The sequence below is a fragment of the Enterococcus sp. AZ011 genome (assembly GCF_050548355.1).
GTDB classification, from domain to species: Bacteria; Bacillota; Bacilli; order Lactobacillales; family Enterococcaceae; genus Enterococcus; species Enterococcus faecalis.
The window spans coordinates 985,344-1,043,014 of sequence record NZ_CP172959.1 but is presented as its reverse complement, the minus strand read 5'-3'; the positions used below and the strand labels follow the sequence as shown (position 1 = coordinate 1,043,014).

The window sequence follows — 57,671 nt, the reverse complement described above, 5'->3', positions numbered from 1 at the left end:
GTCCATCTGCTAAGGTTACTGTTTCTCCTTGGTTTTTCATAACGGTAAAGCCACTGGCCTCCATGACTTCATCATACACCGCAGAAGCACCGCCACCATAATCATGATTTCCCCAAACTGCATATTTTCCAATTGTCGCTTGCAACTGTTTTAATTTTTCAATCATCGGTTCTTTTTGTTGCGGATTTTTGGCATAATTGTCAAATAAATCACCTGTAAAAACGATAATATCTGGTTTTTCACGATTGACTTTTTTTATGACTTTATCTAACCGCTTCGTCTCATAAAATTCTGAAACTTGTATATCCGAAAGTTGCACAACATTCAATGGTTCTCGTTGATTTTTCTTTCCCAAAGTCACCTGATTAATGTGAACTAAATTCGGCTCAATCTTCCACGCATAGATTGGGAGTGCGATAATTAAGAAAAAAAATAAGAGCATTATACTTAAACCAATTTTTTTAACCACATCACTCGCTCCTTTCTTTTCTTTGATTTCCGAAGACTTAGTATAGAGAAAAATCTTCTTAACCACAATCTAAAACAAAGGAAATTAAGGCTTTGTTAAACAACCTAAAGAATTTACACAATCTCTTATCCTTTTCTTAGCTTTTTTATAAAAAAAGCTAGATAATTTCATCTGTCGATGAAATTATCTAGCTAGAACATTCTTCTCTTAATGATGATGTTTTCGAAACGTTTGATAACCAATTAAGCAAAATAAAATCCCCAATAAAATCATTCCAGTTACTGAAAATAAGCCTGCTAACATCTTTCGCATCCTCTCTGTTGCTAAACTTCCTTATTTGTAGTTACTATTTCTTGTTGTAAAATTGGTTGAAATAGACGACGTTCTGCTAATTTTCTTGCTAAAATTGCTTCACTTTTTTTCGTAAAGATACCTAAGTTATGGCGCTTGCCTTTCAAAGAGATATAAGCCAGCCATTTCCCAGAAGCGGTCTGGCTCACTCCTTTGTGTCCGCTGCTATTATTTTTGGGGCGTTTACTTTGCAACTTCCCTGGAATTACACCAGCAACTCTTTGTCGGTAATCCTTCTTTTTACGATGACCGCAACTTTTGGTATGGCCATTCAACAAATTTTCACAGCGAACCCAGCAAGATTGTCCGCACGAACACAGACAATACGCTTTCATTGTCTGTTGAATACTTTCGATCCGTACCACGACTAATTCATGATAGTTTTTTTTCAACATTGTTTGATAGCGATGGTGCGCACATTTGGTTCGATACCCACGAATTAGTTGTCTTCTTGAAGCTTCTGTATAGCTCCCACAAGAACAGCGACAGGCCCAAACAATTAGCCCTTCTTTTCTTTTTGCCGTTGGTGCTACTACTGTCAACTCACCAAACTTTTGACCAGTTAAATCTTTATAGTTAACTGCTTGTCTCAATTGACTATCCTTCGTATTCTTGTTCTCGCCACATCTCGATTGGGTCTCTCCCATAGTGCTCATTTTTCTGAGTCTCTCCCTTTCTTAGTTCTCTGACTACCTCAGCAAATACTTGCCAATCTTTTGTTTCCGGCAAATGACGCCATGTCAATTGACGACACCGTACTTTCGAACTATAAAAATCGGACAAATACAAATCGGTTTCTAAGGTTAATTTGTGATCAATCATGACATCCATATAATTGAAAGAAGCAATAATTTTTGCAATAAAGCGGTTATAATCCTCCCCACCAGAAAAATCAACAAATACATGAATCGTTTTTTCAATTGCGCAAAAAGACCGATCATTTAACAAACAAAACATAAAATCATAATATAGATGCACGCGTTCATACATTAAAAATCGTTTTTGATGCAGCGACTCTGTCTTTTGTATAAAACCATCTAAGGCGCGATGAATTTGAGGAAACCGCTCTTCAAAGAAACTGCTCTGCTTGGCGGGAATAAATGCAGCCACCGAAAAGTATAGGCGGTCCCAGCGATAACAAATCAACTTTAATTTTTCTTTTGTTTCCACCGTAATTCGCTTTTCAAAGAAAGGAATAACACTATTCATATGATCAATAAATTCGTCTAACATGGTTAACTTATCTGGAAAAACAATCGGACTATCAATGTATTCATTTAAACTTAAAAAAAGAAAAATATATGAAGTCTCTTTGCCAAAATCCTCTTTAAAAAGAGGTGTTTCGCTTGTATAGATTTTTTCAAACGCATGCTGTAAACAGCTAGGCACATGAACTTCCGTAAAAGAGTCCACTACATGATCAGAAAATACACGAAAACGTTGGATCGTTAAAAGAATAAATAGTTGTGCGCTTTGATTAAGACTAAACGTTCTTTGATACATCAGTTGTAAATCGTTTATAAATCGTTTAATGCCAGGACTATTTTCCAGCAAAATGTTAGGCAGCCTTTCTTGATTACTTCCATAAAAATAATACAAGCATTGAAAACAAAAACTTCGGATATTTTTCTCTTCTCCAACCAAGCCTGTTGACTTTAATTTAATACGCCAATTAGCTAAAATCAGATTTAGTTTATACGAGAAGGCATAAATTTTGCTTTTGCTCATAAAATGAATTTGAGAAAATTCTTGAATCGTATGCTTTTGATAGAGGCCCACATCAAGAAGTAACTTGGCCATTAGTGATTGATCAAAATAATATTTTCTTAAGGCTTGATAATCAATTTGCGATAATTTTTGCGCACTAATCAGTCCTTTAGCTGGAAAAAGAATTTGACTCCTTGAAGAAATCTGTGTACATTCATAATTTATTTGACGGCACAACGATTCTAACTTTTGAGTGGATAAATCAAAATATCCATAAAATTCTTCTTTTAATAATGGACCTTCACTATTCATAAAAGTTTGATAAATAAGTAATTTATCTCGGAATTCTTGGTCTAATAATTCATCTAACAAAGTAGTCACATTTTCAACTCCAAACTATCACGCCTTAAGTATCTATTTTTTTAACAAGACGTGAGTGTCAATCTTGCTTATTTTTTCCACAAATTTAAAAATGATTCTTTCAATATTTAGGAATCTTCATAGAAAAGTATTATTTTAACCAAAAAAAGCCCCCTTGCGTCACCAAGGAGGCTTTTTTGTTATTTTTTACTTTAAATTTAAAGAAAAGCTGATTTGTTTGACTAATTTTCTGTTTCTTTTCTAGCCTATTCGTCAAAAATGATTGAAACTTTTGGTTCGTCTTCTATACTATCTTCCTATAAAGTTCTTACTCTTTTAAGTATCAGCTTCTGTCAATAAAAGTCCTCATTTGGCATTGCTAATCTGAATACAGTATGACTACTTGTTGCCGCTATTTTTTGCTGTTATTTTACTCTTTAATTGAAGCGCTAGAAACGCTGTCAACTGTTGGCTTTTCGGTCGCTGACTCTTCTTCATGGACTGATGCACTTGAGACACTATCTGCCTTTTCTGGCGCTTCTTTTTTGGAGGCACCACTGACTGCATCGACGTTTTTTCCACCGACTAATTCTTGCCCAGTTTGTTTTAAATACCAATCAACAATTGGTTTAAAGTCTAAAATATACTCATTAATTCCCGCGTAATTTCCATTATCATCATACATCGCTTGATAGTTATGCACTACATAGGTATCTGGTCCGTGCATTGGAACATGAACGCGAATAGCATCTGTTTTTCCTGACCGTAATTGTTGAATCACCCATTCTACATTTTTCAATGCTTTTGGTGGATGGCAATTCGCTAATGGATTACCAACTTGTCCTGGTTGCCGTTTAGCAAACATTTCTTCAGCAGCCATTTTTTTATTGTAATATAAAAATTGATTGTTACTGTCTGCGTAAGTCAATTCCATTGGCATTGATTTTAAGAAATAATTTAGCTGATCAACGGTTAAAATGCCTCGATCTAATTTTACGTATGTGTCGCCTTCCACAGCCTGAACCGCTTCTGCTGCTTGTTCTACCCAATCATCTGCTGCCATATCAACCCCTTCGATCGTTGTTTCAATGGTTCCTTTTGCATGTAAATCTTCAGGTAAGTCTTTTGGCTTAGCCCCTTCTAATTTTGAAATCACATCAATGAATTCCACGAATTTTTGTAATGTGCTTTCTAAAAATTGACGTGTTCCCTCCGCAATTAAGTTACCGTTTTCATCAAATGCTTCTTTAGCTTTTCCTAATAAAAACTCGTTTCCAGGCATCACGATTGCATTGACACCAGGTGCATCAAGAATTTGACGAAGATGTAATTGCGCACGTGAGGTTCCTTGATCATAATAAGAGCAACCAACAATCATTACTGGTTTATTTTCCAGCGGATGAATTTTGAAAGATAACCATTCTAACACACTTTTCAAACCGGCAGGAATGGTATGGTTATGTTCGGGCGTCGCAATAATTACGCCGTCTGCTTGTAAAATTTTGCGATTCATATTCTGAATCAAGACACTGTTCGTTTGATCCTTACTTTGATTAAACATTGGAATATCTTTAATTTCTAAAATTTCCAAGTCGAACATTTTATAAAACTCTTTGCCAATATATTGCAGTAGTAACCGATTATAAGAAGAATCAGCGTTTGATCCGACGATCCCAATTAATTTCATTTTATTCACTCCATTTCGTTAAATCGTTTCCCATGAGAAATTTTCTGCTTCTTTTTTATTTTGCGCATGCGCATGTTTCAGCTGTTCTGTAATTTCAATAAATACACAAAAATCTGCAAACAAACCAGCTAGTTTATCTATTTGTTCTGAATCTTTTAACGCATTGTTTTCATCAAAAGCTTGTAAGGAATGCGCTAATAGAAATTCAGAGCTTGGCATAATTCGTGCTTTCAATTCAGGAGCATCTAAAATTTGACGTAGATGCGCTTGTGCTCTAGAGGAACCTAACGTGCCATAGGATGCACCAGTAATCATAACTGGTTTATCAACAAACGGAAAAATCCCGTAAGATAACCAACTTAGGGCATTCATCAAAGAAGCCGGCACCGCATGGTCATATTCAGGCGTACTGATAATGACGCCATCTGCTGCTTCAATTTTTTCAGCAACCGTTTTAACTATTTCTGGCAAAGCTTTGTCTTCTGGCTTGTTAAACATAGGAAAGTCAACAATTTCAACTAGTTCAATGTCGGCCTCCTGCGCAAAATAGTGTTGCATAAATTGCAAAAGTTGACGATTGGTTGATTGCTCTGAGTTCGTTCCTACTAAGCCGATAATTTTTTTCATAATGAGCTGTCCTTTCTTTTTCGGTTCTATGAATGGATAATGTGAAGAGTATCTGCTAACCCGCTGCTATATAAAATTTGCTGGTCTTGTGTAATGATGACTCCTTCAATTCCATCTAGTTGATTGAGGATTTCAAGCGCTGCTGGAATTGGATAACCAAATAAACGCGTTGTCCAAATCTCACCATCCACTGAAGCATCCGAGATAATTGTGAGGCTGGCCATTTCAGTTTCCAATGGGTAACCGGTTGTCGGATCCAACAGATGGTGATAGACTCGCCCAGCTTCGGTTAAACTTCTTTCATAAATGCCCGACGTCACAACCGATTGATTAGCCACTTCGACAAGTAAGCTGATTGTTTCTCTGGATTCTTGCGGATTGCGAATACCAATTCGCCATTTTTTGTTTTGATGCGTAGAGGGCCCCAACGTCACAATATTGCCGCCCAGATTAATCAAAGCAGACGTCACATGGACTTCTTTCAAATAGGCAATTAGTAAATCAGCGATATAGCCTTTTGCTAAAGCCCCCAGATCTAATTTCATTCCTTCTTCTTCCAAAAAAACCGTTTGTTTTAATGGATTTAAGTGAATCTTTTCTGGATTAATTTTTTTCAAACAGGCTTTAATTTCCTCTTCTGACGGGACACGGGCGTCTTTAAAACCGATTCGCCATGTTTGAACTAACGGGCCAATGGTAACATTCAAATGACTAGCTGGATCACAACTATGTTTTTTCCCTAATGCAATTAATTGATACAACTCTGGATGAACGCTGACTGGTTTTTGCCCAGCTTGTTGATTGACAGCCATCAGTTCCGAAGTTGAATCATTTGCACTAAAGCGTTGCTCATAAGTGATCAATCGTTGATGCACTTCTTCTAGAATTTTTTCAGGTTCTTCATGGTCTACAAATACATCTATTACTGTGCCCATCAAATAAATAGTTTGACTTTGTTGCACCTCAAGACTTCCTCTCCACGAAAGATTGTGTTTTATTTCACATTTATTCACAAATGAATCATACGCCTTTATTTGATGCCAGTCAAGTCGTTTATATATTTTTTTATATAAAATAACGACCTTAAAATTTTCATTTAAGGTCGTAACGTGTCTTGAACTCTTTTAAAAAACGCTTTTTTTATTATATTTTAAAAATAAATATATAATTTTCTATATAAACTAATTATTCTTAGATAAAATTGTTTCTTTCAATGTTTGAATTGCTTCCAACAAGATGCGATTTTTATTGATTTTTGCATACGCGCGGGCATCTTGTAGTAGTTCTAAAATTTGCTCTTGCGGCTTTTCTTCAGCTAAGGCATTTTTCGCAAGCTGGAAAGCTGCTCTTGCCAAGTAATACGTGACGTGATTATCAGAACAGATGGAAATCGCATACTCTAACAAAGCATCACTTGTTTCTAAATCGCCTTTTTCTGCATAAAAAACACCACAGTGAAAGACAACATTTAATACTCGCCAAGTATCTTCCATTGATTGAATAGTATAGAGATAAATTTCCTTGAAGACCTTATTGAAATAAAATTCGGCTTTCTCAATTTCGCCTTCTTTGGCATAGGCCATGCCAATTCCAGTAAAAGCTAACAAACGATAAATATCGCTCGTGTATTTTTGCTCTTCAAACAGAAGTTTTTCAAAGGTAAATAAGCAATCCATCAACGAAGCATTTTGAAAAATCATGACAAAGCCTTGTAAATAATAATATTCTAATAACAGTTGGGAATCTTTGATTTCATCAAAAGGAATATTTTTTAAAATTATTTGCAATTGGTCATGTTCGCTGGTAATCAAGAAGAATTCTGCTTCTTCCATTTTTTCAAGAATTTCAGGTTGTTTAATCCCTACGCGCGGGAAGAGTTCCCCCAAAGGTAGCTCTAAACGATTGCATAGTTGGATCAATATTTTTAAAGTTGGGACTTGACCATTCTTTTCAAAGCGACTAACCGTAACTTGCGTACAAATCCCTTTAGCTAATTCACTTTGCGACAAACCACGTGCTTTGCGTTTTTCTATAAACCGTTGTATATTCATTGCTTTTCCTCTCATTCTCATCTTCTCAAACTTACTATAATACAACTTACCTTAAAAATATATATAGAAAAAGAAAAATGTTTATAACAAAAAAGAACACAGACAACTCTTTCATTAAAAGTTTGTCTGCGCTCTATTAGAATCTGAATCACTAAACGTCAATTCAGCGTTATTTAATCAATCCGATACGTCACACTTGCTTTGTTTAGAGAGCAGCTCTTTTTTTAGCTTCTTTCACAAACGTATTCATGGCCTGATATAATTTTTCCTTGATTTCTTTGAGATTAGCTTGTTGTAATTCTTTATTGGCAACTAACTGTTGACCGTTCACCCAAACAGCTTCAACATTGCTAGCATTTGCTGAATAAACCAACGCTGAATAGGCATCAAAAATCGGAAACATATTAACTGATTGCGTTTCAATTAATGTTATATCCGCTTTTTTGCCCACTTCCAATGAGCCGACTTGCTCCGCCAAGCCTAACGTTTTAGCGCCCCCCATCGTTGCCAGATAAACAATTTCTTTCGCAGGAAACAAAGAGCGATCTTGGTGTGCTGTCTTATGAAAATTCGCAACCATACGCATTTGGGTGAATAAATCTAATGTATTCCCACTACTAGGTCCATCCGTGCCTAAACCGACAATAATCCCTTGATCAAGCATTTGCTTAATCGGCGCTACGCCTTTGGCTGATTTAGTATTCGCACCGATACAATGAGCGACACGCGCTTTTCCATTAGTAGCAGCTAAACTCGCAAGATCTTCATCTGTTGCCAAAATACAATGCGCTAAAATAAACGGCTCGCTCAAATAACCCAGTTCTTCTAAGAAAGCAATTGGTGTTTTTTGATAGGCTTTTTCAAACTCAGCCATTTCATAAGTCATTTCAGCAACGTGCATGGTCACAGGAACTTGGTATTGCCGACTAAGTTCAATAATTTTCGCCAACACTTCTGGTGAATTGGTATTCGGTGCATGCGGCGCAAGCATAGGCGTAATCAACGGATGACCTTGCCACTTGCGAATAAAGGTTTCCGCGTAAAAAAGACCGCCTGAAGGTTCTGGACTATCACAAGTGGGCATATCAATGATCGTCTCTCCGAGCAAAGCACGAACACTCATTTTTTCACAACTTTTAGCAATTTCATCTTCAAAATAATACATATCACAAAAGCTCGTAATACCACTCAGTAACATTTCAGCAATTGCATAATCACTACTGCATCCTACTAATTCTTTTGTCATGAATTGTTCTAATGGAAAAAGAAAACGCCGGAGTCGATCTGGCACATCGTCTCCTAACGAACGAAACGGAATCATGCCTACATGGGTATGGGTGTTAATCATCCCAGGTATTAAAATTCCATTTTGACCATCGATTACTTGATTTGCAGCCATTTGCTTTTCATCAAGTGTGGTCATTGGTGCTAATTCCACAATTGTGTCTTCTTCAATCACTAAATAGCCGGCTTTGATTTCTGAAAATTGCTCATCCATTGTTAGTATATGCACATTTTTAATGAGTGTTTTCATGCAAAAGAACTCCATCCTCTGGAAAAACTAATGGATAGAAACGTTGTGACTTCGTATCCATCATCCCAAAATCTGTCACTTTAATGGCTGGCGAGACAGGCAATGATAGTGTGGAAAAGGACATGATTTCATTCATATTTTGATAGCCTAACGCTTGCATAGCTTGTCGAACTTTTTGTAAAGAAGCGCCTAATTGTTCAATCGGTGCTTGCGATAAAATCCCACCAATTGGTAAAGGACAAGTTGCCATCACTTGCTGATCCGAAGCAACCAAATAGCCGCCTTGCATCGCTAATAATTCATTCTGCGCTAACAGAATATCCTCAATCGTATTACCCATCACCATTAAATTATGATGATCATGGGCCCAGGTTGTCGCAATGGCTCCTTTCTCGGAAAGGGGTTGATCCATTAAAGAAAAAGAAATATTACCATTTTTTCCGTAACGTTCCATCACAATTAATAAGGCACAGTTGGCTTTTTGCCATTGCAACAATCCATTTTCAACAGGAATTTCTTTTGTAATTCGCTCTGTAAATGTGCCAATTTCTTGTTTTTGAATCACATTACAACGAACTGTTTCTTTTGTTGTAGCCACCTTTAAAAGTAAATCTTCTTCTGTTAACCTTTTACATTGGATGGTTTGTTGATAAGTGGCTGGAAACTCTTCGATTTTTTCTGGATAATGGAAGGGCTCACCTTTTTCAAAAACGACCTTTCCAGATTTATAAACCGTATTAATATCAAAACTTTCTAAGTCATTTAATAACAAAAAGTCAGCTTTTTTACCAGGTGCAATTTCGCCACGATCATGGAGACCCATTCGTTTGGCCGGCGTATAAGTTGCCATATAAATGGCTTTTTCGATAGGCAACCCTGCTTGAACGGCTTTTTTGACATTTTCATTTAGATGACCTTTTAGCAAATCATCAGCCATCACGTCATCCGTGATAATACTTGCATAATTGTAGAAGTTATTGTCTACTATCACCTGAATATTTTCAGGAGTGATTGATTTATTTTGAAATTGCATAAAGACGCCCGCTTCAATCTTTTCTTTTAACGTTTTAGGAAATTGATGGGTATGATCTGAAGTGATACCGCTATATAGAAAATCTGCTAACTCTTGATCTTCGATTTTAGGACAGTGGCCTTCTAAAGGCATGATTGGTCGTTGTTTTTGACACAAATCGATAATTTGACGAATTAAAGAATCTGGCTCATAGGAAATCCCTTTAAAATTCATGGCTTCCCCTAAACAAATCACTTTTGGTTCTTTGAGTAATTCTGCTACTTCTGCTAAGCCGATAATCCCACCAGTTGTTTCTAATTCGGGAGTGGTCGAAGGAACCGAAGAAGGAATTGCGTGAAAGATATCTAGTTCTGTTTCAGCGGCCATAAAAGCTTTTAAGCCTTCTAAGCCAAATACATTAGCCATTTCATGGGCATCGGCAATCACCGTTGTCACACCGTAACGCACTACTGCTTTGGAAAAAATAGTAGGTGTCGTCATGGAACTTTCAATATGCATGTGTGCATCAATTAAGCCGGGAATCATCCATTGATTCTCGGCATTAATTGTTTTTTGGGGCTGCAAATTGACGTTCTCTTCTTCATAAATGTAATAAAATTTATCATTTTTAATCGCAACATTTCGTTGAACGAATGTTTGAGTGACTGTTTGATACAGCCACACATTTTTTAGTAATACATCGACGTTCATTTTGTCCCTCTTTTCTAAAACTATTGATTCATCGTCCGATTCCATTGATCAATCCAATCCGCTAGTTGACTATTAATAAAATTAAAATCGACTGTTTTGGCACGTTCGGCAATGGCACCATATGTTTTATTTTTCGCTTCTTTTTCGCTTAGCGTTACTTGTTGATTAGTAGGTCCTTCATTTAACGAAATCGCTTTGGCCTTTTGTGATTCTTCACTAATCCGTGCGTTAACAAATTTAAAGGCGGTTTCTTTGTTTTGTGCTTTTTTAGGAATATTGACTGTATTATAGTTGGCATACGTGCCGCTTTCTGGGACGACATACGTCACGTTTTCTGCTGCGCCTTGAATAATATCAACTGCAAAATCAGCAACCACAGCTGCTTCAATTTCACCAGATTGGAACATATTAGCTAAGTCTGACGATTTTGAATACGTTTTAACAACGTTTGGTTTTAATTCTTTCATCGCTTCAAAAGCGGCCTTCCCGTTATCTTTTGTAATATCTTGACCAGCATGTTCACTGGCAACGTATAACATTAAAGGACCTGCCGTCGTGGCAACGTCTGGAACAGAAATTTTACCTTTCAAATCAGCTGACCATAAGTCATCCCAGTTCTTAATTTCTTTGCCTAATTTTTCTTTGTTGTAAACAATCCCGATACTGTTTACAGCGATTGGTACGCCAGCACCACTTTCAAAAACCTCTTTTGCTCCCGGCGTTAACTGACTTAAATTAGGTACTTCTTTTTCTGTAATTTTTTCAAATAACCCTTCTTTTCCACCTTGTGCTGCATTTGCTTGTGCTAATTCAATGACATCAATTCCCGCATTGGGATTATTTTTTAATTTCGTAAAGCGGTCTGCACTATTGCCTACTTCTAAGGTAACTTTCGCTTCATTCTCTTTTTCAAATGGAGCGATGATGTCTTTTTTGACAATATCTTCACTTAATCCGAAAGTTGAAACGACTAAAGCATTACTTCCACCTTTGCTCTCGCTTTTCGTAGTTGCTTCGCTGTTTCCACAAGCAGTCATTAATAACGTTGCAGCGACTAATGTCCCTAAAATTACGCGTTTTTTCATTTTTAAATCTTCCTCCAAAATGGTTTTTATTTTTCTAAAATAACTAATTTCTCAGCTGGAAAAGCCAAGTGAATGGTTTCGTTTGTTTCATATAACTGTTCACTTGTTCCATTAACAAGCAATGTACCTAACGCTGTTTCCACTTCATATTGATAGCTTTTCCCTAAAAATGTTCGGACAGCGACAGTACCTGCGACAGTATTAGTAGCAGCTTCTGAAACAATCTCAATGTCCTCTGGACGAATCGTTGCCACCGTCGTTGTAACATTTGGTTCAGGATTAGTCGTTTTCACTATTTGATTTGTTTGTGTCCGATAATGACCGGCTTCCATTTTTTCGACAGAGAAAAAGTTTTCAAAACCGATAAATTCTGCAACAAACTTAGTACGAGGCAAACGATAAATCGTTTCTGGTGAATCATATTGTTCAATCACGCCATTATTCATAATGGCCACTTTATCTGAAATAGAAAAACATTCTTCTTGGTCATGTGTGACAAAAACTGTCGTAATGCCTAATTGTTGTTGAATCCGTTTGATTTCAATCCGCATTGCCACTCGCAATTTTGCATCTAAATTACTCAACGGTTCATCTAGTAGTAATAGTTTAGGTTCGATAATCAGAGCACGTGCTAGCGCAACCCGCTGTCTTTGACCACCAGATAATTGTTTTGGATAACGGTCGCCCAAGCTTTCTAAACCACATACTTTTAGCATTTCTGTGACTTTTTGGTCCATGGTTTGTTTATTTTCTTTGCGTAATTTCAGCCCAAAAGCGACATTTTCTGCAATCGTTAAATGGGGAAATAACGCATAGCTTTGAAAAACCATCCCGAAGTTTCTTTTATGGACAGGAACCTTTGTTAGTTCTTCTTGGTCAACGAAAAACTGTCCGTCGTTTGGCTTAATTAATCCAGCAATCACTCTTAGCGTAGTCGTTTTACCACAACCACTCGGTCCTAATAAAGAAACTAACTCTCCTTTTTCCATTGAAATATTTAAATCTTTTAAAATATCTTGTTTTCCGTCATAGCTGACGCGAATATCTTTTAAATCCACAAAAGTCAAAATTTTCTCCTCTTTCTATCTCGGGCTTCTTCCATGTTTTAGGCAATGGAAGCTAGTCCCAACGTTTTTTCAATTAAAAACATTAAGCCCATTGTTAGTAGCATCAACAATACAGAAATTGCTGAAACAGTTGGATCATAATTGTATTCCATATAACTTAATAAAGAAGTAGGCAGCATCGTCACACCGGGACCTGATAAAAACATCGATACAGGAACATTGTTAAACGAATTGACAAATGCTAACATAAAGGCTGCAAAAATTCCTGAAGACACATTGGGTAAAACAATTTGAATGAAAGCTCGCAATCTTGTACAACCTAATGTCCAAGCTACTTCTTCCATTGAATAATCTAGTTGTTCCATACTTGATCCAACCACTCGAATAATATAAGGCAAACTAATTAAAAAATGCCCCATTAACAATCCTTGAAAGACTGGCAAACCTAATTTAATAACAATATATTGAAATAACGTATACCCGACCACAATTCCTGGAATCACAGTTGGGGATAAGAAAAAGCTTTTAATAAAGTTGCGCCCGCGAACGGAATAACGTGCCAGCGCATAGGAAGCCGGAATCCCTACTATTAATGCTAAAACAGTCGCTAATACCCCAATCAACAAGCTTAACTTAAAACTGTCCATAAACGTTTCCGATTGTAATGCTTTGGCGTACCAATCTAAAGTAAATCCTTTAATCGGAAATTGAATCGCTGCGGCTGTTCCAAAAGAAGTCACCACAATCAAACATAATGGTAAAAATAAAAACAGAAAAACTAGAATTGCAATAACAGATAGTCCTTTTTGCTTACGCATGATTTGCTTCTCTCCGATCTACTTTCTTAGCGACCATGTCTAGGCCTTTCATCACAATTAATGTCGTTAAAATCATAATAAATGCAAGAACACTCGCCGATTGCCAATCACCTAAAGTATTAGCCTTTTGATATAAGAAGGTCGACATCATCATTTTTTGGTTACCACCTAACAGCTGTGGCGTCGTATAAGCCGTTAAAGTTCCTGTAAACACTAATATACTTCCTACAATGGTGCCTGGAATTGATAAAGGTAAAACAATTTTCCGAAAAGCCGTCATTGGATTGGCGCCTAGCGTCTCAGCCGCTTCTAGCATTTCTCCTTCAATGTTTTCCATAACCCCAACTAAGGTCATAATCATTGTTGGTAAAAATAAATACACTGAACCGATAATAATTGCAAATTCTGTATACAATAAATTCAGCGGTTGCTCAATTAAGCCTGTTTTTAATAACAACGTATTCACTACACCGTTTTTTCCTAAAATATTAATCCAAGCAAAACTTCGAATAACTGAATTGGTTAATAATGGAAACAAGGTCATAGCCATTAAAAAGCCACGCCATTTTTTGGAAACTCCAGCAATAAAGTATGCCGTTGGAATGCCCAACACGATTGAAATACCCGTCACAATTAACGAAACTCTTATCGTTCGCCAGAAAATTGAAACATTATAGTCATCTTTAAAAAAAGTAACATACTGATTTAGTGTCAAGCCATGATCAGTAAAAATGGTTGGCAAAATGCTAGTAATTAATGGAATCATTAAGAAAAATAATAATAGTACTAGCCCCGGTGCCACAATTAAATAAGGAACTTTCTTGTTCATTCGTACACTCCTCGTTCGTTTTTTCACTTCATCAGTATACGCAAGGAAAACGTATATTTCAACACATTTTCATCTTTTTGTTCGTTTTTAAACCCGAACGTTCGTATATTTTTTCGAAAAAGGTTATTAAAAAATAAAACACGAACATTAAACAAAAAAACACAAACAAGACTGTTTGTGTTTTTTGTCAACTTTTTTATTTATCACTTAATTTTCTTGGAACGTTTGATCCTTTTCCATCATTTTCACTATAATACCATCTTGATACACCTGATAATATCCGAACAATTCATTCTCTTTTGAGACACTATTCTTTTCAGATCTAATTTGAACAACATAACTTCCTTTATTTGACTGCTTAAACGTATAATGAAACGCCGAGTCATTTGTTGGTATCCCTAAACCATTTTGTAAAAATTCAATCGCTTCCTGTTTAGTATAAGATTCTGCTTCTAATTGCGTTCCTAAATGCGGATTTTTTTGATCAACAAATTGTCTTGCTTTGTCATTATTAGCAGACTTTTCTATAACGACTTCCTGTTGCGAATTCCTACTTCCTGAACAGCCAGTTAATACAAATAAAATCACCAACAACCCGAAACACTTACTCAAAGTTTTCTCCTCCTCTCCCTTTTCATTAGTGATACCTGATGATTTCTTTTATATTTTAGCATGCTTGATATAACGAATGGTGCTCAAAAAAGACAGAATCAACAAGTAAAAATTGTCGACTCACCTTTCTCAACTAATATTAAAAACCATCTGTCTCAATATTTTCGAATTTCCTGTAAATTACTGATAAATAAAAACAGCTCCTTTTGCGTATACTTATATTATCAGCACCTAAAGGAGGAACTTTCTTGAAGCAAAAAAATCTACTCACTTATCAATCACTTGTAGCCTTGTTGCTAGTATTCAGTCTCTTTAGTTTTGACCCATCGGTTTCTTTTGCCACCCGTTCTGGAAAAACGCCTGTTTCAGTTGAACTAGAAATTGGAGGGCTGCCTGGTGATGAATCGGTTGACGATGCCATTGATCCTGATTTAGAAAATCCTAACACTAGTTTTGACTTGCTCTTTATTCCGAAAGAATTTACTTTTGAAACCCAAGCGATTTCTGGTGATTTAACGGCAGTTCCTATACGACCTTCTGAAGGCAATACTCATACAATGAGACACTTCGGGATGGGGGATGTTCGCGGAGCCTTAACTGGTTGGCATGTCACTGCTGAAATCCCACACATGCGAAACGAAGCTCATTCTTTACTAGGCATCATTACGTTTCAATTAACAGGCGGCTATGCTCGCTATGACAAAACGTTAAGGCGTTTCTTTATGACAAATACAATGTATGGACTGGATTTTTCAGAAGATCCTGCTGCACCCGACTTCCCGACCAACCCAATTATTATCGGTAACGGTGCGACTTTAATGAGTAACGCTGGTGATAGAAAAGGACAAGGAATGTGGAGCGGCCGCATGACCGATATTTCTCTTGCAATCCAAACCCCTGTTTCACAATTATTTCCTGGCGCATATACAGGTTCGATTATCTGGAATTTAATCTCTGGACCTGCATAAAATAAAAAAACGCTTAGAAAACTAGCGGAATCACTACTCTTCTAAGCGTTTTTTTATATCATAAGGACTATTTGCTCCTTCTATTTGTCTAAGCATGCTTTACCACTTTTCGTTTAACGAATCACTTGGCCCCAACGGTAATCAAACTGATACTCTTGATTACCATTATTCAGGTTAATTTTGTATAAATAACGCGGGACTTTAATGAATAACGCATCCTCTACTTGAAAAGCTTCAATAGGTACATTTTCTTTAGTTAAAAGCAACGGTGTTTGCCACTCGTATGTTTTTTTCTGCCAATTGTATAAGCCAACTATCGCTTGATTACTTTGTCTTTTCTTGTATGACAGAACATAATAATTTGCTTCATCTTTCTTGCCTAATAAAACTGGTGCTATTAGTTGCTCTTCTAGTTTTCCTTGCACTGTTGTACGCTCTTCCGATGACAGCTCTTGACCAATTTGACTCTCATTTGAATCTACCGTCCATTTAGGCGCTTCTTGTGTTTGAAAGACTTCTTTGAAAGTTGGGTCTTGTTTTAACTGCCAATTTTTCAAATCTAATTGATAATATCGATTGTTTAATCCATAAATATAGAGATAGCGATTATCCATAAAACGATAATCAACGAAATCAGAGCTTAAATAGTCTTTTAATTCAGGGAATTTCTTCACTAAATCTGCTTCAGAAAACTGTTTTTTCCCTGTTTTTGTATCTAGTAAGTAAATGGCCTCGTTACCAGCATTATTCAAAACCACATATTGATCTGTTTGACCAATTAAATAATCACGCCAACCTAAACGTTTACTCCACATTCGTTCGCTCGTCTGACTATTAACAGAAATCACTTGGAACAATGAGTTACTGGTGCTAATGCCATTCGTTCGTCCATTTGGAATAATCATTCGCTCGATTGAAGTTAAGCCTTTTGTTTTTTCAGAATAAAACGTCGCACTTTTCTCTTCAATCGTTACTGAACGAAACATTCCGAAAAAGATTAAACCAGCAAAATGTACCACTGCAAGATAAACCAATAAAATTAACGCATAGGGAACCAGTCTCCTTGTACTCCGCCTTCTTATTAAGGAAATAACCAAAATACCACTAATTACTATAAAAATAATTGCTACAATGATAACAAAAATATCATGATAGAGCCAACCAGACAATTGCCAACTTCTATAAAGTGTGTCCATTACGCCATCCTTTCCAATTGTTATTTGCTTATTATAAAAAGGATACTATTTTTTTTTGAAAAATAACAACAAAAAGCGACGAACAGCAATAAGCCCATTCAAGTTGACCTAGTTAGTCAACTTGAATGGGCGTGGAGAAATGTGCCTTGTTATTCAGTTATTCCGCTTCTTCAATTGCGGACAAAGCTTTTGCAATATCAATTTCTTTATTCCGATAATCAGCATCATGAACTGGAAAATGCTGTCGCAATTCTGCTGTTTCCATCCACGAAACAGTCCCTTGTTTAATGCCAAAATCAAGAATGTGCCCACCAAATTGGTGATCCTCACTGATAAAGTGCAAATGAAACCCTGCGGCAGAGGCACCATGAAATAATTTAGGTGTAAAGAACCCTACAACTGTTCCCTGAATATTCTCCGCTGTAAATTCAGGTTGATTGCGTGCTGCTTCTACAAATGGTGGATACGGTTTTTCTTGTTTAGGTGCCACACGGACATGCATCTTCGCAAAAAGACCGCTAATTTTAATTGCCGCAAAAAAATTAGGACTAATTTTTTCTAAAATTTGTGCTTTAATATTTTCATCGGTTTCCGTTGATACAGGGAATGCGCCATCTTCTTGAAAACGAGTAACTGCGGCATATGGCGTTAATTCTTCGCCTCCTAGAATAGTAATTTCGCCAGTTTGATTTGCATGATACAATGTACCGTCCAATAAAATAATTTCGCCATTTGAGCCTTCTAATGTCCCAATTCCAAAATCACCTTGCGTGAGTAACGTACCAATTTCTGCCGTTCCTGCCATCAAACTTTCCATTAAACCGCCTAGCGTACCATGTTGATAAACATATTGTTCGCTCATTTTTCCATCTCCTAATAAAGTTGATCTGGTAACAATGTTTTACCTAATTCTTGATTATCTGAATAATCCACAGGAACATCAATAATCACTGGGCCTTCTGTTTGCATTCCTTCTTCTAAAGCTGCGGCAAATTCTGCTTGTGAATGAACTCGAACCCCTTTGGCTCCAAAAGCTTCAGCATACTTCACAAAATCAACTGGACCAAAATCTACGCCAGAGGATCGATTATATTTCATTTCTTCTTGGAATTTAACCATATCATAACTACCATCATTCCAAATAATATGCACGATATTTTGCTTTAAACGAACCGCTGTTTCTAATTCTTGCGCCGAAAATAGGAAACCGCCGTCCCCAGAAACAGAGATAATTTGTGTATTTGGACGAACTAGTGCAGCTGAGATTGCCCAAGGCAAAGCGACACCTAATGTTTGCATACCGTTACTAAATAATAAATGACGCGGTTCATAACTTCTAAAGTGGCGAGCCATCCAAATGTAGTGGCTCCCTACATCAACAGTAACTGTCATTTCATTCGTGGTTTTTTCTTGAAGCGTTTGAACAATTTCTAATGGATGTAACCGATTTTCAATTGTACTTGTTTTTACTTCTTTAATCGTTAATTTTTCTTGAAGCGTTTCTAAATAATCTTGCGCATCTTCTGTTAATATTGGTTCACTAAATGCTTCTGATAATTTCAAAATATTTTTAGACATATCACCAATTAGCTCTTCTTCCGGTTGCATATATTGATCAATTTCCATTTGAACTTCATCAATAACAATAACGCGCGCATCTTTTTCTGCATTCCAATTACGTGCCTCATATTCAATTGGGTCATAACCAATCGCAATCACTAAATCACTTCTTTTTAACAAACGATCCCCAGGTTGGTTTCGAAATAAACCAACACGCCCAAAGAAATGTTCTTCTAATTCTTTTGAAATAATTCCTGCTCCTTGGAACGTTTCCACGACTGGCAAACCAGTTATAGCAACCAATTCACGAATGGCTGCGGTAACTTTTCGTGCAGAGGCCCGCATTCCTAAAAGTAAAACAGGTAATTTCGCTTGCTTGATTCGTTCAGCTAAAGCTGCGATTGTTTCTGCTGATGCATGGCCCAGTTTCGGAGCCGACAAAGGCTTAATCGCTTCGCCTGTCACCGGACTATCTGTGACATCTTGTGGGATCGATAAGAATGTTGCGCCTTTTTTCGCTGTTTTGGCGATACGGTAAGCATTGGCAATATTTTCAGATAATGTTTCTGGATCTTGAATTTCTGTACTGAATTTTGTTATTGGACTAAATAATGCAGCATTATTCATGCTTTGGTGAGTTAATTTTGACAAATCGGACCGTTTCACCTGTCCAGCCAATGCTAAAACAGGGTCCCCTTCTGCAGTCGCAGTTACTAACCCAGTTGCTAAATTGCTGGCACCAGGTCCACTAGTTGCAATAACTAAGCCAGGCTCTCCCGTCAAACGACCAATCCCTTGTGCCATAAAGGCAGCGTTTTGTTCATGTCGAGCTAAAATTAATTCTGGGCCTTTATCAACTAATGCATCAAAAACCCCATCAATTTTTGCACCGGGAATCCCAAAAATATAGGGCACTTCGTGATTGATTAAACTTTCTACTATGATATCTGATCCTTTTTTACTCACTGTTATACCTCCGATTAAAATCTGTACTAATTACAAATACAAAAATACCACTAAAATTCTAATTAATCAACAATGAAACACCTTGAAAACGTGTAATATACTAATTCGCATATTTTAATAGAATTGAGATATTTCAAAAGATTAAGCAAAAATAATGCAAAATACCTTAAAGTTTTATAGTCTTTCAACAATTATTATATACTTCTTCACTAAAAATTAGTAAGATTAACCTATAAGAAAAAAATCACAACCTGTGATAAATTATTGGAGGAAAAATATGTCAAAAGGGAAGAAAATTTTTGCCATTATCTTTGGAATTATCTTGGTTCTATTTCTTGCAGTTGTTGGAATGGGAGCAAAACTTTATTGGGATGTTTCTAAATCAATGGATAAAACCTATGAAACAGTAGAACGATCTAAAAAAAGTCAGGTCAATTTAAACAATAAGGAGCCTTTTTCTGTTTTATTATTAGGGATTGATACAGGCGATGATGGGCGTGTCGAGCAAGGTCGTTCGGATACAACAATTGTTGCAACAGTTAATCCTCGTGACAAGCAAACAACCTTAGTCAGTCTTGCTCGCGATACCTATGTTGATATTCCAGGTCAAGGAAAACAAGATAAATTGAATCACGCCTATGCTTTTGGTGGCGCATCTTTAGCAATGGATACAGTTGAAAACTATTTAAATATACCTATTAATCATTATGTTTCAATTAATATGGCTGGTTTAAAAGAATTAGTCAACGCGGTTGGCGGAATCGAAGTGAACAATAATCTGACTTTTTCTCAAGACGGGTATGATTTTACGATTGGTAAAATTTCATTGGATGGTGAACAAGCACTCTCCTATTCAAGAATGCGTTACGAAGATCCTAATGGTGACTACGGCCGCCAAGAACGTCAAAGAAAAGTGATTGAAGGCATCGTCCAAAAAGTCTTAAGTCTTAATAGCGTGAGCAACTATCAAGAAATTTTAACAGCTGTTTCTGATAATATGAAGACAGATTTAAGTTTTGATGACATGAAAAAAATTGCCTTAGATTATCGCAGTGCCTTTGGTAAAGTGAAACAAGACCAACTTCAAGGTACTGGTTTTATGCAAGATGGTGTTTCCTATCAACGTGTGGATGAACAAGAATTAACTCGTGTCCAACAAGAGTTGAAAAATCAATTGAATACAAAATAAAAATAAAACCCACGAGTACTATAAATACTCATGGGTTTTATTTTCTCTTCTATTAACGTTCTTGTTTCACCGCTTCTAAAGCCGCTGTATTAATAATATTCCAAGGTTTGTCAAACGCTGGTTGGAAGAAGAAATCCGCATAGGCTAAGTCTTCAATCGTCATTTTGGCTTGAATCGCTAATGAAATAGCATTAATGTTTGCAGTTAAATCTGCTTTTGACATTAATTGAGCGCCTAAAATTTGTGTTGTTTCAGGATCATACACTAATTTAAACCAAGCTTTTTGTTTGTCTGGATTAAAGTCCATCAAGTAGTCTTCTACTACTGTCACCGCTTTTGTTTCTTTTCCTAATTTTTGAGCCATGACTTCGTTAATCCCTGTTGAAGCAAATTTATAATCAAAGACGGCCAAGCCAGAAGATCCTTGAACACCAGGGAAAGGTTTAACTGGTTCCTCTAGGTTTTTCACAGCAAAGCGACCTTGTTTACGAGCATTCGTTGCTAAGGCAATATTTACTTCTGTGTCTGCAGGATTGTATTTAATTAACGTAGCATCCCCTACTGCAAATACATCCGGCTCACTTGTCCGCATGTATTCATCCGTCTTGATTAGGCCATTCGGATGTAATTCCAAGGTACCTTTTAACCAAGCAGTGTTTGGACGGACACCAACCGCTACAACGACCAAATCAGCATCGTACGCATTTTTATCTGTAACGACTTTTTGCACACGACCGTCGCCTTCGTAACGTTCAACTGTTTCACCAGTTGCAATGGTAATATTATTAGCTTCCATCTCTTCTGTTAAAACATCTGTAAATTCTTTATCTAGATATACCCCTAATGGACGATCTAAAATGTCAATAACAGTAACCTTTTTGCCGGCTTTTGCAAATGCTTCGGCAGCTTCAATCCCAATATAACCACTACCAATCACAACCACATTATTGACTTCTGGATCTACTGTTTTTTGTTTTAATTTAATGGCCCATTGACGACCACGCATCAAGTAAATATTATCCAAATCTTTACCTGGAATATCTAATTCAAATGGGACAGCTCCGGGACTGATGATTAATTTATCATAATTTTCAACACGTTCTTCACCTGACACTAAATCTTTCACTGTCACTTGATGTTCTTTTGGTTGAATCGCTGTAATTTCAGTATTAGAAAAGACATTCACACCACGACTCTCCATTTTTTCGCCAGTCATATAGCGAACAGAATTAACATCTTTCACTTTTCCTTCTAGGTACAACTGCATGCCACAGGACAAGAATGAGATAAAATCACCTTTCTCATACCATTGAATTTCTGCATCAGGATGAAGATTTAGTAATTCCTCTACCGCTTCATAACCTCCATGTGATGATCCTAAAACAATAACTTTCATCGCTCGTTCCTCCCATATAATATTATTTCTTACATAATAAAGAATATCATATATTCTCAAAAAATAACAAATAATATCCTCTTTTCCATTCTCAATTAAGTTCTTTAAATGAGAATAAAAAGGAGTATCCTCTGTATTTCGCCACTTTTCAATTACTTTTTTTATTTACTAAAAAATAAAAAATACTAAATTCTCCGATACGATTGATAGGGACGCCCCACTTTTAAATAGCTATTTTTACTTTCTAAAAGGTTATTCTTTTCTAGAAACAACACATATTTGCGAACAGAAACATGTGAAAGCTGACTTGCTTCTGATAATTCTTGAATCGTAAAATAGTCGGTAAATTCGTCTATTTTTTTTAACAATAATTGTAATGTTGCTTGTGTTAGTCCTTTTTCTAAGGACAGGTTTTGAAGATCTTGTTCATTTTTACGTGCGTTTGTCTGTGAAGAATGAAACAATTGGTCCACTTTTGTTTGCGAAAGCTCCTCCGTTTCCAGCGTGAATTGAGCAGCTTTTTTCTGATAGTTTTCGATACTTTGTTGAAATCGTTCAAAAGAGAAGGGTTTAACTAAATAGTCTAAAACGCCTAAATGTAAGCTTCGTTTAACGTTTTCCAACTCGTTGGCAGCCGTAATCAGGATGACTTCTGTATCAATTTTTTCATCTCTAATTGTTGCCAGATAGGTCAAGCCGTTGCCATCTTTCAAATGAACATCTAATAAAACAAGTGCTGGTTGTTTTTCTTTCGTTAGTTGTAGACCTTCAGCAATTGTTGCCGCCGCAAAAATAGTCGGTTGGTGAATTAATTTTTCAAGATATTTTTGATGTATATATGCAACCATAGGATCGTCTTCAATAATCAATAGGTTCATTTTCCTCTGCTCCTTCGTAATGAACATTTATGCGAATGACAAGCCAATTGTTTTGTTGGTTTTCCCAAGTCAATGTCGCTTCCGCATTCTCTAATAATCTTGCCAAATAAGAAGTGAAAAACTCTTGCTCAAAGCGTTCCAGTTGTTCTTTTGGATAAGCAAACGAATAAGTCGTCGTCAAACTTCCTGGCTGATAATCAATGGTTTCAATGATCTCTTCTGGCAACGGTTGTTCCATCAGGAAACGATGAATATAACGGTAGATAGCAATCAAATTTTGTGTATCTTCATCTCGTTTATTTGGTGGAATTTCTGGATAAATTTCAATAGCTAATTGTGTTTTAATTTCTGCAAACTTGATTCTTTCCCCACTTAAAAAACCTGCTAAAATAGGATTTCTAACCAAAATAGCTAAGCGCTGTGCAAATTCCTTTTCTGGTTTCAATAAATCGGCCAGATAATGTTTTAGCGCCTCATAATCTTCTAAATCGACTAAGCCATAAATAACATGCATCTTATTCATAAATTCGTGTGATTGACTTTGTAATGCCGAAGCATATGTTGTTGTGCTGACAAGCTGTTCTGCGACAATAAACGTTTCCGTCGCATTTTTCAGAAAGATAACATGCCCAATTGTTTTTTTACGGACATTAATCGGGGCGATTGAGACGAAATAATCCTGGCCATTTTGACGATAGAATTGCTCTGTTTTTGAATGTACGATTAATTTTCCAGGAGATAAAACCAATGCTGAAAGTTTCTTTCCTAGTAAATTTTCTTCACTATTTGTTATATTATGATACATTTTAGTTGCTTCAATATTTGCTAATAAAATATTTTGATCGGTATCAATCACAAGGATTGCGTCTTTCGTTTCCTCAAGCATGGCGTTTCGCTCTTCTAATAGACGAGCAATTTCTCTTGGCTCTAAATCGTGAAGTTGTTTTTTTAAATAATAAGAAACCACGATGGCTAATATAAAGCCAAAACCAACACTTAAAAGGACACTCACTGTGTAATCATTTTTTGTTCGTTCAATCAATTGTGAAAGCGAGGTCATTTTAATGCCCATTGCCACAACCCCAATTTGTTTTCCTTGATCATAGACTGGGACAAAACCTCGTAATGATTCTCCTAAACTCCCTTGACTAACAGATAAATGTTCCTCCCCTTTTAATGCTCGCACTTCATCGCCACCTTCAAAATGCTTACCTATTTTTTGGCGATCAGGATGTGTTAAACGAATCCCCTGCATATTCATAATCACGATAAAATCCAACTGATGGATTTCACCTAAACGAACCGTATACGCTTCCAATTCATCTGAATAGTGATCATTCTTTAAGGCTTCAATAACATTCGGTTCAATAGCCAACTGTTCCCCGACGGCTAAAAGTGCTTGCTCTTGGTTTTTACGAACTTCTTTAATTGTTTGGACCGTCGTTACTCCGTAAAAGAAAGTAATCATAATAATTAATGTTGCAATAAAAATCACTGATAAGAAGCACCATAATTTCCCGCCACGCTTCATTCCATCCCTCTTTTCTCTTCAAATAAAGTATAGCATAGGAAGATTTGGTTAAAAAACTTTTCTTTAGTTAAATTAATTAAATAATCTACTCTACAGAAAACGTTTACATTATGATGAATATAGATTAAAGTTATAGGAGGAAATAGCATGGAAAAGAAATTGCACGCAACAGCTGCTAATGAAACAGATTGGCGCAACAAATTAACCAAAACGAGGATTGGTTCGGTTACGTTACCTGTTTATCTTGTAACAGCTAGCATTATTCTTGTTACGGCTCTATTAGAACAACTACCAGTCAATATGTTAGGTGGTTTTGCCGTAATTTTAACAATGGGTTGGTTACTTGGAACAATTGGTGGAAATATTCCTATTTTGAAACATTTTGGCGGTCCCGCAATTTTATCTTTATTAGTACCATCAATTATGGTCTTTTTCAATTTACTCAACCAGAATGTCTTAGACTCAACAGATATTTTAATGAAACAAGCAAACTTTCTCTATTTCTATATTGCTTGTTTAGTTTGTGGAAGTATCCTTGGAATGAACCGCAAAATTTTAGTCCAAGGTTTAATGCGCATGATTGTCCCGATGGCATTAGGAATGATTTTAGCAATGGGCGTTGGGACCCTTGTTGGAACGCTGTTAGGTCTCGGTTGGAAACATAGCCTTTTCTATATTGTCACCCCTGTTTTAGCTGGTGGAATTGGTGAAGGCATTCTTCCTTTATCCCTTGGTTATAGTGCCATTACTGGATTGCCAAGTGAACAATTAGTGGGGCAATTAATTCCCGCAACCATTATTGGTAATTTTTTTGCTATTATGTGTTCAGGTTTACTTAGTCGTTTAGGAGAAAAACGCCCTGAACTTTCTGGACAAGGTCAGTTGATTAAAATTACCAATTCAGATGATTTAAGTGATGCTTTAGAAGAAGACAAAGCACCAATTGATGTAAAATTAATGGGCGCTGGTGTTTTAATTGCGTGTACCTTATTTATTACAGGCGGTTTATTGCAACACTTAACAGGCTTTCCTGGTCCTGTTTTGATGATTGTTGTCGCAGCCTTTTTAAAATACTTAAACGTAGTACCGAAAGAAACCCAACGCGGATCAAAACAGCTTTATAAATTTATCTCTGGCAATTTTACGTTCCCGTTAATGGTCGGCTTAGGTATGTTATATATTCCTTTAAAAGATGTCGTAGGAATGCTTAGCTGGCAATATTTTGTTGTGGTAATTAGTGTCGTTTTCACTGTTATTGCTACAGGATTTTTCGTTTCACGCTTCATGAATATGAATCCCGTTGAGGCTGCCATTGTCTCCGCTTGTCAGAGTGGTATGGGTGGGACTGGCGATGTGGCTATTTTAAGTACAGCCAATCGAATGAACTTAATGCCGTTTGCACAAGTTGCGACACGTTTAGGCGGTGCCATTACAGTAATAACAATGACTGCTATTTTTAGAATGCTTTTTTAACTATAAGTGAATTATTTAGGAGGAAAATGATATGTCAACAAAAGATGTAAAAGAATTAGCGATTGAGCAAGCAAAAAAATTTGGGGGAAAATTAGAAGTCTGTCCTAAAGTTCCGATTGAAACAAAAGCAGATTTAGGAATTGCCTACACACCAGGTGTTGCGGCTGTTTCTTCTGCAATACATGAAAAAAAAGAACGCGCCTACGAATTAACAACAAAGAAAAACACCGTCGCCGTTATCAGTGATGGTTCAGCAGTTTTGGGTTTAGGTAACATTGGTCCTGAAGCAGCGATGCCTGTCATGGAAGGAAAAGCTGCGTTGTTTAAACGCTTTGCTGGTGTGGATTCGATTCCCCTTGTTTTAGATACACAAGATACTGAAGAAATCATCCAAACAGTGAAGTTTTTGGCTCCAACCTTTGGGGGAATTAACTTGGAAGATATCAGCGCTCCTCGTTGTTTTGAAATTGAACAGCGTTTAATCGATGAACTAGATATTCCCGTTTTCCATGATGATCAACACGGGACAGCGATTGTTGTTTTAGCGGCTTTGTACAACAGCTTAAAATTAATCAACAAGAAAATAGAGGACATTCATGTGGTAATCAACGGCGGTGGCTCCGCTGGTCTTTCGATCACAAGAAAATTTTTAGCTGCTGGTGTAAAACATATTATCATTGTTGACCGTGCAGGGATTCTGAGCGAAACAGATACAGCTCTGCCACCACACCACGCAGAAATTGCGAAGTTAACCAATCGGGAACACCGTACCGGTGATTTAGCTACTGCTCTTGAAGGCGCTGATGTCTTTGTTGGTGTTTCAGCACCAGGTGTTTTAAAACCTGAGTGGATTCAACAGATGAATGAGCAGCCAGTTATTTTTGCAATGGCTAACCCAGTTCCTGAAATTTTTCCTGATGAAGCTTTAGCGGCAGGCGCTTATATTGTCGGCACTGGTCGTAGTGACTTTCCGAATCAAATTAATAATGTGTTGGCCTTCCCTGGTATCTTCCGCGGTGCCTTAGATGCTCGGGCGAAAAAGATTACGATTGAAATGCAAATTGCCGCTGCCAAAGGTATTGCAAAATTGATACCCGATAATGAACTCACGCCGACCAATATTATTCCCGATCCATTCCAAGAAGGAGTCGCAAAAGTCGTCGCCGAAAGCGTCCGTAACGCTGTCAAAGAAACAAATTAAAAAGAGAAAAAAGGAACAACTTAACTCAAGAGGAGTTAGGTTGTTCCTTTTTTAAATCTGAAACGCTAATCTATTATTTAAAACTGATATTAAACTCTTGCATATCTTTTTCAATATAAGCAAGTAATTTTTTATTTTCAAAGAAACGTGTAAAGTAGTACGCAATACGATAATCTTCAACAGCATCTAGTCCTAGCATTTGTTTATTAAACGCTTTTTCGTATAATAAGCAATCTAAAGAATAAATAGAACTGTGTGTCCGATTAATTTCGATTCCTTTATCACTTAATTCAATACTCTTTGCATAGTCTTTAATTAATGAATAGAATTTTGCAGTATTATAATAAATACGGCATTGTTCTAATGGATAATCTAATTTGAATTCGCTTAGCAATTGTAAAGATTTATCGTAATAAACTTTTGCTTTTTCAATATCATCTTCTAATTCATATAAAATACCGATCGCATTCATACTCAAAATATTATAAATATTAATATCACGACTAATTTCAGAACCACGATGTAAATAGAACAATGCTTCGCTATTATTTTTCTTACCTAATAAACTCGTAATTCCTTTATAATAGAAAAATTTTGTTTCTAAAATTCTGTTTGAACTTTCGATATCATCTGGATAGTCTTTCAACAAATCATAGGCTTCATCGTGCTTAAAGTAAAAGCATAATTCTTCTACTTTATTTAATAAGCTTTCGAGTTTTTTCTCACTAGAACCTTCGATACATTCTTCCACTTGTAAGTCTAAACGTAGACATACAGATGAGAAAATGTCTAAACTGTCACACACATTTTTGTTTTCAATGTTACTAATTGTTGCTTGTGTACAAATTCCTTTTGCCAATTCAGCTTGCGATAATTTTTTCTTTTTACGCGCTGTTTTGATTTTTTCTCCCGCTACTCTCACAGTCAAAACTCCAATCTTTCTATTTTTTTTGTATTAAACATACCATCATTTTACAGATAATGTTATAATGAAGCTATCATAATAAAGGAGGTGAAATATATGTTTGATTTACTTGCTTTATTAACTGGAATTTCAGTTCGTGGCAATGCACCACACCAATAATTACGTGTTTGTTTAACTGAATTTCTGACGGCTCTACCTATGCCAGTAGGTGGAGCCATTTTTTTATTTAATATTATAAAATTAACAGTATTTCTGAAACCTCACACTTAGTATAACACAAATTATAAATTATGCTAGATAGTCACCAAATTAACGTCATTACAAGGATGTTACGTTTTTACAACATCTTGTAAAACTAGACAATGCTGTCCTTCTTTATCCATCACACTCAATGATAGTGATAGTATCTTATGATAGAAACAACATGTACATTATAACAATTATTATTAAGAAAGCTACTTCTCAATAGGAGAAGTAGCGCTTCTCTCGTTACAGTTTTACTCTTCTTCTTCAGCCATGAATGTATTGAAAACTTCTTCAATCATATCCCATTCAGCGTCTGTTTCGATTTGCTGTAAATCGCCTTCTGTACCTTCTGCGTTTTCCACATATGAGTAAGCTTGCAATTCAACATCTTCATCCTCAGGAATTCCTGCTGGATATAATAAAACATAATTTTTACCGAATTCTTCTTGACCGTCAACAGTTAGTAAGATCTCGTATAATGTTTCATTTCCTTGTTCGTCTACTAAAGTAATGTGTTCATGTCCTTCGTGATCATGATCGTGGTTGTGTTCTGTCATTCTTCTTCTCTCCCTTGATGTATTCAAAGCTCGATAATTATCGGCTATGTGCATCTAAATAATTTTGTAGAATCATTACTGCCGCTAGTTTATCAATGACTTTTTTTCTTTTGGCTCTTGAAGCATCTGCTTGCTCCACCAAGAAACGCTCTGCTTGGACAGTTGTTAATCGTTCATCTTGATAGTCAACAGGTAATTGAAATAATTCTTGAATCTTATCACCATATGCCATGGATGCTTCAGCTCTAGGACCGATGGAATTATTCATGTTTTTCGGTAAACCTACGACAAATTTCGTGACTTCGTATTCTTTCACCAATTCACCTAATCGCTCAAAACCGAAGTTCTCTTCCTCTTCATTGATGCGAATAATTTCGATGCCTTGTGCTGTCCAACCTAATAAATCACTAACAGCCACACCGACTGTCCGTGAACCTACATCTAGCCCCATGATCCTCATTTGATATCGATTCCGTGGTTCGCTAAGTAATATTTGGTTAATTCTTCCATGATTTCATCACGTTCATGACGACGAATTAAGTTTCGAGCATCTTGATAACGAGGAATGTAAGCCGGGTCCCCAGAAAGTAAATACCCTACTATTTGGTTAATAGGATTGTATCCCTTTTCTTCTAATGCCCGATATACGGTTTCTAACGTTTCACTGATTGCTTTTTTTCGATTATCATCAAAATCAAAGCGTACTGTTTCGTCTGTAAAACCCATTTTACTACACCTCACTTCTACTTTTATACAATTTCATTTTACTAGAAAAGAACCGAAACTACAAACAAAATTTCTTCTCCTTCTCTCTTTTTTGTTATTTCTTAGTCTTTTATTAATAAAGGCTTCGTAAAAAAATGACAGCCATCGATAATTTTAAAATTATAAAAACAAATACACAACTTTATAAAACAAGAATAAAGCTCTGCTAAATCGCCAGAATATCACCTTTCCCTCCAATTCATTTTGCGAAAAAATCGACGTTTCTCTTTTGAAAACTTTTAAATATCTATGATTAAATAATATCAGCCTTTTAATGTTACAATTCGCTAACAATCTGTTTACGATGTAAATTTTCGATTGCAGCTGTTATTTATTTCCTCTTTTTGGTTCGTTTGTAGTACACTAGAAGAAAATACATAAAGTGAGGCTTGCTCAATGACTCCTGCTCATTTGGATTTACTTTTAGAAACCTGTTTGTTAGCTGGTAAAATTATGATAGAAAGCGATGCAGAAATGTACCGTGTTGAAGATACAATGAGCCGAATTGCGCTTGCTTCTGGCAACTATCGAATGGTTAGCTATGTGACACAAACCGGGTTATTTGTTGGCATAGATGGAACCTCCACGATTCGTATGGTTCAAGTAATGAAACGTGGCATTGATTTAGAAAAAATCTCTCGTGTGAATCAGCTGTCTCGTGCTTATGTGGCTGGTGATTTTTCTTTAGAGGAATTACTGAATAAACTAAAAGTGATAGATAGTGAACACCGACATTTTCCAATTAGCGCACGCATTGTTAGTGCGGCCGTTGTCAGCGCTACAATTATGATTCTTTTTGGTGGTGTCTGGTCCGATTTGTTCTTGACTTTTCTGATTGGTGGTTGCGGCTATAGTCTTTATTATTTTAGTTTAAAGTTTCTCAAGATTAAATTTTTATCTGAATTTTTAGCTTCGCTGTTCATTGGTGCAGCCGCTATTCTTTCAGTCAAATTGGGACTCGGACAATCACAAGATTTAATCATCATTGGTTGTGTCATGCCTTTAGTGCCTGGTGTGCAAATTACCAATGCTCTTCGCGATTTGCTAGCTGGACACTACTTATCGGGTGTTTCTCGTGGGACTGAAGCATTAATGACTTCAGGAATGATTGGTTTTGGCATTGCTTTTGTCTTTCAACTTTTCTATTAAAAGGAGTGACTTACTTGCTAGGAATCGTTTTGGTACAATTTATCTTTAGTTTTTTAGCTTCTGCGGCGTTTGCGATTATTATTAATGTTCCTCGACGATCACTGGTGGCTTGTGGTCTAACTGGTAGTGTGAGCTGGATGCTTTATTGGGTAATCGTTGAAGTTTTTAGTGGAAATGCAGCATTAGGTTCCCTCATCGGTGCTGTCGGTGTTGCGGCAGTAAGCTACCTATTCTCAAAAATATTGAAAATGCCTGTCACGATTTTTAATATTCCTGGTATTGTTCCATTGGTACCTGGTGGCTTAGCTTATCAAGCTGTTCGGAATATCGTAATTGGCAATTATGAAAAAGGTGCCTATTTTACCGTGCAAGCTGTAATGATTGCTGGGGCAATTGCGTTAGGCTTAGTCGCTTCTGAGGTTTTCAATCAGAATATCCGCAGCTTTCGAGAAAAAAGAGAATCTTTGGGTTTTATTCGTCGTAAACGCAACAAAATTAAAAAATAGATAGCAAAAAAGTTGGTTGCTTCCATTTGATAAGGAAGCAACCAACTTTTTTTAAAAGGAACGATAGACATATTGATTTTTTGGTGCTTGATCTGCTTTGACTTTCTCCACTTGAACAGTTGGTATTTGTCGTTTAAACGGTGGATAATAGGACAACTCAACCGTGCCGGTAATCGTTACCCAATCATTGTTTTGAAATTGGGTATGTTCAGGAAAATGAACCAACAAGCCAAAAACGCCAGAATCAGCGACACAATGAATAATTCCAAAACGGAAGACAAACTGGTCAACACTTTCTTCTCGTTTTGAATTATAGACAAAGCCTTTATAAGAAATCCTTTTCCCTGCAAATTGACTTGGATAATTATAGATTAGTTCCATAATTTCCAAATAGTTTTCATCCGTAATTGAAATCACAGATTGGCCATCATATTGTTTCATGGCTTTTGCCATCTGCTTGTCATAATCCGTCTTATTGAAATACATACTTGTATCAGGTTTCAAATATTGCGTTTGCATATCAGGATCCCCTACTGATTCTTTACTTACTGGAAAGTTAAATCCTTTTGCTTCAACAATTGTTGTGTCTAAACTAACTGTCGGAAATAATAAGCCAACAATCAACGGTAAAGAAAGTAGTAAATAGGCAAGCCCTCTTTGGCTGGGTTTTTCCAAATTATGCTGATGGCCATGATGTTCATGTCCCCCATGTTGGTGCATGTCTTCATGTTTTTTTTGCATTGATGGATCTGCTTGGTTCCACAAAATCAATTGGACAATCGCCATAATAAAAGCTAAAACCATTGATAAAACAGCTAAGTAATTATAATGAATATTGATATATTGGTTCAGTTCACCTGAAATTTGAAGATACATCATCAACCCCATATATCCAATTAAAATAATAAATCGTATCATCGATTGTAGGCCTCCTTTCTAAACTACTGCCGCATAAATAGTTACGACAAGCGCCACTATCAAAACAAATTGTACAATGAATGACATTTTAAAATAACGTTTCATCATCAATAAATTTTTAATATCTACCATTGGACCAAAAACTAAGAAGGCGACAATTGGTCCTGTGCCAAACAAACTCAAAAGAGAAGAACCAATAAATGCATCTGCTTCTGAACAAAGTGATAGAGTGGCAGCAATGACTAGCATGACTAGAATCGCTAAAATCTTTGAGTGGCCCAATTGCATAAGCGCACCAGTTGGAATATAGGTTTGCATGATTGCTGCCAACAAAGAACCAAAAATTAAATAACGACCCGTATCAAAAAATTCATCAATACTATGGGTTAACGCTGACCAGCCGTTTTTCCAAAATGAACGAACTTCATCAACGTGTTCATGCGTATGAGCAACCTGCTCTTCTTTAATCTGCGCCAACTCTTTTTCTGTTAAAATTGATTCTTTTCGAAAATAAGCTAACCAAATGCCGATAACCCACGCGACAATCATACTACCTAAAACTCGCCAAATCACAAATTTTGTTGCGCCACTAAAGGCTACGTATGTTGAGAATAGCACAATTGGATTAATGATTGGTGCCGTTAACATAAAAGCAAAAGCGGTATGTGTTGGTACATCTTTTTTAACAAATTGATGCACAATTGGTACAATCCCACATTCACAAGAAGGGAAGAAAAACCCTAGGAAACTCCCTACACAAATTGATAAAAATTTATTTTTAGGTAACACTTTTTTTACTCGTTCTGGTGTTAAAAAAACATGTAAAGCGCCTGAAATCAAGCAACCTAACATGACAAAAGGCAATGCTTCGATAATAATCGAAAGAAAAATAGTGCTCATCTGTAAAACAGAGTTTGGTAAAAATTGAAACATCATAGACCTCCCACTAGTAAAAATCTAGTTAACTATACTCCTAACACCAGACAAACACAAGTATTTGTCAAAAAATTAACTAAGAGTTTAAAAGTATTATCACCGATGTATCAGTCAAACCAGCTGGATAAAAGAACAAAAAATGAGCATGGGACAAAAATCACTTTGGATTTTTGCTCCACGCTCAAAAACTGATAAACCACCATTATTCTAAATTTGAAATAACTCTGAGGCTGAATCGGGGTCTGTATCATATACCTTAAATGCTTCCCCGACGCCTAAATCCTTTTGCTTCAAAGTAGACTCCATTGCCATTCGCGCATGAAGTTTCGTATTATTTTCTTTGCTAAGATGACCTAAATAAATGCGTTTTGTTTTATCACCTAATACATCCGCCATCACAAGAGCACCATCGTCATTGGATAGATGGCCTTTATCTCCTAAAATCCGTTGTTTAAGACTCCATGGATAAGGTCCTGCTCGCAAAATTTCAATTTCATGATTGCTTTCGACTAAATAAGCATCTGCGTTTTCAATCGTACCACGAATATGATCGCTACAATAACCTGTATCCGTTAGAACAACAAAGGAACGATTATTGCGATGAAAACGATAAAATTGAGGCGCAATCGCATCATGTGAGACACCAAAACTTTCAATGTCCATATCTCCCAAGGTCAAAACTTTGCCCATTTCAAAAATATGTTTTTGAGCGACATCGACTTTGCCAATCATGGGATCCATCGCTTGCCACGTTTTTTCATTAGCATAGACATCTAACTTATATTTTCGCGCTAACACGCCAACGCCGTGAATGTGATCCCGATGTTCATGTGTAACTAAAATCGCATCTAAATCTTCTGGTTTGCGATTGACTTCTGCTAACAGTGAAGTGATTTTTTTGCCACTTAAACCCGCATCTACTAATACTTTCTTTTGGTTGGTTTCAATAAAAAGGGAATTGCCTGTACTGCCACTGGCAAGAACACTGATATTAAAAGCAAACTCTGAATCCATTTAAAACTCTTCCCTTCTACATTACAACATTAACGTGTTTCATTATACAACGGACCTTAATGTTTTTCCACCTTTGGCACAGTATTATTTGTGATGATGGTATTACTTACGGCATTCACCTGTTCAATTTCAACTGAATCTTCACCAGTAGAAATTCCTACAAACCAGACTGGAACGTATACATTTTTCTCACGAATTTTATAAATTCTTGAATAGGCCAATTTAATGAATGTTATTTTGGAATTACTAGGAATCCGGTTATTCATATAGAGCGTGTCTATCGCATCACGATTGGAATATAAATCCGTTTTGTCCCGTAACTCTTCAATATTTTCAATGTGCGTTTGCGAATATTTACTAATTTTCCATAATTCACCTGACGTATCTGCTAAAATACTTAATTTTGCCGTGTCATCTCTAAAGGGAATTCCTTTATACGATTGTGCAGCCACAATTTCTGCCGTTGGCTCTTTTAAATGAGAAAATTCTGGTAAGTATTGATATTCGTCTCCGAATAATAAAGCATTTTTTTCATTTAAAAAGGTACTTAAATCTTTATCAATTTTCTTAGGATCAATAAAATAGTTTTTACTAGGTACACTCGTTAAAGTATTATCCGCAATTTGCAGCCCATTTCTCAAAAAATTTTTATTCTTTTCACGTTGGATTTTTAAAGCAGCAGAAAAATTGGTTTGTTCGCCACTTAAATAATAGCCTTCCAATCGTTCTGAAGAAAGTGTCCCTTTATACGAGATGTTATCTTTTTCCAACCGACTTTCAATCGATTCTGTTTGGCTGGAAGAAGAGACGTTGCTCTCCTCTTGTTGACCTTCCCGATAAATTCCAAATAAAAAGATATTTAATCCTAAAAATGCTAAGAAGAAAATCCACTCAATTCGTTTAAAATCCATTAGCCCACCTCCAAGCTTGGTAATTGTTTTACCAAGTCCGTTGCAGTGTACCAATTGTTGTTATAAAGGACATACCATTCCGGACTTAAATCAACGACTTGTTTGACTTCTTCAATTGTCTGCCACGTATAACCGATAACAGCCGATTGGATTTTTTCCTTTTTAGCACCAGCCGTTTCTAAACGCTTAATCAATTTTTCCGTGCTTTCCAGCGTCACTTCTTCTTCTGAAGGAATCGGTACTTGGATTGTATTCACACTTGTGTTAATGGTTACGCTTGGCGCAGCACCATCGTTGTTCGTGATACGGATATCCACTTGGCCTTTTAAATCATTACTGAACACTGGGAAACCTTCCACAAAAGTCCGATAATTGACACTATCTTTCGTTCGATCAAAGTAACGCAAATTCCCCATATTGGTTCCTAAACGTTTTACATAAGAAAAGCTTTGATTATAGATTGAATCCCGTTTATTCTCTTCTGGCAAGGTCCCTTTAAAATCGATTTTTCCCAGTTTTTCTTCTGCAAACAATCGTTCTTCTTTACTCGTGTAGGTTAAGTCTTGACTGTCTTCATTGGTTTGGATATCTTCCGTTTCATTGAAAAAAGCATTCCTAAAACGAGTAACTGGTTGCGAAGCTAAGATATAACTGTACTTTTTCAACTTCATATCATTGGTTAAATAACATTGCCCTTGTTTGGTTAGCGTATTTTCGGAAACGTCTTGATATTGTAATCCCTCTTTATTGATAATTCCCATTAAGCGCGCCTTATTGACAGTCATGGGCGCTTCATAGACGTTGGCTTGGTCATAATCTAAAAAACGTATCTTATTTTCGTTAAAATCCAATTGAATTTTCGTAAAATACTGGTCCGTCAACTCATTAAAGTTAGTAAAATTAATGGATAGATTATAAATCGAAGCATAGTCCGAGATTAAAAAGGGACCTTGATAAAGAAGTTCAATGCCTTGTTCCATTTGGTTGTAGCGCTTAAGTTGCTCTGCATTTTTTGTCACAACTTGTGTCAATTTACCAAACGTAGCCATTTTAATATCATTTTGAACATTACTAATTAATGTTTCACGATTACTTTGCATCGCTTTTCCATCAGTTATTCGAATCAATTGCAAAGGTAAATAGACATCGCCAATGGCTTTTTCATTGACAGCTGTTGTGACTTGGCTTCCCGACTTCATTTCTGGTATTTTTTTGGCAGAATTCAGCCAGATATTGACTGAAAAATATATACTTAAAATGACCATTAAAATCAAGCCAATTCTTGTAATCCATTCTGATAATTTCATCATTCCCACCAATCCTCTTCATAAGGTTCATATGGTAGTGAAATATAGAAAGTCGATCCTTCACCTTCTGTACTTTCCACCCAAATACTCCCGTTATGGGCCCGAATTACTTCTTTAGAAATTGCTAAACCTAAACCAGTCCCACCTTGTGCTCGCGCACGTGCTTTATCCACACGATAAAAACGCTCGAAGACTTTCCCGAGATCTTTTTTAGGGATGCCCAAACCTTGGTCCGAGATACTAAAGACGACATTATTATGTGTTTCAACTAGTCGGCAGGTAATGACGCCGCCATCTGGCGAATACTTAATCGCATTGTTCAAAATGTTGTCTAAAACCTGAATTACTTTGTCTGTATCTAACTCTACCCATAAATCGCGTTTAGTAAATTCACGGCGAATTTTGTAATTTTTTTGCTCATTTTCAATCATCATATCAAAGCGATCCAAGACAAAATTAATCAATTCGTTAAAATTCACATACTCTAATTGAAGATGTGTATTCCCAGAGTCCATCCGAGATAAATTTAACAAATCATTAATCATACGAATCATTCGGTCGGTTTCTTCTAACGTGACTTTTAAGAAGTTCGGCGCAATCTCAGGGTTTTCCCAAGCTCCTTCACTCAAAGCCTCTATATAACTACGCATACTTGTCAAAGGCGTTCGCAACTCATGAGAAACATTGGAAACAAATTCCCGTCTTTCCCGTTCGTTTTTTTCCTGTTCTGTGACGTCATGAAGTACGCAAACTAAGCCAGTAATAAATCCTGATTCCCGACGAATCATCGTAAAGTCTACCCGGATAATCATTTGGTCTTCTTCACGATCAGACGTTGAGCGATCAATCAGCAGTTCATCTGGCTCTTCTAACAGCTTCCGCAATGTGTAATCTTCTTCAATATCTAACAACTCTAATAACGAGGTCCCAATCACATTTTCATTTTTTACATTTAATAATGAAAGGGCCATTTCATTAATCGTAATCACCTTTCCGCGGCGATCCGTCGCAATGACACCATCTGTCATATGCGTTAAGACACTATCTAACCGATTTCTTTCTGCTTCCATTGTTTCTTGTGCTTCTTCAATCCGTTCTGATAATTGATTAAATGTTTCTGCTAATTGGCCTAATTCATCTTTTCCATGGACTTCTACTTTTCCAGCGTAATCACCACGAGCGATTCGAATGGCTTGCTCGCGCATTTCACCAATCGGTTTCGTGATTGATCGTGCAATCAGTAAAGTCACAATAATCGAGATTGCTGCGGCAATAATAGAAGCAGTGAAAAAGATACTTGCTGTGTTGGTAATTTCTTGGTATTTATTTTCTAAATTACTTTTCACATAAAGGACACCAATCACTGTTTCTCCAGTAGGCGATTGAATCGGCTGGACATTCACATACACGCGTTTATCATTGTCTAAAGCTTGATATTTTTTACTCGTAAAGTCATTTAAATCACGATAATCATTCTTTTTCCCAATAATATTTTGTTGATTTAAATCATTGGTTGCCCGAATAATCCCTTTATCATCGACAATTCTCGCTTCAGAAATGTCTGCATTTGAAAAATCAGATAACGCTTTTTTTAAATTTGCATCAACGTCACTACGTTCGAGATCTTTATTGCTCATCTGCGTGCTTAACGTATTTGACAATTGGACAACTTGGGAATCCATATTTTTTTTAAAATCGGAAATTGTAGTGGCTTCCAGTTCACGAATGAAATAGCCACCAATGATTTGAATCGCAATCAGTAACAGCAGAATAAATGATAAAGCAATCTTAAAATTAACAGATTGAAAAAAGTGAACTTTTTTCTTCATACCTGATTACTCCTGTTCAGGATTTCTTAGATAATAACCAACCCCACGACGAGTAACTAAATACGTTGGATGACTTGGACTATCTTCAATTTTTTCTCTTAAACGACGTACGGTTACGTCCACTGTCCGCACATCCCCAAAATAATCATAACCCCAAACGGTTTGTAATAAATGTTCACGAGTCATCACTTGTCCGATATGTTTTGCTAAGTAATAAAGTAACTCAAATTCACGGTGGGTTAATTCAATTTTTTCACCCCGTTTTGAGACCATGTATGCATCAGGATGAATGGTTAAATCACCAATCGTTAATTCAGATTGTGTTGTCACCTCGGCTTCTTTCGCATTGGTTGCACCTCGCCGTAAATTGGCTTTTACACGAGCGACTAGTTCACGATTTGAAAATGGTTTCGTTACATAGTCATCGGCTCCTAATTCTAATCCTAAAACCTTATCAATTTCAGAATCTTTGGCAGTCACCATAATGATTGGCATATCATGTGTTTTGCGCACTTCTCGCGCGACTTCTAAGCCATCCATTTTAGGGAGCATTAAGTCTAAAATAATTAAGTCTGGTTCCACTTCTTCCACTTTTTCAAGTGCTTCTTCTCCATCGTAAGCAGTAAATACTTCATATCCTTCTTTAACCAAATTATATTTAACGATCTCTGAAATTGGCTTCTCGTCATCAACTACTAAAATTTTCTTCACAAAGAGACACCTCTTTTTCCTTCTAATCTTATTTGATACTTTCCTATTATACCTTATTTTGATGATGTTTTCATCTTTGGTTAAAAATGCGCCTTTAGGTTCTCCTAGTATAACAAAAAAAGAATCTCTGACAACAATTGACGCTTGTTATCAAAGATTCTTCTTTCGCTAATCTATTCTTCCGTATCTAAGACGAATTTTGCTACAAGAGCGGCTAATAATCCACCAATTAATGGCGCAACGATAAAAATCCACAACTCAGATAACGCTGAACCACCCGCAAAAACGGCTGGCGCGATGCTACGAGCTGGGTTGACAGAAGTTCCTGTCAAAGGAATGCCGACTAAGTGAATCATTGTTAGTGTTAACCCAATTACGATTCCTGCTAATGAAGCATTGCCTTTCTTAGCACTTGTAACTGTCATGACAACTAAAACAAAAATAAATGTTAAAATAATTTCGACTGTCAATGCACCAGCAACACTTAATTCCCCTACGCCATTTTGACCTAAGTTCTCAATACTTTTACCAGCACCTTTTAGAATGCTTAATAATGCAAATGAGGCAATCAAGCCGCCAACAATTTGTCCCACTACATAGTAGATTAGTTCCATTGTTGTTATTCGTTTATTAAGCCACATTCCTATAGAAACAGCTGGATTTAGATGTGCACCTGAAATTGTGCCAATACTATAGGCAGCAGCAACGATTGTTAACCCAAATGCTAAAGCAATCCCCGTTGTTCCAATCCCTTCCATACCATTTCCTAGAACGGCTGTTCCTGTCCCAAAAAAGACAAGAATAAATGTTCCTAAACATTCTGCTATTGCTTTTTTCACAAAAAATTCCCCCTTTGTAGACAAATTGTAACACATTCGTGAAATTTTCAATATAATTTTCGTTGTTTTTTCAGCAAAATGATATTTCTATGAAAAAGAGAAATCTTAAATGAAAAATCCCCTCAAAAAAATTTGAGAGGATTTTTCATTTAATCAATCATTTAATAACTGTATGCCAACACCTAATAGTCCTGGTCCTGTATGAACAACTAATGCCGGACTAATTGTTCCAAAGTAAATTTCTTCTGCTTGTGGAAAAGCCGCTTTCAAGCGTTCCATCATTGCTTTTGCTTCTTCCTCTGCCGCACCGTGAGCGACTGCCAAACGAAAACGGGGTGCCTCACCTATAAAGTTCGTCACCAACTCAAACGTTTTATCAAGACTTTTTTTACGGCCGCGAGACTTAGCCACCGTATAGTAAATGCCTTCTTCATTACAAGAAATAATGGGGTTTAATTTTAGCGCATTCCCTAAAATAGAAGTGACTAAACCAATTCGTCCACCTTTTTGTAAATATTCTAAAGTGGCTACATTAAAAAATACTTTTGCATTGGCTACTTCTTCTGTTAATTTTTGTTGTAATTCTTGCCATCCTAATCCTGTTTCAATTAATTCTGCTGCTCGTATCGCCTGAATGCCAGCCCCGATACCAATGCTCTTTGTATCTAAAACAAATACATCTAGTCCTTCGGTTTGTTCTCCAAGCAAGCGAACCACATTATAGGTTCCACTTAAACCACTAGAAATGGTCACCGCTAAGACTTTTTCGTAACCCGCTTCTTTAATTTTGTCAAAAATAGCTTGGATTGTTGCGCCATCTGGTAATGAAGTACTAGGGATTTCTTTCTCTAAACGTTGATACACTTCTTCTGGTGTAATATCTACCTTATCTGTATAGGTTTTTTCAGGATAAATAATCTGTAAAGGCAAGACATACATGCCGTATTGTTTGACTAATGCCTCTGGAACATCTGTTCCAGAATCAACCAGTAGTGCGATCTTTTCTTTATTCATGTGTCATCTCATCCATTTCTTTTAAGTATTCTTGTTCCAATTCAATCACTTTTTCACTAAACATTTTAGTAGCAAAAGACATTGTCGCTGCTTTTACAGCCAAATATTCAATCCCCATAGGTTCTTGTGATTTGGCCTGAACTTCTTTTTCTTGCGCTTGAGCAGCAATCACATAAATCGCTCGTTCCTGTTCTTGACAAAATAAATTGTACGCTTCACGAATACCAACCGTGGCTCCTTGGAATAAAATGCCTTGCTTAATTTCTGGCAATGTTAACACTTGTTTCAACAACGTAATCGCAATTAAAAACGCTAAATGCTTTTGATTGTAGCGCTTTTTCACTGGGGCCGGGATTAACCCGTGTTTGACATAATTATTAACCATTGAGGACGTTAACAAAGTATGTTTTTCCAGTGTAATCAATGGGGATAAGTATTTTTCTATCAGAGTAATCACTTGATCCATATATAATTCAATGTCTGGTAACTCATGCCATCTTGGCAAATGAACGTTTTCCAATTGTTGGCCCCAATCTTGTAGTGATTTTTCTATCTCGTCCATAAAAACCCTCCTAACCATTTCTAAAAAAGAATATCATACTTTTGACAATTATTCAATCTAGTTTTTAAAACTAGATTGAACAAAAAAGAAAAGCGAGCAATTTTGGAATTGTTCACTTTTCTCTCTTTATTTTTTTAAAGAACGTTTTCCGATTAAAACACCTATCAAAAACAGGACTTCTAATAAAACAAAAAACAAGATAAAACAATGCATAAAGTAGGCTTCAGGCAAGGCATTGATAATCGGATCAGTCAGCGGATTAAATAACCAAGCATCGTTGTTAAAAAATAATCCATGAAACGCAATAAAAAATTGATCAAAGCCAATCAGCATGAAAAAGCCAAAAAGCACAGGCAAAAACATTCCCCACTGAAATGGCCGTATCAATGTCCATAAACGCTGATTTTTTACCAAATATTTTAAATAAAGGACACTAGGCATCAACGTAACTAGTAATACGCCATAGCACAATAAAAACAATTTTTTCACTTCATAAAAATGAAAAGCCGCGCTATCAGACATTGGAAAATCAGGAAATACTAATGTTTTTTCAAAAGGATTGTTTAAGTACATCATTAAATGATCGTAATTTTTAATCAAGGTCACACGATCAACCTCTACGTCTTTTAAAATATTTAAGTGTTGGATATCAAAAAGATACAATGGACGAAAATTAATCGTGATCGTGATACTTAAAGCCACAATCGTTAAAAACAAACAAATGAGTCCAAGCGTTTCCCTTAAACGCAATTTCGACCTCATCATACTCAAAAAGTCCATTCATCTAAGGAATCAACAACATAGGTTGGCGGCGTTGGCAAAGTTGGAACAGCTGACTTAGGGGTAAAACCTGATGTAACTAACAAGCTATCAATACCATTTTGAATCCCTGATTGAATATCGGTTTCATAATTATCTCCAACCATAATCACTTGCTCTTTTTCCACGCCTAAATGCGCAATCGCTCGTTCCATGATAATCGCTTTTGGTTTGCCAATATAAACTGGTTTTGTTTGAGTAGCTGTCTCCACAAACGTCACAACTGAACCTGCACCAGGTAATAAGCCTCTTTCTGTCGGAATGTTCTTATCTGGATTGGTTCCAATAAACAACGCCCCTTTTTGAATGGCTAAGGTAGCTAAAACCACTTTTTCGTAAGATAATTCTGTATCAAGTCCCACGACAACATAATCAGGGTTTGTTTCATCCCATTCAAAACCTGCTTCTAAAATTAAGTCAATTAAACCAGCCTCGCCGATGACAAAGACTTTCTTGCCCCGATTGGTTTCTTTCATGTAATCAATCGTCGCTAAAGTCGCTGTATAAACAAGGGATGCTGGGACATGAATATCAAATTCATTTGCTAAACGTTGTGCCACTGTTTCAGGAGATTTAGTGGTATTATTCGTTACAAATAAAAAAGGCAAATCTTTTTCCTGTAACCGCTCGACAAAACGTTTTCCGGCTGGAATTGGTTCTTTTCCTAAATAAATCGTTCCATCTAAATCAATTAAATATCCTTGATATTCTTTTTTCACTCTGTTTACTCCTCACGTTGACGAATCGTAAAGCCTTTGCCAGATTTTTTGGGACTAGGCTGTTTGGGTGTAGTCGTTTTTTTATTTTCTTCTTTTCGCGTACGAATCACTGGCTTGCTATTTTTATTAGCGGGCGCACTCTTTTCCTCGACAAACGCGTTAGAACGATTATTCTTTTTATGGCGACGACGACGATGCGTTGTTTTTTCTTTACGTTCCCCTGTTCGTTCAATTACAAAATAGGCACAGCCAAAATTACAATATTCATACAAATAGTCTTCTAGTGTATCAATGCGTTGATCCGGCGCTGCCCGACGATTAGAAGTATCAAAAAAGCCACGCAAGCGTAACTGTTCATAGCCCCAGTCTCCTACGATATAATCATAACGCGCTAATACTTCACTAAACCGTTCACCTAAGCGTTCAGGATCAAAGGCATCACGATGATTTTTAACAATTCGGTACTCTCTTTCACCAATTTGAATATCTGTTTCATTCACAATGGTGACAATTTCCCCTTTTTTCTTTTCTTTTACAGGTTCTTCTTTTATTTCTTCAAGAACTGCTGTTAGTTCTTCTGTAAAGGTTGCAGCAGTTTCTGTTTCTTTTTTTTCGGTTGTCTTTTTGTCTGTCATTTTTTCACCACCTAGTTTTTATTATACCTTGTTTTTATTTGATTGGATAGTGGGCATGCAGATAGTTCGCCACGACAGTTCTTAAAACGTCTGGAAATAAAAATTCGACTTCTCCAACTAACTCAATCGTTGGGAAAAACGGAACAAATTGAAAGTGATCCACTGTTGTCAGCGTATACTTCTGCTCTGGCTGAATAGGTTTCCCTTGCCAAAAAACGGTCTGGCTATTTCGCTCAAAACGAATCCCATCATAACATAATTCGCCAAAAATTTTCCCGCGGAAGCCCATCCCGCGAATCGGAAATTTCCGCAGAAATTGACGACTTTTTTCCATTTCACGAATCAAACGGCTCATGTCTGACCCTTTCAAGGTAACCTTGATTAAATGCATTGGATGAGGCAAGGCCTCATGTAATTGGTCTGCATTGATTATTCCTTCTGGTAAATCTGCTAAAAATAACCCGTTGTTCAACACAGCCGCTTCGGTCTGCCCCGCTTCTTTTAACGCCTTCAAGGCAACAGTTATAAAGGCATGCGGTTGCCGTAAGTCCGTTGACAAGGTTTCAGGGATTTGTGCAATTTGCTGCGCTTGCAATAGTCGATGACCTTCCGTTAAGTAACCCGCAATTTCCTTGGCATCAGTTGCTTGCTCTTCTAAACTTGCTGTTTCAATCGTTTTTGCATAACTTGTGACTTGCTTCGTGTCGTCATCCACAAACAGATGCACTTCACCAATATACTGTCCATATTTGCCAGCAGCTGCTAGTTGCACATGATTAATTTTTTCACCATCTTTAAATAAATGATGTGTATGGGAACCTAAAATCACTTGAATTTCAGGATAATTCGCCGCAATCATAAAATCAGTATCTATCCCCAAGTGACTAAGCAAAATGAGAACATCACATTGAGGCGCAACTTCTGTAATCAGTTGAGGAAGGACTGCTTCCACTTGTTTGATTGTCCAGCCATTGGGATTATACGTTAAAGGAAATGGTGCGGTTAAGCCAATAAACCCTAACTTCGTGCCTTCTTTAGTTGTCACAATTTTATATGCTTGACAAAAATCTGGTAACGTTTGGGTTTTTGGATCTTCTAAATTAGCTAAGACCACTTCAAATTTTGCCTGATCATATAAATGCTCTAATTGTTTCTTTGAATTGCCGATTCCTTCATTATTTCCAATTGTAACCAGATCATACGCTAATGTATTCATTATAGCTACATTTGCTCGACCATCTGTTGCTTCGGTCAAAGGATGACACCGATCTGAAAAGTCACCTAAATCAATGGTTACGACTGTTTTGCCCTCTTTTTGGTACAGCGAACGTTTGGCTTTAACCAGACGCCGTATTTTGGGCCAATTTTCAAAGTGAGAATGAAGATCATTGGTATGGAACAACACAATCTCTTCCACTAAAATCGCCTCCTTTATTCAGCGCTCTGATTAATAGTACCATATTTATAGAAGAAAGTTACAAAAAAGAACAGATGACTTTAGAAGAATTTCTCCTAAAATCACCTGCTTTTATCAGGACGAACTATGCGTTATTTTTGGGACGCTTGCGTTGCGTCGCTTCCATGATAACTGGTAAGATCACAGGACGACGTTTGGTTTGTTCAAATAAATAACGGCTTAAGTTTTCGCGGATTTCTTGTTTCAGTTTGCTCCATTCAAAATCGTCACTTTCTAAATGTTTTTCAACAATTTCTGTAACAATATTGCTACTTTCTTTCATTAGGTCTTTACTTGTTTTAACGTAAACAAAACCTCTAGAAGTAATTTTAGCTGGTGAAACAATTCGTTTTTCTCGGCGATTAATTGTCACAACAGCCACAAAAATACCATCTTCGGAAAGAATACGACGATCCCGTAAAACGATATTACCAATATCACCGACACCAATCCCGTCAATCATAATATTTTCGGCCGTTGTGCTGCCAGCTACCGACATTCTACCTTTTGTATACTCTAGAATGTCCCCACGACCTGTAATAAAGATATCTTTATAAGGCATGCCAATTTCGTGTGCTAAGTCCGCATGCGCAGCTAACTGGCGGTATTCACCTTGGACAGGAATGAAATATTTTGGTTTCATTAAGTTCAGCATCAATTGCAAGTCATTCGGATTAGCGTGACCAGACACACGTAAATTGTCGGAAATTTGCTTCACCGTAGCACCGGCCCGATAGACAATATCCTCTGTTTTGGCAACCGTTGTTTCCATGGCCGTTGTCGGCGTTGTCGTAATATAAACTAAATCGCCTTCTTCAATTCGAACGACACCATGTGTATTATTAGCCATTTTTTGAAGTGACTTAATCGGTTCTCCCATTCGGCCTGTTTCTAAAATTAATAACTGTTCGGGTGCATATTTTTTCATTTCTTTTGGTTTCACTAATAGATCTTCGCTTGGCAATTGTAATTTTTCCAATTTCATCGCCGTCCGAATAATCCGTTCAAAATCTTGGCCTGTCAAAACGACTTTACGACCAGAACGATCCGCTGCATTCAATACTTGTTGGACCCGTTGCAAATTACTTGCCACACATGCCACGATGATTCGTCCTTCCCAATAGCGAATCGTGTCGAACACCTCATCAGCGATTTGGGCTTCCGATGCAACTTGGGCTGGGTTTTCAGCATTTGATGAATCACTAAGTAGCGCCAAGACGCCTTCTTTCCCAATTTCAGCCAAGCGGCCATAATCGGTTTGATACATCTCAATCGCACTTTGATCAAATTTAAAATCACCAGTATAAACAATGTTACCTTCTTTTGTTTTGATGCTAACACCAATCGAATCTGGAATGGTGTGCGTTGTTTTAAAGAAGCTCACCGTTGCTTGACCAAAATCAATTTCTGTATGCGGGTCAATCACATGGAAATCTTTAAATTTCTTCGTTTCCGCATGACTGTTGACACTTAGTTTTGCTAGTTCAATCGTTAATTCTGTCCCAAAAACAGGCACTTGAATTTTTGAAAGCAAATACGGTAAGGCCCCAATTGCATCTGCATGGCCATGTGTTAAAAAGACCCCTGCAATTCGTTCACTATTTTCTTCTAAATACGTAAAATCCGGAATGACAACGTCAATTCCTAAAAGTTCGTTCTCTGGATATTGTAATCCACAATCCAGTACAAAAATTTCATCTTCCACTTCAGCAACGTACATATTTTTTCCATTTTCACGAACGCCGCCTAATGGAACGATTTTTATTGTACTCACTCTTTTCACCTCTCTATGATTACACGTTCTTTAAATCTCTAACGTGCGAATAATTCTTTGCTCTTCTTCTGGTGTACAAGCAACTAGAGGTAAACGTAAATTTCCAACAGGAATACCTAAATGATTTAAGGCCGCTTTCACGGGTGCCGGCGAAGGCACTGAAAACAATGCGTTCATTTTTGGTAATAACTGTCGTTGAATTTTAGCCGCTTCCGGCAAGTTCCCCTGCTCCAGCGCTTGATACATCTCATACATTGACGAACCGAAGACATGACTGGCTACCGAAATAACCCCTTGTCCGCCAAGTGCCTTGGTGGCAAAAGCCAACCCGTCTTCTCCAGTATACACTAGAAAGTCTTTTGGCGCTCTTTCAATCAACTCAGTAATTGCATCTAACCCTGCACATTCTTTAATTGCCACAATTTTTTCCAATTGTGCTAAGCGCAAAGTAGTTTCCACTTCTAGACATGCAGCCGTTCTACCAGGAACATTGTACAAAATAATTGGTAGTTCACTTGCTTCTGCGATGGTTTTAAAATGTTGATACATACCTTCTTGATTTGGTTTATTATAATAAGGAACAACCGCCAAAACAGCATCGATACCAGCGATTGTCGCTAACTCTTTCACAAAAGCGACTGAGTCACGTGTATCATTCGTACCTACACCACAAATAATCGGAATACGTCCATCGATCAGTTCAATAATTCGCTGGAATAATTGTAATTCTTCTTCATGAGTTAACGTGGGTGATTCACCAGTTGTTCCTGCTAAAATAACGCCTTCTGTATGATTGGCCAATAAATAGTCTACCAATTGCGGTAGTTTATCAAAATCTATTTCTCCCGATTCTTGAAACGGCGTAACCATTGCCGTAATAATTGTTGCATTCGTTAAATCCATCCTATTCCCTCCCGAGTATACAATACAAACCTTCTAGTCGTTTTCAGGTACACGAAGCAAATTCATTTCGTGTAGCGTTTCAGCAATTTGGACCGAGTTCCAAGCAGCTCCTTTTAATAGGTTGTCTGACACAATCCATAAATGGAAACCGTTCTTCACGTCAACGTCTTGACGAATACGGCCGACAAATGTTTCTTTCTGGTTGACGCTATTTAGCGCTTGTGGATATAGTTGTTCACTTGGCTCATCTTGCAAAATTACACCTGGAGCTTGCGCCATTAATTCTTGGATGGCTGAGGCCGATGCATCTGCTTGTTTCACTTCTATATAAACAGATTCAGAATGTCCTGAAATTACCGGAATACGGACACAGGTGGCAACGACTTTTAGCTTGTTGTCTCCCATGATTTTTTTTGTTTCATTCATCATTTTCCATTCTTCGTAGGTATACCCTGCTTCTGAAAAAACATCAATTTGAGGCAACGCATTAAAAGCAATTGGATAATGTTTTTCGTCACTGCCAGCTGGTAAAATTTCAGCTGACCATTCGCTGACAGGTTTTCCCTCTAAAAAATCTTCGGCTTGTTCTTTTAGCTCATTAATTGCACGGATACCTGCGCCACTCACAGCTTGATACGTTGAAACGATGATTCGTTCTAAGCCAAACGCTTGCCGAATTGGTTCCAAGGCCACCATCATTTGAATCGTAGAACAATTGGGATTTGCGATGATTCCCTGATGATTTTTCAAGGCTTCCGGGTTTACTTCTGGAACAACTAAAGGAACATCTTTTGCCATTCTAAAATGGCTAGTGTTGTCAACAACAACAGCTCCTCGCTTAACTGCTTCTGGTGCAAACTTTTCGGAAATACTCCCGCCAGCACTAAATAATGCTAAATCGATTCCTTCAAATGATTCCGGGACTAATTCTTCCACGATAAGAGGTTGCCCTTTAAACTGAATCTCTTGTCCGGCAGAACGCTTAGACGCCAATAACCTCACACTGGCAATTGGCAAACTTGTTTCTGCTAACAATTCAATCATTCTTGTCCCGACAGCACCTGTTGCTCCTACCACGGCAACATGATATTCTTTTCCCATATTTTCATACTCCCCTCTTACCTTCTTGTAAAAGCTACTTGTCCTATTTTACCATAGTATTGAAAAAACCTACATAGTCAAAAAAATGATTTTTTTATTTTCCCATGATATTTTAAAACTATTACCCATCAAAGGACTATCCATTGACTTTTGACTTAAATTTGTTATAGTTAAAACGAATTTAATTATAAAGGGAGCGAAATTTCATGGCACGCGTAGAAAGTTTTGAATTAGATCACAACACAGTAAAAGCACCATATGTTCGCCTTGCTGGCACAGAACAAAATGGTGATGCGTTAGTCGAAAAATATGACTTACGTTTCTTACAACCAAACAAAGATGCCCTACCAACAGGCGCATTACACACGTTGGAACATTTATTAGCAGTTAACATGCGTGATGAATTAAAAGGAATCATTGACATTTCGCCAATGGGTTGCCGCACTGGTTTTTATATGATTATGTGGGATCAACATTCACCACAAGAAATCCGTGATGCATTAGTCAACGTTTTAAACAAAGTAATCAATACAGAAGTTGTTCCAGCAGTCTCTGCAAAAGAGTGCGGAAACTACAAAGATCATTCTTTATTTGCAGCGAAAGAATACGCAAAAATCGTCTTAGACCAAGGAATTAGTTTAGATCCATTTGAACGCATTCTGTAATCTTTAGCAATTAACGACAGAGAAACCCACTATTAAGCTGTGGGTTTTTCTGTTCTCTTTCTTAATTTAAACGGAGGTTTTTTATGAATCAAACAATTGAACAATTACTAAGTCACCGTTCCGTTCGTCATTTTAAAAAGCAAGCGTTAACGGACAAGCAGAAACAACAGTTAATTACTGCAGCTCAAGCAGGATCAAGCTCCAATTTTTTACAAGCTTATACAATTATAGAAATCAAAGATCCTGAGCTACGCAGAGAATTGGGACGTTTAGCAAATTGTGAAGACTATGTCGTTAACACTGGTGTGTTCTATGTTTTTGTTGCTGATTTGTATCGTCATGCAACGATTTTGTCAAAAGAGGGGCAATCATTAGAACCCTTAAAGACACCAGAATCATTATTAGTAGCTGCCGTTGATACAACGATTGCTGCGCAAAACATGGCCATTGCGGCTGAATCTATGGATTTAGGGATTTGTTATATTGGCGGCATTCGAAATGACTTAGACACAGTAGCCAAACACTTATCTTTGCCTGAATTAACTGTACCACTTTTCGGATTAACAATCGGTGTACCAGAAACGTTAAATGGTGTGAAACCACGGATGCCTTTTGAAAATATTTTAAGCGAAAATCACTACCAACCAGACAAATTGACAGATATGCACGCGTATGATGAATTATTAAAAGATTATTATGCCAGCCGCTCAAGTAACGCCCAAACAGCGGATTGGTCGCAGAAGTCTTTATCCTATTTTTCTTATAACCGTCGCCCAGAAGTAAAAATTTTCTTGCAAAAACAAGGATTTGATGTCTAAACAAAAGAGCGTGGGCCTACGTTATTTCAACGTAAGCCCACGCTCTTTTGTTAATTTTTATTTATCTTTACTAAATTTGTCTTTTAAGTCTTCAAAGCCTTCTTTAACTTTATCAGTTAATTTTTCAGCGCCTTCTTTAAGGTCGTCGCCGGCATCACGTGCTTTGTCTTTTACGTCAGCAAAGGTTGATTGAGCTTTTCCTTCAAGTTCTTTGCCTTTATCATCCGTAACTTTGCCTTGCGCTTCTTTTGCAGTACCTTCTACTTTATCTTTTGCATCGTCAAAACGTCCTTTTAAATCTGCCATGCTAATCCCTCCTAAATAATTAATTACATAATAAGAGTATCATTCTTAGCCATTTCCTTCAAATATAATGCATGAACTGCGAATAAATGGTTATTTTTGAGCCATTAAAGCTTTTTTTGCCAAGGCAAAGCAACCAATTGTTCCTGGATTATCTTCTAAAAGAGGCGTCACCAAGTATTTTTCTAAAGGTGGTGTTTCCACATATCCATTGACTAATTCAGCAAATTTTTCACGAACTTTCGGCATCAAATGGCGTTGTTTCATGACGCCGCCACCTAAAATGATCACTTCTGGCGCTAATAATAAAGTCGTATTGTACGCTGCTTGCGCTAAATAATAAGCTTCTAGTTCCCAAGTTTTATGATCCTCTTCCAATAAATGACCTTTTTTACCAGAACGACCTTCAACTGCTGGTCCTGCTGCAATCCCTTCTAAACAATCTCCATGATAAGGACAATTTCCTGCATACGTATCTTCAGGATGACGACGGACTAACGCATGCCCCATTTCTGGGTGGCTAAAGCCTTCAATAAACTCACCGTTTTGAATCGCTCCAGCGCCAACACCAGTTCCAATTGTATAATATACACAACTAGATGTATGTTGCCCATTTCCAGCAACATACTCACCATATGCCGCAGCATTCACATCCGTTGTCCAAGCCATTGGCACATCAAAATGTTGTTTCATAGTTCCTAACAAGTCAAAGTTACGCCAAGCTAATTTTGGTGTAGAAGTGATATAACCATACGTAGGAGAATCAACGTGAATATCAATCGGACCAAACGAACCAATCCCAATCGCTTTTAAAGGATATTGTTGGAAAAATTCTATTACTTTTTTCATTGTTTCTTCTGGGGTTGTTGTGGGAAAACTGACACGTTCTACGATGGTCAAATCATCTGTCCCAACGCCACATACAAATTTTGTGCCACCGGCTTCGATACTTCCTAAAAGTTTTTCTGTCATTGCAATATGCTCCTTCGTTTCCATTTTATAAGTAAGCGGATACATTACTTTTGATTAAATAACTAACATACACGTTTAGTTTACCACTTTTTTGTCGTTTCGACAGAACAATTTAACAATTTCAGTCAGGTTGCCCAATGAAATCTGGCAAGTTGCTAAAGAGCATTTTCCTAAAACAAAAAAACGAGCATTCACGGTTATCTAACAATGAATGCTCGTTTTTTGTTTATTGATTCTTTAGCGAAAAATATAACAATAGTCCGATTGTAATCCACCCACCACTAAGTAAAAGCATTAACCAACTTAAAAGCGTTTCTTTTAGAATACTTCTGGGTTCTTTTGCATGCTGAATAAAACTCATACTAGTCAGCAAAGAAAAGAGGAAAAACATAAAACAAATGACCGCTAAACCGCCAGACAACCAAAACCAACTAGCCATTATTCTCACTCTCCTTTTCGCTTGTTTTTTGATAATTATTGCGCCAAATGACACTATAAATTGCCCCAATTGTGATTACTAACAACGTGTAGAAAGTCGGTAACCACCATGTAGGTAGGACCCATTTGACCGTAGCTTCTTGATTCAATTTTTTTGCTTCACGAGTGTTAATCGTAAATTCTTGTTGAAAAGGCCAAGACTGTTGTTCATCTTGTTGTAAAATAGCACGTCCTGTAAATATATAAGTCCCAGCATCTAGCGGCTGTTTGCCCAAATCAAGATGAAAATTCATGGAACTATTTGGGGCAAAGCGAACATTTTTTAGTGTCCGTTGTGCAATTTTTTTAGAGGATCCTTTTTTTATCACTTGACCTTCTAAACGAACTTCTGGAAAAATAGCAGCATACGGATTTTGAATGACCGCCTTTAGCGATTTGGACCCTAAAGCAATTGTAGGTGTTACTTTCGCTAATTTCAGTTGGTTCACCTCTGTTAAAGGAGCATTCTCAGCACTCCTCATGGCAATCGCAACATTAAACCCGTAGCGACTGGTTAATCCCGTTGTTTGGTTCTCTTCCTCTGTTTTTTCATCTTTGAGATGCGCATAAACCCCGCCTAACACAACTCCTTTGATAGGCTGATCAAGTCCCTTCACCTTCATCTTTGCTGATACTGTTTGATGAGGCGGCACACTCACTTCCTCATTTTCTAAAGTAACCAAGTCTGTCAGCGGAACCTTTAACGATGAATCAAGTGGTTTATCAAAATCATTGTACACAATCAACCCATTATCATTTGTTGATGCATTTGCTAGAGTCAATACGATGGACAATTTTTCGTCTGTCTTATTTTTTATATCTAAGACAATAGTGGAAGATTGCTTTGGTGCCAGAATTAAATCATAATAACTAGATGTTCCCGACACTTGATTTTCTGGTAAAACAGGCGTTACTGTAAATTTAGTCTTCATTTCTTCTGTAGCTTCTACTTTTGGAACAATAATCAAAAATGTAAAAAACAGAAATAGACAGAAAACACCGACTTTTTTTCTACTCATTTCTTCAAGATCTCCTTTATAAAGCTGAATGTACTTACTAGTCTAACAAATCAGCGAAACAATGCTGATCAATCTTTGACTTTTGGGAAGGATAATCTTGAAAAGAAAGAAGAAAAGATTGTTAAGTTACTTTATTTCTTTTCTCTGAATTAAAACTACATATTTAACGCAAAAATAGAGGTTTCCCACCACAGTGGAAAACCTCTATAAACCTTGTCATAACAATGTTTTGAAAGACTATGCGTCTGGATTTGCGTTTTCGTCTTTGAGACCGTATTTTTTGTTGAAACGGTCCACACGTCCGTCGGCTTGTGTGAATTTTTGACGACCAGTGTAGAATGGGTGTGAGTCTGAAGTAACCTCAACACGTAATAATGGATAAGTGTTGCCATCTTCCCATTCAACAGTTTCTGAAGATCCTTTAGTTGAACCTGAAAGGAATTTGAAACCTGTTGTTGAATCCATGAATACTACTGGTTGGTAATTTGGATGGATATCTTGTTTCATACGTTTTTTTCGCTCCTTTGCCCTGATCCATTTGCTGTATCAGAGTTATTTTGTCGGTATACAACAATGCTATCTTACCATGTTTTCAGTTGGTATGCAATTATCTTTTTGGATTTCTTTTAATTTGTTTGCCAAACGAAACATCATGGAAAACTTCAAATAATTGTTGATTATTTTGGGTCCGTTTTAACATTTTTATGAATTGATCCGTATATTCCAGCGAGTCTCCTGACATATTATTTCTCAATTTCCACGTTTCTTCTAGTTGTTCTGGTGTCATTAACAACTCTTCTTTTCGCGTACTTGATTTTTTAATATCAATTGCTGGGAAAATACGGCGCTCTGCTAATTCACGAGATAAATGGAGCTCCATATTGCCTGTGCCTTTGAATTCTTCATAGATGACATCATCCATTCGGCTACCTGTATCCACCAATGCTGTGGCTAAAATAGTTAAACTGCCCCCTTCTTCGATATTTCTGGCAGCACCAAAAAATCGTTTAGGTTTGAAAAACGCAGCTGGATCTATTCCACCACTTAAGGTTCGACCACTAGGCGGGACCACTAAATTATAGGCCCTTGCTAAACGAGTGATGCTGTCCATTAAAATAACTACGTCCCGTTTGTCTTCAACTAAGCGCATTGCTCGATCCAGAACCAATTCAGCAACTCGCGTATGATTTTGTGGTTGTTGATCAAAAGTTGAAGAAACCACATCGCCTTTAACACTTCGCTCTAAATCAGTCACTTCTTCAGGACGCTCGTCAATTAACAACAGAATCAATTCCACATCAGGATGATTTTCTGTAATCCCATTAGCAATTTCCTTTAAAACACTTGTTTTCCCGGCTTTTGGCGGCGCTACAATTAAACCACGTTGCCCAAAACCAATTGGTGCAAATACATCAATCATTCGTGTTGATAATCTGCCAGCCGTTGTTTCTAACGTTAATTGTTTTTCAGGATACAATGGTGTTAGCGCTGGAAAATGTGGCCGCTCTTTCGCTTCTTCAGGATCTTTCCCATTGACACTTTCAACATGCATGAGTCCATAATAACGTTCTGATTCCTTTGGCGGACGCGCCTTGCCAGCTACTTTGTCCCCATTTCTCAATCCGAAACGACGAATTTGAGAAGAAGAAATATAAATGTCTTCTGCACTTGGTCCATAATTAATTGGTCGCAAAAAGCCATAACCATCCTGAGAAACAATATCTAAAATTCCTTCCATGAAGAAAAACCCTTGCTTCTCAGCTTGTGCACGAATCACAGCTAAAGACAATTCTTTTTTGTTCATTTGGCTATAATAAGGAATTTTAAACTCTTTCGCGTACGCATAAATATCTTTTAACGTACTGTTTTCCAATTCAGCCATTGTTAAATAGTCGCTCATTGATCCACCTCAAACGGACCTTCTTGTTCTTCGGTTTCTAGCATTTGAATATCAGCGCCCAAAGCAGTTAACTTTTCGATAATGTGGTCGTACCCACGTAAAATATATTCTACATTATAAATTGTGGTCGTACCTTCAGCCATCAAGCCGGCAGTGACTAAGCAAGCGCCTGCCCGTAAATCAGAGGCGACTACTTCTGCACCGTGCAATTGATTTGGACCATTTAAAATAATCATATTGCCTTCAACCGAAGCATCAGCCCCCATCCGCACTAACTCAGGGATATGCTTATTTCGTTGAGCATAAATCGTATCAATAATTTCACCAGTTCCTTGCGCTTTTAAAAGTAATGGCGTTAACGGTTGTTGCAAGTCTGTGGCAAAACCAGGATACGGATAGGTTTTCACCGTCGTCATTTTCAGATCATGTGACGGATGAACTTCAATCATGTCTTCTTCAATTGTCATCTTAACGCCCATTTCTTGCAATTTCGCAATGAAGCTTTCTAAATGCTCATAAATAACATTTCGAACTTTGATTCCTTCACCCATAGCTGCTGCCATAGCTAAATAAGTCCCAGCTTCAATTCGATCTGGAATAATCGAGTGACGACAACCATGTAATTCTTCGACACCTTCAATCCGAATAACGTCCGTTCCAGCTCCTCGAACTTTTGCACCCATGTTATTTAATAATGTAGCAATATCAATAATTTCTGGCTCACGCGCAGCATTTTCAATAATCGTTTTGCCTTTGGCTTTAACTGCGGCTAACATGACATTGATTGTAGCGCCAATAGATACCATATCCATAAAAATTCGGGTTCCTTGTAAGCCAGCTTCGTCTGTTCTCAAGTACATCGCCCCATGTTCGTTGGTTACATGAGCGCCTAATGCTTCAAATCCTTTGATATGTAAATCAATTGGACGAGGTCCTAAGTAACAACCGCCAGGTAAGCCGACAACGCCTTCCCCAAATCGACCAAGAAGTGAGCCCATAAAATAATAGGACGCACGTAAGCTATTGATTTTTCCTTTTGGCATAGGCACAGAAACAACTTCTGTTGGATCAATAATTAATGTATTATTTTCAAAAGTAATTTTAGCACCCATAATTTCTAAAATTTCAATTAATGAGTGAACATCCTGAATGTCAGGAACGCCATCTAAAGTCACGGGCGAATCTGCTAAAATAGCAGCTGGAATTAAAGCGACCACACTATTTTTAGCGCCGCTAATGGTTACTTCGCCTTTTAATGGACGATTCCCATTGATTACGATTTTTTTCATTTATATTCTCACCTATCTGTAATATACGTTTTCTAAATAAACTACCCAATCATTCTATCATAATCAAGCTTAAGAAAAAAGAAAACTTCTCAGGTATTTTAATAGAATGAAAAAATAACAAAAAATAAAAAAGACAGCCACGTGCTGTGGCTGTCTTTAACGTAACTAGTTGATTAAGCTTTGTTAGCTGAACCGAACCAATCAATGTGTTCTTCTGCATCTTTGATGATTGCAGCTTTACCTGGTGCTAATAATTTACGAGGGTCAAATCCTTTACCTTCTAAATCTTTACCAGCTTCAATATATTCGCGCGTTGCTTTAGCGAATGATAATTGGAATTCTGTATTTACGTTAACTTTTGAGATACCCATTGAAATTGCTTTTTCAATTTGTTCTTGAGGAATACCAGAACCTCCGTGTAATACTAGAGGTACATCAGAACCGACAGCTTCAGCAATTGCTTGTAAGTGATCAAATGCTAAACCTTTCCAGTTTTCTGGATATTGACCATGGATGTTACCGATACCACATGCTAAGTAGTCAATACCTGTAGCAACCATTTGTTTACATTCTTCGATATCAGCTAATTCGCCAGTACCGATGATTCCGTCTTCTTCACCACCGATTGAACCAACTTCACATTCAACAGAAATACCTTTAGCGTGAGCTTTTTCAACTACATCTTTCGCTAATTTTAAGTTTTCTTCGAATGGTAAGTGAGAACCATCAAACATGATTGAAGTATAGCCAACTTCGATACATTCTAAAGCAGCTTCGTAGTCACCGTGGTCTAAGTGAATTGCTACTGGAACTGTGATATTCATTGAGTCTACTAAATTAGTAATCATGTCTTTAGCTACTTTGTAGCCGCCCATGTATTTAGCAGCGCCCATTGATGTTTGGATTAGAACTGGTGCTTTTTTAGCTTCTGCTGCTTCTAAAATCGCTTGTGTCCATTCTAAGTTATTTGTGTTATAGCCACCTACTGCATAGCCGCCTTTACGTGCTGCTTTTAAGAATTCTGCTCCTGATACTACTGGCATAAAAAATTCCTCCTAAGTTTTTAAAAACTTTATTTGTTAGGTGTTCCCTAACCAACGGTTCTATTTTAGCAGAATTCCTGACACTTTTCTAGTAAAATTCCCTTTTTCAGAAAATTTTTGTCTATTCTTTCACATAACCTTCATTTTTATAAAAAAACCTCCAGTTTTCCCGTTAAGACTTTGGGACCTGAAGGCCGACTTGCTATTTTAATTTTTTCTTTGGCGGATAACGTTTCACCTTGTAGGATTGAAGCTCAGGAAATGTTCCTGTACTATGAAAAATCCGTTGTTCATCTTCATTGGCAAAACGC

General features: G+C 37.0%; 58 protein-coding genes (2 of these 58 cut by a window edge). 8 read left to right on the top strand and 50 right to left on the bottom strand.

What is annotated here, in order from left to right:
• From IGL36_RS05120 to IGL36_RS05055, 14 genes are all read right to left on the bottom strand, one after another.
• A protein-coding gene (locus IGL36_RS05120) for a metallophosphoesterase (RefSeq protein ID WP_002397832.1) crosses the window boundary here: on the bottom strand, positions 1-535 show its 5' portion. It extends 356 nt beyond the left edge of the window; the window shows 535 of its 891 coding nt (coding positions 1-535); its start codon is at positions 533-535; its stop codon lies off the left edge, out of view.
• 257 nt (positions 536-792) lie between these two features.
• Positions 793-1,467 (bottom strand): AP2 domain-containing protein, encoded by a 675-nt coding sequence (locus IGL36_RS05115; protein ID WP_002397831.1) that lies wholly within the window; start codon positions 1,465-1,467, stop codon positions 793-795.
• A complete protein-coding gene (locus IGL36_RS05110; RefSeq protein ID WP_002366520.1) occupies positions 1,418-2,908 on the bottom strand; it encodes a helix-turn-helix domain-containing protein in 1,491 nt (496 codons plus the stop codon). Before IGL36_RS05110 ends, IGL36_RS05115 begins: the two co-directional genes overlap by 50 nt.
• A gap of 409 nt (positions 2,909-3,317) precedes the next feature.
• Positions 3,318-4,574: an NADPH-dependent oxidoreductase gene (locus IGL36_RS05105; protein ID WP_002405238.1), complete on the bottom strand. Its 1,257-nt coding sequence runs from the start codon at positions 4,572-4,574 to the stop codon at positions 3,318-3,320.
• A gap of 18 nt (positions 4,575-4,592) precedes the next feature.
• A complete protein-coding gene (locus tag IGL36_RS05100) occupies positions 4,593-5,201 on the bottom strand; it encodes an NADPH-dependent FMN reductase (protein WP_002363762.1) in 609 nt (202 codons plus the stop codon).
• Positions 5,202-5,227: 26 nt separating this feature from the next.
• Complete coding sequence (locus IGL36_RS05095; protein ID WP_010716952.1) at positions 5,228-6,163, bottom strand: FAD:protein FMN transferase; 936 nt, start codon at positions 6,161-6,163, stop codon at positions 5,228-5,230.
• Positions 6,164-6,382: 219 nt separating this feature from the next.
• Positions 6,383-7,273: a helix-turn-helix domain-containing protein gene (locus tag IGL36_RS05090; RefSeq protein WP_002397826.1), complete on the bottom strand. Its 891-nt coding sequence runs from the start codon at positions 7,271-7,273 to the stop codon at positions 6,383-6,385.
• 184 nt (positions 7,274-7,457) lie between these two features.
• Positions 7,458-8,786 carry an amidohydrolase gene (locus IGL36_RS05085; RefSeq protein WP_002397824.1) on the bottom strand — a complete coding sequence of 443 codons (1,329 nt, stop codon included), beginning with the start codon at positions 8,784-8,786 and terminating at the stop codon, positions 7,458-7,460.
• Positions 8,770-10,554 carry an adenine deaminase gene (locus tag IGL36_RS05080; RefSeq protein ID WP_002397823.1) on the bottom strand — a complete coding sequence of 595 codons (1,785 nt, stop codon included), beginning with the start codon at positions 10,552-10,554 and terminating at the stop codon, positions 8,770-8,772. Before IGL36_RS05080 ends, IGL36_RS05085 begins: the two co-directional genes overlap by 17 nt.
• Positions 10,530-11,594 (bottom strand): ABC transporter substrate-binding protein, encoded by a 1,065-nt coding sequence (locus tag IGL36_RS05075; protein ID WP_002357914.1) that lies wholly within the window; start codon positions 11,592-11,594, stop codon positions 10,530-10,532. The genes IGL36_RS05080 and IGL36_RS05075 overlap by 25 nt, the downstream gene beginning before the upstream one ends.
• Before the next feature lie 26 nt (positions 11,595-11,620).
• Positions 11,621-12,661 carry an ABC transporter ATP-binding protein gene (locus IGL36_RS05070; protein WP_002413403.1) on the bottom strand — a complete coding sequence of 347 codons (1,041 nt, stop codon included), beginning with the start codon at positions 12,659-12,661 and terminating at the stop codon, positions 11,621-11,623.
• A gap of 38 nt (positions 12,662-12,699) precedes the next feature.
• Positions 12,700-13,479 carry an ABC transporter permease gene (locus IGL36_RS05065; protein WP_002357916.1) on the bottom strand — a complete coding sequence of 260 codons (780 nt, stop codon included), beginning with the start codon at positions 13,477-13,479 and terminating at the stop codon, positions 12,700-12,702.
• Positions 13,472-14,308, bottom strand: a complete 837-nt coding sequence (locus IGL36_RS05060; protein WP_002382189.1) for an ABC transporter permease — start codon at positions 14,306-14,308, stop codon at positions 13,472-13,474. Before IGL36_RS05060 ends, IGL36_RS05065 begins: the two co-directional genes overlap by 8 nt.
• A gap of 207 nt (positions 14,309-14,515) precedes the next feature.
• Positions 14,516-14,920 carry a lipoprotein gene (locus IGL36_RS05055; protein ID WP_002379350.1) on the bottom strand — a complete coding sequence of 135 codons (405 nt, stop codon included), beginning with the start codon at positions 14,918-14,920 and terminating at the stop codon, positions 14,516-14,518.
• A gap of 206 nt (positions 14,921-15,126) precedes the next feature.
• On the opposite strand from IGL36_RS05055, the gene IGL36_RS05050 reads away from it, so the two are divergent.
• Entirely contained in the window at positions 15,127-15,888 is a 762-nt protein-coding gene (locus tag IGL36_RS05050) for a WxL domain-containing protein (protein WP_002397822.1), read from the top strand.
• 113 nt (positions 15,889-16,001) lie between these two features.
• Here IGL36_RS05050 and IGL36_RS05045 read toward each other — a convergent pair whose 3' ends face one another.
• The 3 genes from IGL36_RS05045 to alsS all read right to left on the bottom strand — a co-directional run bounded on the left by IGL36_RS05045 (position 16,002) and on the right by alsS (position 19,610).
• Complete coding sequence (locus tag IGL36_RS05045; RefSeq protein ID WP_002405239.1) at positions 16,002-17,084, bottom strand: PA2928 family protein; 1,083 nt, start codon at positions 17,082-17,084, stop codon at positions 16,002-16,004.
• 157 nt (positions 17,085-17,241) lie between these two features.
• A complete protein-coding gene (gene budA, locus IGL36_RS05040; protein WP_010716947.1) occupies positions 17,242-17,946 on the bottom strand; it encodes an acetolactate decarboxylase in 705 nt (234 codons plus the stop codon).
• An 11-nt stretch (positions 17,947-17,957) separates the two neighbouring features.
• The gene (gene alsS / locus IGL36_RS05035; RefSeq protein WP_002357923.1) at positions 17,958-19,610 is read right to left on the bottom strand and encodes an acetolactate synthase AlsS; all 1,653 of its coding nucleotides are present in this window, start codon (positions 19,608-19,610) and stop codon (positions 17,958-17,960) included.
• Between the two features lie 277 nt (positions 19,611-19,887).
• On the opposite strand from alsS, the gene IGL36_RS05030 reads away from it, so the two are divergent.
• The gene (locus IGL36_RS05030; protein WP_002385983.1) at positions 19,888-20,799 is read left to right on the top strand and encodes an LCP family protein; all 912 of its coding nucleotides are present in this window, start codon (positions 19,888-19,890) and stop codon (positions 20,797-20,799) included.
• Positions 20,800-20,851: 52 nt separating this feature from the next.
• Here the strand turns inward: IGL36_RS05030 and IGL36_RS05025 are convergent, their stop codons facing one another.
• The 3 genes from IGL36_RS05025 to IGL36_RS05015 all read right to left on the bottom strand — a co-directional run bounded on the left by IGL36_RS05025 (position 20,852) and on the right by IGL36_RS05015 (position 24,604).
• Positions 20,852-22,195, bottom strand: a complete 1,344-nt coding sequence (locus tag IGL36_RS05025) for an NADH peroxidase (RefSeq protein ID WP_002357926.1) — start codon at positions 22,193-22,195, stop codon at positions 20,852-20,854.
• A 185-nt stretch (positions 22,196-22,380) separates the two neighbouring features.
• Positions 22,381-23,073 carry a response regulator gene (locus IGL36_RS05020; protein ID WP_002397819.1) on the bottom strand — a complete coding sequence of 231 codons (693 nt, stop codon included), beginning with the start codon at positions 23,071-23,073 and terminating at the stop codon, positions 22,381-22,383.
• Positions 23,054-24,604, bottom strand: a complete 1,551-nt coding sequence (locus tag IGL36_RS05015) for a Spo0B domain-containing protein (protein ID WP_002397817.1) — start codon at positions 24,602-24,604, stop codon at positions 23,054-23,056. The genes IGL36_RS05020 and IGL36_RS05015 overlap by 20 nt, the downstream gene beginning before the upstream one ends.
• Positions 24,605-24,751: 147 nt before the next feature.
• Between IGL36_RS05015 and IGL36_RS05010 the strand changes: the two genes are divergently transcribed.
• Both IGL36_RS05010 and IGL36_RS05005 read left to right on the top strand, forming a co-directional pair.
• Positions 24,752-26,077 carry a 2-hydroxycarboxylate transporter family protein gene (locus IGL36_RS05010; RefSeq protein WP_002357930.1) on the top strand — a complete coding sequence of 442 codons (1,326 nt, stop codon included), beginning with the start codon at positions 24,752-24,754 and terminating at the stop codon, positions 26,075-26,077.
• 31 nt (positions 26,078-26,108) lie between these two features.
• A complete protein-coding gene (locus IGL36_RS05005; RefSeq protein ID WP_002360544.1) occupies positions 26,109-27,278 on the top strand; it encodes an NAD(P)-dependent malic enzyme in 1,170 nt (389 codons plus the stop codon).
• A 73-nt stretch (positions 27,279-27,351) separates the two neighbouring features.
• On the opposite strand, the gene IGL36_RS05000 is transcribed toward IGL36_RS05005, so the two are convergent.
• The 4 genes from IGL36_RS05000 to ireB all read right to left on the bottom strand — a co-directional run bounded on the left by IGL36_RS05000 (position 27,352) and on the right by ireB (position 29,732).
• A complete protein-coding gene (locus tag IGL36_RS05000) occupies positions 27,352-28,200 on the bottom strand; it encodes a helix-turn-helix domain-containing protein (RefSeq protein WP_002382173.1) in 849 nt (282 codons plus the stop codon).
• A 500-nt stretch (positions 28,201-28,700) separates the two neighbouring features.
• A complete protein-coding gene (locus IGL36_RS04995) occupies positions 28,701-29,006 on the bottom strand; it encodes a DUF1292 domain-containing protein (RefSeq protein WP_002357933.1) in 306 nt (101 codons plus the stop codon).
• 37 nt (positions 29,007-29,043) lie between these two features.
• Positions 29,044-29,466 carry a Holliday junction resolvase RuvX gene (gene ruvX, locus IGL36_RS04990; protein ID WP_002357936.1) on the bottom strand — a complete coding sequence of 141 codons (423 nt, stop codon included), beginning with the start codon at positions 29,464-29,466 and terminating at the stop codon, positions 29,044-29,046.
• On the bottom strand, positions 29,463-29,732 hold the full coding sequence (gene ireB / locus IGL36_RS04985) for a regulatory phosphoprotein IreB (protein WP_002357937.1): 270 nt from the start codon (positions 29,730-29,732) through the stop codon (positions 29,463-29,465). Before ireB ends, ruvX begins: the two co-directional genes overlap by 4 nt.
• A 435-nt stretch (positions 29,733-30,167) precedes the next feature.
• Here ireB and IGL36_RS04980 point away from each other — a divergent pair, with 435 nt between their 5' ends.
• Together IGL36_RS04980 and IGL36_RS04975 are read left to right on the top strand one after the other, a co-directional pair.
• Positions 30,168-30,920, top strand: coding sequence for a threonine/serine exporter family protein (locus IGL36_RS04980; RefSeq protein WP_002357938.1), 753 nt, complete (start codon positions 30,168-30,170; stop codon positions 30,918-30,920).
• 5 nt (positions 30,921-30,925) lie between these two features.
• Complete coding sequence (locus IGL36_RS04975) at positions 30,926-31,426, top strand: threonine/serine exporter family protein (RefSeq protein WP_002382172.1); 501 nt, start codon at positions 30,926-30,928, stop codon at positions 31,424-31,426.
• Positions 31,427-31,477: 51 nt separating this feature from the next.
• Here the strand turns inward: IGL36_RS04975 and IGL36_RS04970 are convergent, their stop codons facing one another.
• The 17 genes from IGL36_RS04970 to IGL36_RS04890 all read right to left on the bottom strand — a co-directional run bounded on the left by IGL36_RS04970 (position 31,478) and on the right by IGL36_RS04890 (position 48,874).
• Positions 31,478-32,344: a TIGR03943 family putative permease subunit gene (locus tag IGL36_RS04970; protein ID WP_002357940.1), complete on the bottom strand. Its 867-nt coding sequence runs from the start codon at positions 32,342-32,344 to the stop codon at positions 31,478-31,480.
• Positions 32,345-32,362: 18 nt separating this feature from the next.
• A complete protein-coding gene (locus IGL36_RS04965; protein ID WP_002379342.1) occupies positions 32,363-33,277 on the bottom strand; it encodes a permease in 915 nt (304 codons plus the stop codon).
• Between the two features lie 210 nt (positions 33,278-33,487).
• Positions 33,488-34,294 carry an MBL fold metallo-hydrolase gene (locus tag IGL36_RS04960; RefSeq protein ID WP_002357943.1) on the bottom strand — a complete coding sequence of 269 codons (807 nt, stop codon included), beginning with the start codon at positions 34,292-34,294 and terminating at the stop codon, positions 33,488-33,490.
• A gap of 56 nt (positions 34,295-34,350) precedes the next feature.
• The gene (locus IGL36_RS04955) at positions 34,351-35,205 is read right to left on the bottom strand and encodes a two-component system regulatory protein YycI (RefSeq protein WP_002365516.1); all 855 of its coding nucleotides are present in this window, start codon (positions 35,203-35,205) and stop codon (positions 34,351-34,353) included.
• Entirely contained in the window at positions 35,205-36,515 is a 1,311-nt protein-coding gene (locus IGL36_RS04950) for a YycH family regulatory protein (protein ID WP_002385989.1), read from the bottom strand. Before IGL36_RS04950 ends, IGL36_RS04955 begins: the two co-directional genes overlap by 1 nt.
• On the bottom strand, positions 36,512-38,341 hold the full coding sequence (gene walK / locus IGL36_RS04945) for a cell wall metabolism sensor histidine kinase WalK (RefSeq protein ID WP_002357946.1): 1,830 nt from the start codon (positions 38,339-38,341) through the stop codon (positions 36,512-36,514). Before walK ends, IGL36_RS04950 begins: the two co-directional genes overlap by 4 nt.
• Before the next feature lie 6 nt (positions 38,342-38,347).
• Positions 38,348-39,052, bottom strand: coding sequence for a response regulator YycF (yycF, locus tag IGL36_RS04940; protein ID WP_002357947.1), 705 nt, complete (start codon positions 39,050-39,052; stop codon positions 38,348-38,350).
• 173 nt (positions 39,053-39,225) lie between these two features.
• A complete protein-coding gene (locus IGL36_RS04935; protein WP_002390101.1) occupies positions 39,226-39,927 on the bottom strand; it encodes an MIP/aquaporin family protein in 702 nt (233 codons plus the stop codon).
• 117 nt (positions 39,928-40,044) lie between these two features.
• Positions 40,045-40,905, bottom strand: coding sequence for a DegV family protein (locus tag IGL36_RS04930; RefSeq protein ID WP_002397814.1), 861 nt, complete (start codon positions 40,903-40,905; stop codon positions 40,045-40,047).
• Positions 40,898-41,467, bottom strand: a complete 570-nt coding sequence (locus IGL36_RS04925; RefSeq protein WP_002361647.1) for a DUF1836 domain-containing protein — start codon at positions 41,465-41,467, stop codon at positions 40,898-40,900. Before IGL36_RS04925 ends, IGL36_RS04930 begins: the two co-directional genes overlap by 8 nt.
• Positions 41,468-41,593: 126 nt before the next feature.
• The gene (locus tag IGL36_RS04920) at positions 41,594-42,247 is read right to left on the bottom strand and encodes a TIGR01906 family membrane protein (RefSeq protein WP_002397813.1); all 654 of its coding nucleotides are present in this window, start codon (positions 42,245-42,247) and stop codon (positions 41,594-41,596) included.
• Entirely contained in the window at positions 42,235-43,005 is a 771-nt protein-coding gene (locus IGL36_RS04915) for a TIGR01457 family HAD-type hydrolase (protein ID WP_002397812.1), read from the bottom strand. The genes IGL36_RS04920 and IGL36_RS04915 overlap by 13 nt, the downstream gene beginning before the upstream one ends.
• A 5-nt stretch (positions 43,006-43,010) precedes the next feature.
• Positions 43,011-43,640, bottom strand: a complete 630-nt coding sequence (locus tag IGL36_RS04910) for a YutD family protein (RefSeq protein WP_002357954.1) — start codon at positions 43,638-43,640, stop codon at positions 43,011-43,013.
• 34 nt (positions 43,641-43,674) lie between these two features.
• Positions 43,675-45,057 carry a bifunctional metallophosphatase/5'-nucleotidase gene (locus tag IGL36_RS04905; RefSeq protein WP_002397811.1) on the bottom strand — a complete coding sequence of 461 codons (1,383 nt, stop codon included), beginning with the start codon at positions 45,055-45,057 and terminating at the stop codon, positions 43,675-43,677.
• Between the two features lie 124 nt (positions 45,058-45,181).
• The gene (locus IGL36_RS04900; RefSeq protein ID WP_002357956.1) at positions 45,182-46,870 is read right to left on the bottom strand and encodes a ribonuclease J; all 1,689 of its coding nucleotides are present in this window, start codon (positions 46,868-46,870) and stop codon (positions 45,182-45,184) included.
• A gap of 30 nt (positions 46,871-46,900) precedes the next feature.
• Entirely contained in the window at positions 46,901-47,773 is an 873-nt protein-coding gene (gene dapA / locus IGL36_RS04895) for a 4-hydroxy-tetrahydrodipicolinate synthase (protein WP_002361644.1), read from the bottom strand.
• Positions 47,774-47,806: 33 nt separating this feature from the next.
• Entirely contained in the window at positions 47,807-48,874 is a 1,068-nt protein-coding gene (locus tag IGL36_RS04890; RefSeq protein WP_002397810.1) for an aspartate-semialdehyde dehydrogenase, read from the bottom strand.
• Between the two features lie 206 nt (positions 48,875-49,080).
• Here IGL36_RS04890 and IGL36_RS04885 point away from each other — a divergent pair, with 206 nt between their 5' ends.
• The gene (locus IGL36_RS04885; RefSeq protein ID WP_002357960.1) at positions 49,081-49,539 is read left to right on the top strand and encodes an S-ribosylhomocysteine lyase; all 459 of its coding nucleotides are present in this window, start codon (positions 49,081-49,083) and stop codon (positions 49,537-49,539) included.
• 83 nt (positions 49,540-49,622) lie between these two features.
• Positions 49,623-50,357 carry an oxygen-insensitive NADPH nitroreductase gene (gene nfsA / locus IGL36_RS04880; RefSeq protein ID WP_002397809.1) on the top strand — a complete coding sequence of 245 codons (735 nt, stop codon included), beginning with the start codon at positions 49,623-49,625 and terminating at the stop codon, positions 50,355-50,357.
• A 57-nt stretch (positions 50,358-50,414) separates the two neighbouring features.
• On the opposite strand, the gene IGL36_RS04875 is transcribed toward nfsA, so the two are convergent.
• The 9 genes from IGL36_RS04875 to IGL36_RS04835 form a co-directional block, all read right to left on the bottom strand.
• Positions 50,415-50,663, bottom strand: coding sequence for a YtxH domain-containing protein (locus IGL36_RS04875; RefSeq protein WP_002357962.1), 249 nt, complete (start codon positions 50,661-50,663; stop codon positions 50,415-50,417).
• A 90-nt stretch (positions 50,664-50,753) separates the two neighbouring features.
• A complete protein-coding gene (scrK, locus tag IGL36_RS04870) occupies positions 50,754-51,632 on the bottom strand; it encodes a fructokinase ScrK (RefSeq protein ID WP_002361643.1) in 879 nt (292 codons plus the stop codon).
• A 226-nt stretch (positions 51,633-51,858) separates the two neighbouring features.
• Positions 51,859-52,071 (bottom strand): hypothetical protein, encoded by a 213-nt coding sequence (locus tag IGL36_RS04865; protein ID WP_002357965.1) that lies wholly within the window; start codon positions 52,069-52,071, stop codon positions 51,859-51,861.
• Positions 52,064-53,128 carry a DUF916 and DUF3324 domain-containing protein gene (locus IGL36_RS04860; protein WP_002405244.1) on the bottom strand — a complete coding sequence of 355 codons (1,065 nt, stop codon included), beginning with the start codon at positions 53,126-53,128 and terminating at the stop codon, positions 52,064-52,066. The genes IGL36_RS04865 and IGL36_RS04860 overlap by 8 nt, the downstream gene beginning before the upstream one ends.
• A 237-nt stretch (positions 53,129-53,365) precedes the next feature.
• Positions 53,366-53,635, bottom strand: a complete 270-nt coding sequence (locus IGL36_RS04855) for a type B 50S ribosomal protein L31 (protein WP_002357967.1) — start codon at positions 53,633-53,635, stop codon at positions 53,366-53,368.
• Between the two features lie 100 nt (positions 53,636-53,735).
• Positions 53,736-55,028, bottom strand: a complete 1,293-nt coding sequence (gene rho / locus IGL36_RS04850; protein WP_002357968.1) for a transcription termination factor Rho — start codon at positions 55,026-55,028, stop codon at positions 53,736-53,738.
• Positions 55,025-56,317 (bottom strand): UDP-N-acetylglucosamine 1-carboxyvinyltransferase, encoded by a 1,293-nt coding sequence (locus tag IGL36_RS04845; protein WP_002357969.1) that lies wholly within the window; start codon positions 56,315-56,317, stop codon positions 55,025-55,027. The genes rho and IGL36_RS04845 overlap by 4 nt, the downstream gene beginning before the upstream one ends.
• 173 nt (positions 56,318-56,490) lie before the next feature.
• A complete protein-coding gene (locus IGL36_RS04840; RefSeq protein ID WP_002357972.1) occupies positions 56,491-57,360 on the bottom strand; it encodes a class II fructose-bisphosphate aldolase in 870 nt (289 codons plus the stop codon).
• A gap of 202 nt (positions 57,361-57,562) precedes the next feature.
• A protein-coding gene (locus IGL36_RS04835; RefSeq protein WP_002381974.1) for a YitT family protein crosses the window boundary here: on the bottom strand, positions 57,563-57,671 show its end. It continues 848 nt past the right edge of the window; 109 of the gene's 957 nt are visible here — the last part of the coding sequence; its start codon lies beyond the right edge, outside the window; it ends in the stop codon at positions 57,563-57,565.

Bases quoted from the DNA above. Each gene is read 5' to 3' on its own strand.
- IGL36_RS05115 (WP_002397831.1), bottom strand. From the start codon at position 1,467: ATGGGAGAGACCCAATCGAGATGTGGCGAGAACAAGAATACGAAGGAT.
- IGL36_RS05105 (WP_002405238.1), bottom strand. From the start codon at position 4,574: ATGAAATTAATTGGGATCGTCGGATCAAACGCTGATTCTTCTTATAAT.
- IGL36_RS05100 (WP_002363762.1), bottom strand. From the start codon at position 5,201: ATGAAAAAAATTATCGGCTTAGTAGGAACGAACTCAGAGCAATCAACC.
- IGL36_RS05090 (WP_002397826.1), bottom strand. From the start codon at position 7,273: ATGAGAATGAGAGGAAAAGCAATGAATATACAACGGTTTATAGAAAAA.
- IGL36_RS05085 (WP_002397824.1), bottom strand. From the start codon at position 8,786: ATGAAAACACTCATTAAAAATGTGCATATACTAACAATGGATGAGCAA.
- IGL36_RS05080 (WP_002397823.1), bottom strand. From the start codon at position 10,554: ATGGAATCGGACGATGAATCAATAGTTTTAGAAAAGAGGGACAAAATG.
- IGL36_RS05075 (WP_002357914.1), bottom strand. From the start codon at position 11,594: ATGAAAAAACGCGTAATTTTAGGGACATTAGTCGCTGCAACGTTATTA.
- IGL36_RS05065 (WP_002357916.1), bottom strand. From the start codon at position 13,479: ATGCGTAAGCAAAAAGGACTATCTGTTATTGCAATTCTAGTTTTTCTG.
- IGL36_RS05060 (WP_002382189.1), bottom strand. From the start codon at position 14,308: ATGAACAAGAAAGTTCCTTATTTAATTGTGGCACCGGGGCTAGTACTA.
- IGL36_RS05045 (WP_002405239.1), bottom strand. From the start codon at position 17,084: ATGGACACACTTTATAGAAGTTGGCAATTGTCTGGTTGGCTCTATCAT.
- budA (WP_010716947.1), bottom strand. From the start codon at position 17,946: ATGAGCGAACAATATGTTTATCAACATGGTACGCTAGGCGGTTTAATG.
- IGL36_RS05030 (WP_002385983.1), top strand. From the start codon at position 19,888: ATGTCAAAAGGGAAGAAAATTTTTGCCATTATCTTTGGAATTATCTTG.
- IGL36_RS05025 (WP_002357926.1), bottom strand. From the start codon at position 22,195: ATGAAAGTTATTGTTTTAGGATCATCACATGGAGGTTATGAAGCGGTA.
- IGL36_RS05020 (WP_002397819.1), bottom strand. From the start codon at position 23,073: ATGAACCTATTGATTATTGAAGACGATCCTATGGTTGCATATATACAT.
- IGL36_RS05015 (WP_002397817.1), bottom strand. From the start codon at position 24,604: ATGAAGCGTGGCGGGAAATTATGGTGCTTCTTATCAGTGATTTTTATT.
- IGL36_RS05010 (WP_002357930.1), top strand. From the start codon at position 24,752: ATGGAAAAGAAATTGCACGCAACAGCTGCTAATGAAACAGATTGGCGC.
- IGL36_RS05005 (WP_002360544.1), top strand. From the start codon at position 26,109: ATGTCAACAAAAGATGTAAAAGAATTAGCGATTGAGCAAGCAAAAAAA.
- IGL36_RS04995 (WP_002357933.1), bottom strand. From the start codon at position 29,006: ATGACAGAACACAACCACGATCATGATCACGAAGGACATGAACACATT.
- ruvX (WP_002357936.1), bottom strand. From the start codon at position 29,466: ATGAGGATCATGGGGCTAGATGTAGGTTCACGGACAGTCGGTGTGGCT.
- ireB (WP_002357937.1), bottom strand. From the start codon at position 29,732: ATGGGTTTTACAGACGAAACAGTACGCTTTGATTTTGATGATAATCGA.
- IGL36_RS04980 (WP_002357938.1), top strand. From the start codon at position 30,168: ATGACTCCTGCTCATTTGGATTTACTTTTAGAAACCTGTTTGTTAGCT.
- IGL36_RS04970 (WP_002357940.1), bottom strand. From the start codon at position 32,344: ATGATACGATTTATTATTTTAATTGGATATATGGGGTTGATGATGTAT.
- IGL36_RS04965 (WP_002379342.1), bottom strand. From the start codon at position 33,277: ATGTTTCAATTTTTACCAAACTCTGTTTTACAGATGAGCACTATTTTT.
- IGL36_RS04960 (WP_002357943.1), bottom strand. From the start codon at position 34,294: ATGGATTCAGAGTTTGCTTTTAATATCAGTGTTCTTGCCAGTGGCAGT.
- IGL36_RS04955 (WP_002365516.1), bottom strand. From the start codon at position 35,205: ATGGATTTTAAACGAATTGAGTGGATTTTCTTCTTAGCATTTTTAGGA.
- IGL36_RS04950 (WP_002385989.1), bottom strand. From the start codon at position 36,515: ATGATGAAATTATCAGAATGGATTACAAGAATTGGCTTGATTTTAATG.
- walK (WP_002357946.1), bottom strand. From the start codon at position 38,341: ATGAAGAAAAAAGTTCACTTTTTTCAATCTGTTAATTTTAAGATTGCT.
- IGL36_RS04935 (WP_002390101.1), bottom strand. From the start codon at position 39,927: ATGTGTTACAATTTGTCTACAAAGGGGGAATTTTTTGTGAAAAAAGCA.
- IGL36_RS04930 (WP_002397814.1), bottom strand. From the start codon at position 40,905: ATGAATAAAGAAAAGATCGCACTACTGGTTGATTCTGGAACAGATGTT.
- IGL36_RS04925 (WP_002361647.1), bottom strand. From the start codon at position 41,467: ATGGACGAGATAGAAAAATCACTACAAGATTGGGGCCAACAATTGGAA.
- IGL36_RS04920 (WP_002397813.1), bottom strand. From the start codon at position 42,247: ATGGACTTTTTGAGTATGATGAGGTCGAAATTGCGTTTAAGGGAAACG.
- IGL36_RS04910 (WP_002357954.1), bottom strand. From the start codon at position 43,640: ATGACAGACAAAAAGACAACCGAAAAAAAAGAAACAGAAACTGCTGCA.
- dapA (WP_002361644.1), bottom strand. From the start codon at position 47,773: ATGGATTTAACGAATGCAACAATTATTACGGCAATGGTTACGCCGTTT.
- IGL36_RS04890 (WP_002397810.1), bottom strand. From the start codon at position 48,874: ATGGGAAAAGAATATCATGTTGCCGTGGTAGGAGCAACAGGTGCTGTC.
- IGL36_RS04885 (WP_002357960.1), top strand. From the start codon at position 49,081: ATGGCACGCGTAGAAAGTTTTGAATTAGATCACAACACAGTAAAAGCA.
- nfsA (WP_002397809.1), top strand. From the start codon at position 49,623: ATGAATCAAACAATTGAACAATTACTAAGTCACCGTTCCGTTCGTCAT.
- IGL36_RS04875 (WP_002357962.1), bottom strand. From the start codon at position 50,663: ATGGCAGATTTAAAAGGACGTTTTGACGATGCAAAAGATAAAGTAGAA.
- scrK (WP_002361643.1), bottom strand. From the start codon at position 51,632: ATGACAGAAAAACTTTTAGGAAGTATCGAAGCCGGTGGCACAAAATTT.
- IGL36_RS04865 (WP_002357965.1), bottom strand. From the start codon at position 52,071: ATGGCTAGTTGGTTTTGGTTGTCTGGCGGTTTAGCGGTCATTTGTTTT.
- IGL36_RS04860 (WP_002405244.1), bottom strand. From the start codon at position 53,128: ATGAGTAGAAAAAAAGTCGGTGTTTTCTGTCTATTTCTGTTTTTTACA.
- IGL36_RS04855 (WP_002357967.1), bottom strand. From the start codon at position 53,635: ATGAAACAAGATATCCATCCAAATTACCAACCAGTAGTATTCATGGAT.
- rho (WP_002357968.1), bottom strand. From the start codon at position 55,028: ATGAGCGACTATTTAACAATGGCTGAATTGGAAAACAGTACGTTAAAA.
- IGL36_RS04845 (WP_002357969.1), bottom strand. From the start codon at position 56,317: ATGAAAAAAATCGTAATCAATGGGAATCGTCCATTAAAAGGCGAAGTA.
- IGL36_RS04840 (WP_002357972.1), bottom strand. From the start codon at position 57,360: ATGCCAGTAGTATCAGGAGCAGAATTCTTAAAAGCAGCACGTAAAGGC.